Source organism: Streptomyces sp. NPDC050703 (assembly GCF_040654435.1).
Classification (GTDB): domain Bacteria; phylum Actinomycetota; class Actinomycetes; order Streptomycetales; family Streptomycetaceae; genus Streptomyces.
The window spans coordinates 161,711-217,348 of sequence record NZ_JBFAHX010000003.1; the positions used below are offsets into that span (position 1 = coordinate 161,711).

Genomic DNA, 55,638 nt, shown 5'->3' on the forward strand with positions numbered 1-55,638 from the left:
GAGGGCGCCCGCGACCTGGCCGAGGCCGAAGACCGTGATGAGCGTGATCAGCGTCGTACGGCGGGGGAGGCGGAGGGTCGCCACGGCGAGCAGGGGCGCGCCGATGACCATGCCGATGGCGAAGGCCGAGATGAGCAGCCCGGCGCGGGGTATGGAGACGCCCATGTCGTCGGCGATGGGCGGCAGGAGCCCGCTGAGCATGAACTCACTGGTGCCGAGCGCGAAGACGGCGAGACCGAGCATGTAGACGGCTACGGGCATACGGGTGCCGGCGGGGGCGCCCGGGGAAGGTGACGGCATGATCGAAGTCAACGTGCGGGGCCGCCGCGGCATTCCGGGCCCCGCGCCGGCGGGTCCGCCGCGGAGTCCCGGGCGAGGCGCTACCGGAGCCCGTACGCGAGGTTCGGCTCACGAGGAGGCAGCGGCGTGAAGCCGACGCGGGTCAGTACGGCCCGGGAGGGCAGGTTGCCGGGCTCCACCAGGGCGAGGAGCGACGTGACGTCGGGCCGGGCGAGCGCCCAGGCGGCCAGCGCCCGGAGGGCCGCCGTGGCGTGGCCGTGTCCCCGCGCGGCCTCCGCGAGGTCGTAGCCGACCTCCACGCGGCCCTCGTCGTCCGGCGGCCCGTGGAACCCCATGCCCCCAATGGCCACCTCGTCCGCGGTGCGGACGAGGGCGTAGACCCCGAACTCGGGGCGGTGCACCCCGGACACGTACGCCTTCACGACCGATCCGGCCGCGCCCCGCGTCCCCCCGAAGGGCCCGCCCTCGATCCATGTGAGCCCGCCGGTGCCGCCCTCGGCGAGGTCCGCGGCGGCGGCCGGGGTGAGCTCGCGCAGGGCCAGCGGGCCCGCGTCGAGGGAGGCCGCGTTGCGCCACTTCCACGCGGTCCGCCGGGCCCGTCCCGGCAGTTCGCCCCGCCCGGTGGCCCAGAGCAGGACCTGCCAGGGACTCGCCCCCGAGGCGACGGGCGACACCTCCGGGAAGAGGTGGGCGAGGACGGCCTCGGTGAGCGCGGCGGGCGGCTCCGCGTCGGCGCCGAGCGCCGACGCGATGTCGTACGTGTGGAGCAGGAGCTCGGCGGCCCCCATGGCGGCGAACCCGGCCGCGTCCGCGCTGCCGCACGGGTAGGGGTGGTAGGCGCGGACCCCGCGGGGCGTCGTGCGGACCACCGACGCCAGGATGCCCCCGGCCGACTCGATCACCCGGATCGCGTCCTCGGGCCCCGAGCCCTCGTCGAGGGCGGCCTCGAAGGGCACCCAGCCACCGGCCGCCCGGCCGGTCAGCTGCCCCGCGTACGCGACGAGGCAGCCCGCGACGTGCTCCGCCGTGCGCAGGCAGCTCCAGCCGAGGCCGGCCGCCGGCACACCCCAGTCCCGGTCCGCCACCGCACGCAGCACTCGCGCCGCGTGCGCCACGGCCTCGTCGACCCGTCCCCCGCCCATGAGAAGCATGCGCGCAGCGTACGGGAGGCCACGGCGGCGGGCCCGGCATTTACGGGGCGAGCAGCGCCAGCTCGGTGGAGAGGTTCTCGCGCGCCGGAGCCTCCCAGCGGGCTGCCCCGTGCTCCGTCCTGAACAGGCGTGGCAGTGCGAGGAGTTGGTGCAGGACGGCCGCCCGTCCCGCGCGGAACGCCTCGTCGGGCACGAAGGCGTACTCCTCGCGCACGGCGGCGGCGTAGGCGGCGTACGCCGCGGGCTCCGAGGCGAGGACCGCGAGGTCGGCGTCGCAGAGGACCTCGCCGTTGTGGTCGCCTTCGGCCGGGTCGTGGCCGGCGGTGAGGCGGACGAGCCGGGCCACCTCGGCGATCTTGGCCGGTGCGAGGCCCGTCTCGGGGAGCGCGCGCTCGGCCAGGCGGGCGGAGCGCTCCTCGTTCGTCGAGCGGTCGGGCCGGTAGACCGCGTCGTGGAACCAGGCGGCGAGGCGGACGAGGTCGGCGTCGTCGGCGTGGTCGTCCAGTACGTCGATGTGGTCGAGGACCGCCGTCAGGTGGGCGGTGGTGTGGTACCGCCGCTGCGGTTCCGCCCAGCGCTCGATGAGGTTGTCGGCGATCCGGTACGGGTCGTAGACGCACGCGTCGGTGTCCCGTGCGCGCAGCAGCGTCGTGAGCCAGCGGGCCCGGAGGTCGGTGTCGCCGTGGTCGGCCGTGGGTGCCATGCGTCGACCATAACCAGCCGCGCGTCCGCGGCGTCCGCGCCGTTGCCAGGAGCCGCCGCGGGGGGTTGGCTCGGTCCATGACGACCACGACACCCGACGAGACCTATGAGCCCGAGCGCGCGGGACGGTTGCTCACCGCCGAACGCGACGCCCTGATACCGCTGTTGAGGGACGCGCCCGACGACGCGTACGCGATCCGCACCTGCTGTCCCGGCTGGACCGTGCGGCATGTGGTCGCGCACTGCGGGTCCGCGCTGATGCGGGTGGTGGAGGGCCGCTTCGAGGAGGGCGTGTTCTCCGCCGAGAGCAATGAGCGGGACATCGCCGAGCGTGCCGACTGGACGAACGCCCGCGTCGTGGACGAGCTGGAGCGCGGCCTCACCGAGGCGGGGCCCGTGCTCGCCGCGGCCAAGGGCACGCTCGACGGCGTCGCGCTCGGCGAGTGGGTGCACGCGGGCGACGTGCGGGAGGCATGGGGGAAGCCGGGCGCGTACGCGGGTGCGACGCTCGCGGACGCGCTGCCGCTGCTCGCGCAGTTCAGCAAGGGGGCGTTCGCCAGGGCGACGCCGGGCCTCGCGGTCCACGCCGACATCGACGGCCGCGACGAGCCGCTGGCCCTCGGCACCACGGACGGCCGGCGGCCCCCGGCCCGCTACATCGGGGACGCGCCGACCCTGATCCGCCTCTGCGCGGGCCGCCCCCTCACGGGCACGCGCTACGAACTCGCCGGGGCGGGCGAGAGCGAGCTGGTCCTCTTCGGCTGAGGCCCGCCGGCCGGGGGCCCTCAGTGCCCGTGGCCGCCGCTCCCCTCCGTGTCCTCCCCGGCGTGCTCCTCCGCGGCCCCGCCGCCCCCGTGGCCGCCCGCGCGCACCGTGAACGCCGCCGTGCGGACCTCGCCCTCGTGCTTGAAGTCCAGGAACAGGCGGTACGTGCCCGCGCTCGGTGCCGTCGTCGTGAAGGAGACGCCGGGTCCCGGCTTCGTCGTGCCGTCGCCGGGCTCGCCGTTCGGGTGGACGTGGAGGTAGGCGAGGTCGCCCGAGCGCAGGGCGACCAGGTGGCCGTAGGCGCCGAGGTAGGGCTGGAGGTCGGTCACCGGCCTGCCGTTCTTCGCCACGCTCAGGGTGAGGTCGCGGGCCTCGCCGGGCTTCAGGGAGCCCTTCAGCGTGACGTCGTAGCCGTCCACGGTGGTCGTGGCGCTCCGGGCCGGGAGTTCCCTCGGGGCGGACTTCCCCGCCACCGCCAGGTCGGCGCCGAGGGTCAGGGCCTCCTTCTCGCCGCGGGGGCGGAAGTCGGCGAAGACGCGGTGGCCGCCCGCCTCGGGGAGCCTGACCCGGGTCGACCAGGTGCCGTCCGCCGCGCGCCGCGGGTGCAGGTGGCGGTAGGTGGTCAGGTCGCGTGAGGCGACGATGAGGTGCAGCTCCTTGGTGTGCTCCTTCTTGTACGCGGTGACGTTTCGCCCGGTCGCGTCGTCGACGACGGCGAAGCGGAGTTCTTCCTGCCGGTCCGCCCGGACGCGGGTGGTCCTCAGGTCGAGGGTGTAGCCGCCCTCGGAGATCCGCAGGCCGCCGGGGTCGCTGTCGGCCCCCTCGCCGTGCCCGGCGGCGTCCTTCCTGGCGGTCTCCCCGTGGTCCCCGTGCGGGGCGGCGGCCGGCTTCTCGTCCGTGACGGGGTCGATGGCCCTGCCCACTCCGTACGCCGCGCCGAACGTCGCGGCGACGGCGGTGGCGAAGGCGGTGATCTTCAGTCCGGTGTTCATGACGGCTCCCTGGCGTTCGTCGGCGGCGCTCCCGCTCGGTCCACGGTCACGACCATACCCCCAGGGGGTACCAAGTCAACCCCGGACCGCCCTTGCGCAAGGTACCCCCCCTGGGTATAACGTGGATCTCGTAAGGGGTACCCGGCCCGGGTATCCGGAACGAGCCGCGAAGCCTCATGAGGAGCCAGCGACATGTCCACCACCACCCCCGGCCACACCGAGGCGGCAGAGGTAGAACTCGCCATCGGTGGCATGACCTGCGCCTCCTGCGCCGCGCGGATCGAGAAGAAGCTCAACCGCATGGACGGCGTCGAGGCGACGGTCAACTACGCCACCGAGAAGGCCAGGGTCAGCTACCGCGGCGCCGACGTCTCCGTGGGCGATCTCATCGCCACCGTCGAGGCCACCGGGTACACGGCCGAGGAACCCGCGCCCGTGCGGGACGTACGCGGCGAAGCCGCGGGACCCGGCGACGGCGGGGCCGGGCCGCGCGGCGGCGACGACCTGCGGACGCTGCGCGAGCGCCTCGTCACCGCCGTGGTGCTCGCCGTGCCCGTCATCGCCCTGGCGATGGTCCCGGCGTGGCAGTTCGAGTACTGGCAGTGGCTCTCCCTGACGCTGGCCGCGCCCGTGGTGACGTACGCCGCCTGGCCCTTCCACAAGGCGGCCTTCACCAACGCACGGCACGGCGCCGCCACCATGGACACGCTGATCTCGGTCGGCACGTCGGCGGCGTTCCTCTGGTCGCTGTGGGCGCTGTTCTTCGGCACCGCGGGCACGCCGGGCATGACGCACCCCTTCGAGCTGACCATCGCGCGCACCGACGGCGCGGGGAACATCTACCTGGAGGCCGCCGCCGGCGTCACCGCCTTCCTCCTCGCCGGGCGCTACTTCGAGGCCCGCTCCAAGCGCAAGGCGGGCGCCGCCCTCAAGGCGCTGCTCGAACTCGGCGCCAAGGACGTCACCGTGCTGCGCGCCGGCGGGCGCGAGGAGACCGTGCCGGTGGGCGAGCTCAAGACCGGCGACCGCTTCCTGGTCCGGCCCGGCGAGAAGATCGCCACCGACGGGCGGGTCGTCGAGGGCACGTCGGCCGTCGACGCCTCCATGCTGACCGGCGAGTCCGTGCCCGTCGAGGCCGGCGCGGGCGACGCGGTCACCGGGGCCACGCTCAACGCGGGCGGACGCCTCGTCGTCGAGGCCACCCGCGTCGGGGCCGACACCCAGCTCGCCCGCATGGCGCGGCTCGTGGAGGACGCGCAGAACGGCAAGGCCGCCGCCCAGCGCCTCGCCGACCGGATCTCCGCGGTGTTCGTGCCGGTCGTCATCGGCCTCGCGCTCGCCACCCTCGGCTTCTGGCTCGGCAACGGCGCCGGGCTCACCGCCGCCTTCACCGCGGCCGTGGCCGTGCTGATCATCGCCTGCCCGTGCGCCCTGGGCCTCGCCACCCCGACCGCCCTCATGGTCGGCACCGGGCGCGGCGCCCAGCTCGGCATCCTGATCAAGGGCCCGGAGGTCCTTGAGTCCACCCGCAAGGTGGACACCATCGTCCTGGACAAGACCGGCACCGTCACCACCGGCACGATGACCCTGCTCGCCACGCACACCGCCCCCGGCACCACCGCCGCCGAGGCGCTGCGGCTCGCGGGCGCGCTCGAACACTCCTCGGAGCACCCCGTGGCGCGCGCCGTCGCCGCCGGTGCCGTGGCCGAGGCGGGCCCGCTGCCGGTCCCCGAGGACTTCGCGAACGTCGCCGGGCTCGGGGTGCAGGGCGTCGTGGAGGGCCACGCGGTCCTCGTCGGCCGCGAGCGGCTGCTCGGCGAGTGGGAGATCCACCTGCCGGACGAGCTGAAGCGGGCCAAGGACGCCGCCGAGGAAGCCGGGCGCACGGCCGTCGCGGTCGCCTGGGACGGCGAGGCGCGGGCGGTCCTTGAGGTCGCCGACGCGGTGAAGGACACCAGCGCCGAGGCGATCCGGCGGCTCCGCGCCCTCGGCCTGACCCCGATCCTCCTCACCGGCGACAACAAGGCCGTCGCGGCGTCGGTGGCCGCCGAGGTCGGCATCGCCCCCGAGGACGTGATCGCCGAGGTCATGCCGGAGGAGAAGGTCGACGTGGTCAAGCGGCTCCAGGCCGAGGGCCGCAGCGTGGCCATGGTCGGCGACGGGGTGAACGACGCCGCGGCCCTCGCCCAGGCCGATCTGGGCCTGGCCATGGGCACGGGGACGGACGCCGCCATCGAGGCGGGCGACCTGACCCTCGTACGCGGGGACCTGCGGGCGGCGGCGGACGCGATACGGCTCTCGCGCCGCACCCTCGGCACGATCAGGACGAACCTGTTCTGGGCCTTCGCCTACAACGTCGGCGCGCTGCCGCTCGCCGCGTCCGGCCTGCTCAACCCGATGATCGCCGGAGCGGCCATGGCCTTCTCCTCGGTCTTCGTGGTCGGCAACAGCCTGCGGCTGAGGGGCTTCGAGCCGCTCGCCTGAACCGCCGCGGCGGCCGAGCGGAACACCCCGGTTGCGAGGGAGTCACCTCGCGCCGGGGTGTTCTGCGCGTAGGCTGTCAATTGGACTAGACCTGTGGGACGAATCGCGGGTGGAACGCGAACGATCGTGATGAGAGGGAAGAGACACCTATGAGCGAGCGTGCAGTACTGGAGGTGATCGCCCTCGACGCCGAGGACGCCGCCGCCGCGCGGGACGGAGGCGCGGACCGCCTGGAGCTGGTGACCGACATGGCCGCGGACGGCCTCACCCCCTCGCGGGAGACCTTCGCCGCGATCCGCGCCCGGGTCGACATCTCGCTGCGCGTCATGCTGCGCCTGGCCGACGGGTTCGCCGCCGGAGACGCCGGAGACATCGACGAGCTGGTCCGCAGGGCCGGTGAGCTGCGCCGCGAGGGTGCCGACGAGTTCGTGCTCGGCTTCCTCGACGAGGCGGGCGCCGCCGACCTCACGGCCGTGGAGCCGCTGGTGGACGCCCTCGACGGCTGCCGCTGGACCTTCCACCGGGCCATCGACCGCGCCGCCGACCGCGACGCGCTCCGCAAGCAGCTCGCGGACCTGCCGGGGCTCGACGCGTACCTCACCGCGGGGTCCCCGGGCGGCGTCGACGACGGCCTCCCCACGCTGCTCGCCGAGGCGGCCCGCCGCGGCGAGCCCGGCTACGAACCGCGGCTCATGGTCGGCGGCGGACTCCGCCTCGACCACCTGCCCGCCCTGAAGGCGGCCGGGGTGGACGCCTTCCACATCGGCGGCGCGGCCAGGCCCGCCGGGTGGGGGGCGCCGGTGTCCGCGTCGGCCGTGGCGGACTGGCGGGCCGCGGTGGACGCGTAGGGCCCCGGCGGGGCGCCCTCCCGGCCCGGCGGGGTACAACTGGGGCCACAGGGAGGGAATCTGATGACGACCGCACCGTCCGAACGCACTCTGCCCGCCGCCGCGGCCCTGCTCACCGGGACCGTCGCGCTCTACATGGCGCTCGTCGCCTTCGGGAACATCACCGACTTCGGGACCAACCAGCAGTTCGTACGCCACGTCCTGGCGATGGACACCACCTTCAAGGACGACGACCTGATGTGGCGCGCGGTGACGTCCACCGGGCTCCAGGACGCGGCGTACGTCGCGATCATCGTCTGGGAGACCGTCGCCGCGCTGGTGCTCCTCGCCGCGACGGTCCTGTGGGCCGGGGCCCTGCGCCGCCGCTCCGGCTACCCGCGCGCCCGGCGCCTCGGCACGCTCGGCCTGCTCATGGTGCTGCTGCTGTTCGGCGCCGGGTTCATCGGCGTCGGCGGCGAGTGGTTCGCCATGTGGCAGTCGGAGGACTGGAACGGCCTGGACGCCGCGACCCGCGTCGTGACCCTGGCCGGCCTTGTGCTCCTCGTGACGCACCTGCCGTCCGCCGCGGGCCCGGCGGACGGCGGCAAGCGGCAGGGCCTATGAGAGCTGCGCCGGCAGGTCCGCCGCGTGCACGACCGTCAGCCCCGACACCGCGCGCGTGAGCGCCACGTACAGCCGGCGCAGGCCCGTCCGCCCGTCGGGCTCGCCGCCGACCACGGCGGCGGGCTCGTCGAGCACCACGTAGTCGTACTCCAGGCCCTTGGCGAGGGAGGCGGGCACCAGGGTGAGGCGGGTGTCCGGCGTCGTCTCCTCGCCGGGGGACAGCGGCGTGACCCCCGCGGCCTTCAGCGCCTCCGCCAGCGCGGGCACCCGGGAGTCCGCCGCGATCAGGCCCACCGAGCCCTCGTGCCGCAGCGCCTCCTCGCACGCGGCGACGCAGGCCGCGTCCAGGGCCCCGGCGTCATCGGCACGCCGCACCACCAGCGAACCCGGCGACTCGCGCACCGAGTCGACCGCGGCGAGGCCGGGCGCGATGTCGGGCAGCAGCCGCGAGGCGTACGCGATGACCTCGCGCGGCACGCGGAAACCGGCCGTCAGCTCCTCCACCACCGCGTCGCCCTTGCCCAGGTGGCGCAGCGCCTCCGCCCAGCTCCGCGTCGCCCACGGGGTCGTGCCCTGCGCGAGGTCGCCCAGGACGGTCATCGATCCGGTCGTGCAGCGCCGGCCCACCGCGCGGTACTGCATGGGGGAGAGGTCCTGCGCCTCGTCGAGCACCACGTGGCCCAGGGAGTGCGTGCGCGACACGAGGTCGGCGGCCTCGTCGACGAGGACCGCGTCCGCCGCCGACCACTTGACCGACTTCACGCTCCTCGCGGGCCTGGCCCACAGGATCGTCCGCTGCTCCTCCTCGGTCAGCACACCCTCGGCGTGCGCGGCGAGGAACTCCGCGTCGGACAGCAGCCGCAGGACCAGCTTCGCCGGGTCGACCTGCGGCCAGAGGGCCTTGACGGCGGCCTTCACCGCCGCGTTGCGCGCCACGGCGTCCTGTACGCGGTCGTCGGGGGCCTCGCCCGACTGCTCCATGCGGACCAGGACGGCGTGGGCGATGCGCTGCGGCAGGGCGTCGCGCGCGGCCCCGTAACGGATGTCGCGCGCCAGCAGCTCCCGGACGATCTCCTCCAGTTCGTACGCCGGTACGCGCCAGCGGCGCGACCCGCGGACCACGACGACCGGCTCGGTGGGGAGGGTGACGTGCGAGCGCAGGGCCTTGCGGAGCACCTCGGCCATGCGGGCGTCGCCCTTGACGAGGGCCGCCGCCGGGTCGTCCGCGCCCCGCACCTCCACGTGCGCCACGAGGCCGTCGACGGTGGCCTGCCCGACCTCCAGCTCGCCGAGGGCGGGCAGCACCTGCTCGATGTAGTGCAGGAAGGAGGCGTTGGGCCCGATGACCAGCGTCCCGGTCCTCGCCAGCCGCTCGCGGTGGGCGTAGAGCAGGTAGGCGACGCGGTGCAGGCCCACGGCGGTCTTGCCGGTCCCCGGCCCGCCCTGCACGCACACGCTCCCGTCGAGACCGCTCCGTACGATCCCGTCCTGCTCGGGCTGGATCGTCGCGACGATGTCCCGCATGGGGCCGACGCGGGGCCGCTCGATCTCGCGCTGGAGCAGCGCGCTGGCCCGCTCGGCCTCGTCGGCGTCGCTGAGGTGCTCGTCCTCGTACGCGGTGAGGTCGCCGCCCGTGTAGCCGAAGCGGCGGCGCAGCGCGATGTCCATCGGGTCCTTCTTGGAGGCCCGGTAGAACGGCTGGGAGACCGGCGCGCGCCAGTCGATGACCATCGGGTCGCCGTCGGCGTCGTGCACGTGCCGCCGGCCGATGTAGAACCGCTCGCCCTCGGCGCCCTCGGCCTGTTCGGCGCCGGGGGCGTGCAGGTAGTCGAGGCGGCCGAAGAACAGGGGGGTGTGGGCGAGGTCGGCGAGCGACTTGATGCGGTCGTCGATCTGTCTTTCGAGGACCGCGGCGTTCACCCAGTTCGCGGTGACGTCGCGGATGTCGAGGGCCTCGGCGTCCGCGCGCATGGCACGCAGGGCGGAACGGGACGCGTCGAGGTGACCCCGCTCGCGGGCGAGGGGGTCGGTCTGGTCGTGCGCGTGCACGGGGTGCCTCCGGCGGTTCGTGCGGTGTCGTGGCGCGGGCCGCTGCTGCTGCCGCCGCGGTCCGTCGGCTCTGGCTCTTGCTGCCGCCCGGTTTCCGTCCGGGCGGCGGCGCTCCGTGCGGGAGGCCGGGGAAGGGGGCATCTTAGGCGCGGGGCGCGGGACGGTGCCAACGGTTTTCCGGGCGCACCGCCGGCCGGGGCGGTGACGCGGGCTCTCAGCCGCCGGTCCTCAGTCGTCGGCCAGTTCCGCCACGCCCGTGACGCGGTGCAGGGGGTACGTGCGGACCTCGTCCGCCGTGTGGTCGTAGGCCGTGACGAAGCCGCCCTCCACGCGGACCGGGGCGATGACCCGCTGGCTCGCGGTGCCCTCGGCGTTGACGTAGCCGATCCACACGGCCTCGCCCGTCAGGACCGCCGCCTGCATCGTCGCCAGCGTCTCGGCCGCCGTCGTGCGCGGCAGCTCGCCCTCGGCCGCGGGCGCCGCCTTCCGGGGGGCCGTCGACGCCAGGTCGCCCGCGCGGATCGCCCGCACCGCCGCGCCGAGCAGCGTGGCGTCGGGCACCGGAGGCCCCTCGGGGACCGGCTCGGGGGCCGAGCGGGGCGGGGTGCGGTGCGCGTGGGCCCGGGTGACAAGGACGTCGCCCTCCGGGGACTCGGCGGCGGGCGCGAAGCCCATGCCGCGCAGCCCTTCGAGCAGCGTCCCCGGATCGGCCTGCGCGGCGAGCACGGTGGGCGCGAGGCGGCGCATCCGCAGGCCCTGGGAGCGCTTGTCGGCCAGGATCTCGTCGAGCAGCGCCTCGTCGTCGCAGCGCACGTAGGCCGACGCGGCGCCGATACGGAGGTGCCCGTGCCTGCGCGCCACGTCGTCGATCAGATACGCCAGCGGCTGCGGGACCGGCGTGCGGGAGTGGGCGGCGAGGAAGGCGTGCAGATCGGAGGCCGACTGCCCGGCGTCGAGCGCCCGCCGCACGGAACCGGGCGTGAACCGGTAGACGGTCGCGCCGCCCTTCGACTCCACGTCGGCGATCACGGACAACGCCTCGGCGAGCGGCCGCTCCAGCGGCCCCGGCGCCACGGCGGTGAGGTCCGCCTGGAGCAGCACGTGGCCGAGGGGCTCGGGAAGCAGCGGCGCGAGCAGCCCGGCGGCGAGCGCGGCCTGCTCGCCGGGGCCGGCCGCACCGGCGTCACCCACGGCATTCGGCCCCCCGGCAGCGCCACCCGCACCAGTCGCACCACCGTCCCCGGCGCCCTGGTGGGCGGCGCCGCCGAGCAGCGCCCGCCCGTGCGTGGCGAGCGCCCCCCGCCCGGTGATCCCCAGCAGCTCCGCCTCGTTCAGCGTCCAGCGGGCGATGCGCGAGCGGAGGTCCTCGGGCTCCGCGGTGTCGGCGGGGCGGCGGGAGGCCGTCGGGCGTTCCCAGCGCAGGCGGGCCAGGAGGGTGTCGGGGTCGGGCGCCGCGCCCTCGGGGAGCGTGGCGAGCAGGGCGAGCACCCGCCGGCGCACCTCGGGGGCCACCGAGCGGTCCAGGTGCGGGCCGAGCGCGGAGAGCGTGCGGTCCTTGCCGTCGCGCCCGCCGATGAGCCCCGCGGTGCGGGTCGCCGCGAGCCAGGCGGTGACCAGGGCGGCCCACCGCTCGGCCGGGGGGAGCTCCTGCCACTCGTCGTACGCGGGAGTCGCCGCGTACCGCTCGTCCGCCTCGCCGTCGGAGGCCAGGAGCCCCGCCGCGTAGGCCAGTTCGACCCAGAACGCGGCCAGCGGCTCCGGCAGGTCGAGGGCGACGGCCGTCCGCTTGAGGTCGCGCACGCTGAGCCCGCCCGCGCGCAGCACCGCGGGGCCGCCCTCGTCCCAGTCCTTCAGCAGCTCCTCGACGGTGGCGAGCGCCGTGTACGCCTGGCCGGCCGCCGTCGCGTCCACAACCTGTGGACGGTGTTCGCGCGCGACCCCCACCGCGGGCGGCTCGGGCACGAGGACGCGGTGCGCGCGCCCCGCCCGCAGGTGCAGCGCGGCCTCGCGGGGCAGGACGACCGTGCCGGGCGCGGTCGGGAGCAGCAGCCCCCGGTCGATGAGCCAGCGCAGATGCCGGGCCGGATCGGCGGTGACCTGCCCGTACGGCGGGCCCCAGACCAGCCGCGACAGCACCTCCACGGACTCGGCGGGCGCCTCGTCGAGGAGGGCCGACATGCGCTCCCGGTCGCTGAAGAGGGCGGTCAGCGAGCGCACGGCGGAGACCGGGTCGTGCGTCGTGGGCAGCCCGGCGGCCGTGACGATCTCCTGGACACGGGTCGGCGACATGCCCGCCGTGGCCTCGGCGACGGTGGGCCCGAGCCCGGTCGGCGAGGGGTGCTGCGGGGCCGGCGCGAGCAGTTCGCGGGCGGTGCGCACCAGGCGCAGCCGCTCGTCGGTCCCCCAGACGAGGGCCTGCTCGTGGAGGGTGGCGAGGGCGCGCCGGAAGGCCGGCTCGACGGCGGGGTCGCCGTCGTCCCCCGCGAGGAGCGCGAGCACCTGCCCGTACGTCGCGGGCTCCGGGGCCACGGCGAGCGCTTCCGCAACCTGCTGCGCGAAGCGGTCGAGCCGCTCAAGGGCGCGGACCACGGAGGCGCGCGTCCCGGCCCGGGTGGCGAGCTGGGTGAGGTCGGTGGGGACGGGGTTGAGCAGGTCGGGACGGGCGTGCAGCAGCGCGGCAAGCTCGTCGTCGCCGCGCGAGCGGAGCGCTTCGGCGAGGGAACGGGGCGTTTCCGCGGCGCGCGGCGGTGCGGTCGCACTCGCGCCGGCACTGTCCGTGGGCTGCGGCTCGTCGATGCTCATCCGGCTCACGTTAGCGCTTCCACCCCCCGCGGACCCCGCCCCGACCGGTCCGGCCCCGGCGACGGCCCCCTCGCCGGGGCCGATGCGGCACACTGGATGTTTGGCCTCATGAAAGGGCGCTCGCGTGAACGGACCCCTCATCGTCCAGTCGGACAAGACCCTCTTGCTGGAAGTGGACCACGAGCAGGCCGAGGCGTGCCGCCGGGCGATCGCGCCGTTCGCCGAACTGGAGCGCGCCCCCGAGCACATCCACACGTACCGGGTGACCCCGCTCGGCCTGTGGAACGCGCGGGCCGCCGGGCACGACGCCGAGCAGGTCGTCGACGCCCTCGTGGAGTTCTCCCGCTACCCCGTGCCGCACGCGCTGCTCGTCGACGTGGCCGAGACCATGGCGCGGTACGGGCGGCTCACCCTCTCCAAGCACCCCGTCCACGGCCTCGTGCTCACCACGACCGACCGCCCGGTGCTCGAAGAGATCCTGCGGTCCAAGAAGGTCCAGCCGCTCGTCGGCGCCCGGCTCGACCCGGACACGGTCGCCGTGCACCCCTCCGAGCGCGGCCAGATCAAGCAGACGCTGCTGAAGCTGGGCTGGCCCGCCGAAGACCTGGCCGGGTACGTCGACGGCGAGGCGCACAAGATCGACCTGGACGAGGCGGGCTGGTCCCTGCGGCCCTACCAGCAGCAGGCCGTCGAAGGGTTCTGGCACGGCGGCAGCGGCGTCGTCGTGCTGCCCTGCGGGGCGGGGAAGACGCTGGTCGGCGCCGGGGCCATGGCGCAGGCCAAGGCGACCACCCTCATCCTCGTCACCAACACCGTCTCCGCCCGCCAGTGGAAGCACGAACTGGTGAAGCGGACCTCCCTGACCGAGGACGAGATCGGGGAGTACAGCGGGACGCGGAAGGAGATCCGGCCCGTCACCATCGCCACGTACCAGGTGCTCACGACGAAGCGGAAGGGCATCTATCCGCATCTGGAGCTCTTCGACTCCAGGGACTGGGGCCTCGTCATCTACGACGAGGTGCACCTGCTGCCCGCGCCGGTCTTCAAGTTCACCGCCGACCTCCAGGCGCGGCGCCGCCTCGGCCTGACCGCGACCCTCGTGCGCGAGGACGGGCGCGAGTCGGACGTCTTCTCGCTGATCGGGCCCAAGCGGTTCGACGCCCCGTGGAAGGAGATCGAGGCGCAGGGCTACATCGCGCCCGCCGACTGCGTGGAGGTGCGGGTCAACCTCACCGACGGCGAGCGGCTCGCGTACGCCACCGCGGAGGCGGAGGAGAAGTACCGCTTCTGCGCCACCACCGCCACCAAGCGGAAGGTGACGGAGGCGCTGGTCAAGAGGCACGCCGGTGAGCAGACCCTCGTCATCGGGCAGTACATCGACCAGCTCGACGAGCTGGGCGAGCACCTGGGCGCGCCCGTCATCAAGGGGGAGACGACGAACGCGCAGCGCGAGAAGCTCTTCGACGCCTTCCGGCAGGGCGAGATCTCCGTCCTCGTCGTGTCCAAGGTCGCCAACTTCTCCATCGACCTGCCGGAAGCCACCGTCGCCATCCAGGTGTCGGGCACGTTCGGGTCGCGGCAGGAGGAGGCGCAGCGGCTCGGGCGCGTCCTGCGGCCCAAGGCCGACGGGCACGAGGCCCGCTTCTACTCCGTCGTGGCGCGCGACACCATCGACCAGGACTTCGCCGCGCACCGCCAGCGGTTCCTCGCCGAACAGGGGTACGCCTACCGGATCGTCGACGCGGACGAACTGCTCGCCGGCGGCTGACGGCCGCCCGCCCCACGCGGTACGCCGCCGGTGCGCGGCGGCGGCACCGCCTCGCCGCCCGCCCCCGAGCGGGCGCCGGACCGGCCCAGGTACGGCAGCAGGCCGAGGGCGAGCAGCGCGTACGGAGACGCGAGCGGCTGCTGCCACCAGGGCAGCCGCAGGTCGAGATCGCCCTGGTGCGGCAGCAGCCAGAAGGTGCGCGCCGTGAACAGCGCGGCCACCGCCGCCGCCAGGCGCACCCGGCCGTCGGCGGCGAGCAGCGCGAGCAGCGGCACGCACCACACCCAGTGGTGGGACCAGCTGATGGGGGAGACGAGCAGGGCGGTGAGCGCCGCCGCGAGCAGCCCGTGGGCCTCCCGGCGGGCGCGCCGCGCCGCCCACAGCCCGGCCGCGCCCGCCAGGGCCGCCGCACCGGCCCACGCGAGCCCCGGCCCGGGCGAGTGCAGGGCCCGGGCGACGAGCCCCTGGAGCGACTGGTTGTCGACGATCCAGGCCCTGCCGACGCGCCCGGTCTCGTACAGCCGCCGCGTGAAGAACTCGACGCTGGCGGACGGCAGGACGAGCGCGCCGAGCAGCACGGTCCCCGCGAAGGCGCCGGCCGCGGTCCCCGCTTCCCGGGTGCGGCCCCGCAGCAGCAGATGCACGACGAGGACCGCGGGGGTCAGCTTGATCCCGGCGGCGACCCCGAGCCCGAAGCCCTTGCCGAGGGCGCCCGGCGGCCGGGTGAGGTCCCACAGGACCAGGCAGGCGAGGGCGAGGTTGATCTGGCCGAACAGCACCGTCTGGAAGACGGGTTCGAGCCAGAGTGCGAGCGCGGTCGCGGCACAGACGAGGGGCGCGCGGGCCGGAAGGCGCGCGAGGCGGCAGGAGAGGTGTACGAGGAGTGCGAGCAGGGCCACGTTCCCGGCGAGGAAGCAGACCTTCAGGGCGGCCGTCGGGAGCCACGTGGTCGGCACGAAGAGGATCGCGGCGAACGGCGGGTAGGTCGCGGGCAGTTCCCACTCGGTGACCGTGAACCCGTAGAGGTCGCCGCCGCCCGCGACGGCCGCGCCCTCCGCCCGGTAGACCAGGGTGTCGGCCATCGGCACGTGCTGGACGGCGCAGAGCGCGGCGAGGGCGCCGAGCGAGACGGCCAGCAGCGCGGCGGACGCGAGGGCCGCCGGGGGTGCCGTGAGTGAGCGGGCGATCACGTTCCGTGGTTCCACGGCGCGACCCTAGCCGATGGACCACTCGGGGCCGCGCCGTGCACCGGCGGCCCCGAAGGGCCCGGAATACCGGTACGGTCAATGCCGTGGGGATCGAGAGTGATCAGCTGGTCTACGACTACCTGAGCAGGGTCGGAGACCTGGCCCAGCAGCGGCAGTTGCCGTCCGGCGCGCGCATGCGCCTGGTCTCGGAGCTGCGGGACCAGATCGACCGCGGCCGCTCCAAGGCCGTGGTGGAGAGCCCCGCTGCCATCCGGCGCATCCTGGCCCGCCTAGGCACCCCGGAAGAGATCGTCGAGGCGGCGGGCGGCGCCACCGGCGGCGCGGCGGCACCGCCGGGCCCGGCGGCCGTCCCCACGCAGCGGACCGCCCGGCCGAGGCCCCGCAAGCGGGCGGAGCGGCCGGGGAAGGCGGAGCGGCCCCCGGAGCCCGCGGAGCCGCCGGGGGACACGGCGGGCCCGTACGCCGCACCGCCGCACCTCGCGGGCACCGACGAACTGGGGCCCAGCGGCTCCGAGCCCGACTGGTGGCGCCACGACGACAGCCCCTTCGGCGTCGCCGACAGCGTCCCCGGCTTCGTCGGCGGAGTGGAGGTCCCCGAGCTACTGAGACCCCCGCCCGCCGCGGACGACGCCCCCGGCGTGCCGCACCCGCGCCTCGCCAAGGCCCCCGGGGCCCCCGCGGAAGCGGCACTCGACGAAGAGGCCACCGAGGAGGCCGTGGAGGCGGGCGGGCGCCGGGGCCGGCGCCTCCGGCTGCGGCCCGCCGCCGGAGGGTTCAGCAACCCGCTGCTGGTCGCCGCCGCCGTCCTGCTCGTCGTGGGCGCCGTCATCGGCAACTGGCTGGCCCTGGGCGTCGGCTGGCTCATCGCCTACGCCTCCCGCAGGCTGTCCCGCGCCGAGGTGAAGGCGGCGGTCATCGGCATCCCGGTGCTCGCGGTGACCGCCGGGCTCACCTGGCTGTGGGGGCGGAGCGAGCGCGGCTGGGGCGGTCGGATCCGGGACGGCCACATGAGCGACGCCGTGGCCGAGACCTGGCCGTGGGTGGTGCGCGGCGCGGCCATCGCCTCGGCGCTGTTCCTGCTGTGGCGCTCCCAGCGCCGCCGCCCCTGACGCGGGACGCCCCCCGGGTACGTACGGGCGCCCCCTGGGCCACCGCGCGGACACCCGCCCTCGGCAGAATGGGGGCATGACTTCTCGCGCACTGACCGTCGGCTTCGACCTCGACATGACCCTGATCGACTCCCGCCCCGGCATCAAGGCCGCCTTCCTGGCGCTCTCCGCCGAGACCGGCACGTACGTCGACGCCGATCTGGCCGTCACCCGGCTCGGCCCGCCGCTGGAGCAGGAGCTGCGGCACTGGTTCCCCGAGGAGAGGATCGCGGAGACGGCCGACCGCTACCGTGAGATGTACCCCACCTACGCCATCGCGCCGACGCTCGCGATGCCCGGCGCCCGCGAGGCCGTGGCCGCGGTCAGGGCCGCCGGCGGACGCGCGATCGTCGTGACCGCCAAGCACGAGCCGAACGCCAAGCTCCACCTGGCGCACCTGGGCATCGAGGCCGACGCGGTCATCGGCTCGCTCTGGGCGGAGGCGAAGGCCGTGGCGCTGCGCGAGCACGACGCGGCGGTGTACGTCGGCGACCACACCGGCGACGTACGCGGCGCGCGTACGGCGGGCGCGCTCTCCGTGGCGGTGACGACCGGGCCGTGCGACGCAGCGGAACTGCGCGGGGCGGGCGCCGACGTGGTCCTCGCCGACCTGACGGAGTTCCCGGCGTGGTTCGAGGGCCACACCGCGGGCACCGCCGCTAGCTAGCCGCGGACCGCGCCTGGCGTCGCTGCACGGCGATGCCGCGCAGCACGCCGGCCGCCGCCACGAGGAAGCCGACCCCCATCAGCATGCAGACCGCGTAAGCGAGCGGCGGAAAGGGGTCGGTGCCCAGGAAGAGCGGGGCCACGGTGACCAGAGTGGCCACCGCGCCGACGAAAAAGATGACTGCTCCGGTCCGGACCATTCCATCGCCCGGTCCGGCGGAATTCGCTTGGGTTTTGTCACGCACCCCACCAGGGTAGTTCCCAGCGCGAAGGAAGAATCCGGGGACGTCTTGTCACCGGCCCCCGGACCAATAGTCTTGGGTTCGGCGGGTCGAGCGACCCGCTGTAGTGCTATCCAGAGCCGTTTTCGCCCGGCCGCTTCCGGCTGGGCGGACCGGCATAGACGAAGTACGACGAGTACGAGGACGAGGACTTCACGTGCCTACCGGCAAGGTCAAGTGGTTCAACAGCGAGAAGGGCTTCGGCTTTCTCTCCCGCGACGACGGCGGCGACGTCTTCGTGCACTCCTCCGTACTGCCCGCCGGCGTCGACACACTCAAGCCGGGACAGCGCGTGGAGTTCGGAGTCGTCGCCGGTCAGCGCGGCGACCAGGCCCTGTCCGTGGCGATTCTCGACCCGACGCCCTCGGTGGCGGCGGCGCAGCGCCGCAAGCCCGACGAACTGGCGTCGATCGTCCAGGACCTGACGACGCTCCTGGAGAACATCACGCCGATGCTGGAGAAGGGCCGCTACCCCGACAAGGCGTCGGGCGCGAAGATCGCGGGCCTGCTGCGGGCGGTGGCGGACCAGCTGGACGTGTGAGGCGTCGGGTCGGACGGGCCGCGGGGTGCGACGCGCGGCCCGTCCGGCGTTCGCGGAGCCGTTATGGCGACCGGGGCGGAGCCCCCGGAGGGGCGCTCACGGGAACGCCAGCGCCCCCGGCCGCAGGGCAGGAACAAGCCCCTCCGCGGCGGCCCGCGTGAGGAGCCCGCGCACCGCCGCGTAGCCGTCCTCGCCGAGGTCGGCGGTGAACTCGTTCACGTAGAGCCCGATGTGCTGGTCGGCGACGGCCGGGTCCATCTCCTGCGCGTGCTCCATCACGTACGGACGCGAGACCTCGGGATCGTCCCAGGCCATGCGGACCGAGGTGCGCGCCGCTTCGGCGAGGGAGCGGAGCACGTCCGGGCCGAGCGAGCGCCTGGCGATGATCGCGCCCAGCGGGATCGGCAGGCCCGTCGTGGCCTCCCAGTGCTCGCCCATGTCGGCGAGGCGGTGCAGGCCGTAGTTCTGGTACGTGAAGCGCGCCTCGTGGATGACGAGGCCCGCGTCGACCTCGCCGTCGCGCACCGCGGGCATGATCTCGTCGAACGGCATGACCACGATCTCGCCGACGCCGCCGGACAGCGTGTCCGCCGCCCAGAGCCGGAACAGCAGGTACGCCGTCGACTTCTCGCTCGGCACCGCGACGGTCTTCCCCGCCAGGTCGACACCGGCCCCGCGCGTGAGCACCAGGGGCCCGCACCCGCGGCCGAGCGCGCCGCCGCAGGGCAGCAGCGCGTACTCGTCGAGTACGTAGGGCAGGACCGCGTAGCTGACCTTGAGGACGTCCAGCTCCGAGGAGCCGGGAGAGGCCGCGCCGCGCTCGGCGACGCCGTTGGTGATGTCGATGTCCGCGAACGTCACGTCGAGCGCGGGCGCGCCCGGCACCCGGCCGTGCGCCCAGGCGTCGAAGACGAACGTGTCGTTCGGGCAGGGCGAGTACGCGATCCGCAGCGGGTCAGTCACGGCGTCGTCCGCGGGGGTCATGGCTGTCATGCGTGTTCCAACTCTCCAGTACCGGCGTGAACTTCCCGAACGCCCCGCCGAGCGCGGCGAGGGCCTCACCGATCCGCCAGGCGGCGCGGTCGCGCGGGCCCACCGGGTTGGAGACCGCGCGCACCTCGGCCACCGGCACGCCGTGCAGCGCGGCGGCCTCGGCGACGCCGAACCCCTCCATCGCCTCCGCCAGGGCGTCCGGGTGGCGCAGCCGCAGCTCGGCGGCGCGCTCGGCGGAGCCGGTGACCGTGGAGACGGTGAGGACGGTGCCGGCCGCGGCACCGCAGGCGTCCGCGAGCCCCCGTACGAGGGAGGGCGGCGGACGGTGGGTGACGGTGCCGAAACCCAGCTCGGTGACGGGCGCGAAGCCCTCGGGGGTCTCGGCGCCCAGATCGGCGACCGTGACCGCGTCCGCGACGACGAGGGAGCCGACGGGCGCGTCCGGCGGGAAACCGCCGCCGATGCCCGCGGAGACGACGAGGCCGTAGGGCCGCCCGGCGGCCTCCGCGCGGGCGAGCGCGGTCGCCGTGCCCGCGGCGGCGGCACCGGGGCCCACCCCGACGGCGACGACGTCGACGCGGGCGCCCGCGGGCAGGGCGGCGGCCACCGCGTCCCGTTCGACGGGGACGGCGGTGGCGACCAGGACACGCCCAGCGGCCCCGGGAGAGGCGCCGTGGGGGGTCAGGAGTCCTTCTTGAACTCGAACGACCACAGGCCCGTGGCCTTCTGCGTGCCGCCCTCGCCGCCTTCGAGGATGCCGACGGTGGACTTCTTGCCGCCGCCGCCGTACTGCTGGTTGAAGAAGACGTTGCCCGGGATGACCACGTAGGTCTTCTTGCTGGCCTCGGTCAGCGGACGGCCGTTCATCAGCAGCGTCCAGCCCTTCTCGGCGACCTCGGGGTCGACGCCGAAGCGGACCTTCTCGTCGGGGTCGACCTTGATGGACTTCACGTCCTTGTCCTGGAGGCAGGACTTGAGCTGCGACTGCTTGAGCTCCTTGCCGTCGTTGTAGCAGGAGGCTTCCGAGTTCACCGAGTCGCCGCCGACCGTCACGGTGGCGAGCGGCGTCGGCTTGTCACAGGCCGAGAGCACGAGGAGTCCGGCGGAGACGGCGCCAAGGGCGGCCACGGTGCGGCGGCGGCGCGCCGCGCTGTTCACATTCGCGGCTCCGCCGCGGAGCAGGGAGGTCATGGGCGAAGGCTATCGGGCGCGTCGTGGGGTCCCACTACGCGGGGGTCACGGGCGTGCCGCGCCACGGCTCAGGCCAGGACGCGCCGCGGCCCGCCCCGCCTGGCCGCCGCCAGCAGGCCCCGTACGGTCGAGAGCCAGCCGGCCGCGACGATCGCCGCGGCCACCGACAGGCCGAGCGGGCCGATCAGCGGCAGCGCGATGCCGATGCCGCCGCCGATCACCCAGGCGACCTGGAGCAGCGTCTCGGAGCGGGCGAAGGCCGAGGTGCGGACCAGTTCGGGGACGTCGCGCTGGAGCAGCGCGTCGAGGGACAGCTTCGACAGGGCCTGCGCGAAGCCCGCGCACGCGCCGAGACAGGCGACGGCCACCGCGCCGAAGAACACCGCCGACGTGATCGCCACGCCGAGCACCACCGCCACGACGGTCACGATGATGATCTCGGGGGCCCGCGCCTTCAGCCAGGCGCCGACCGCCGTGCCGAGCGCGTTGCCCGCGCCCGCCGCCACGCCGACCATCCCGAGCGAGACGGCCGCGCTCTGCCCGGCGAGCGGATGCTGCCGCAGCAGGAACGCCAGGAAGAAGATGAGGAACCCCGAGAGGCACCGCAGCGCCGCGTTGGCGGCCAGGGCGTGGGTGACGGCGGGGCCGACCGTACGGAGCCCGAGGCGCCGCTTGCGGCCGGTGTCGGCGGCGGCCTCGGCGCGGGCATGCAGATGGAGGTGCTCCTCGTCGGCGGCGAGCAGCGCCTTGCTCTCGCCCTTGGCCGAGTCGACCTTGCGGGGCAGCGAGAACGAGAGCAGCATCCCCGACACGAAGAGCACGAAGGCGCCGTACAGCGGCCAGCGGGGCCCGAGCGTGTGGAGCCCCGCCCCGACCGGGGCCGCCACCGCGGTGGCCAGGAGGCCCCCGAGGGTCACCCGGGAGTTCGCCTTCACCAGGGAGAAGCGGGGTGGCAGCAGCCGGGGGACCACGGCGCTTCTCACCACGCCGTACGCCTTCGACGCCACGAGGACGCCGAGCGCGGCCGGGTACAGCTCGACGCTGCCCGTGGCGACGGCACCCGAGAGGACGAGTGCGAGGAGCGCGCGGGCCAGCATGGAACCGGCCATCGCGGCGCGGCGGCCGTGCGGGAGCCGGTCGAGGAGCGGGCCGATGACGGGGGCGAGCAGGGTGAAGGGCGCCATGGTGATGGCGAGGTAGAGCGCGACACGGCCGCGGGCCTCGTCCGTCGGCACGGAGAAGAAGACGGTCGAGGCGAGCGCGACGGTGATCATGACGTCGCCCGCGCCGTTCACCGCGTGCAGTTCGATCAGCTTGCCGAGTCCGGACTCGCCCGCCCCGTGGGCGTGCGTGGCCTTGCGGATGCCGCGCGCGGTACCGGTGAACGGCAGGTGCAGGGCCCGGACCAGCGCACGCGCCGTCCGCCTCGCCGGTCCGGGCGAGACGACAGCTACGGATGTCGACCTGGTGGGGGCCACCTCGTCATAGTGCCCCCTCAAGGGGTCCACTAGTACGGACAACGGCTGTGAGCCGCGGCGGGTCCGCGCGCCCGGCCCTTCGGAGGCCCGGCCGCGGAGGCGTTCCGACCCCGGTGCCGGGGCTTCCGGAGGGGTCTTCCGGGGAGCGGCTCGTGCTCGGTCGCGTACGTCGGTGTAGGCCCAGGGGCCAGGAGAAGGTAGCGTGCGTAACGCGCCTGCGGCGGTTGTTCTCGGCCGCGCGCCTCTCGGTCATCCCGCAGAATGGGTGACGTAGGTGCGCCCGGGGACGTCGGGCGCGGACGTCGACGCGGCCCGCCCCCGGTGCTCGAAAGCCCGGAGGTGCCCTTGCCGCTCCGTCCGTACCCCCGCACAAGGGTGGCGCACTCGTGAGACGGCGTAGGAGAGAAGCGATACCTGTGAGCGCAGCGACAACGCGAAGCCGTACCCCGCGCACCCCGCGTACCCCCGACCGCCTCTGCGCCGAAGCGGTCGGCCTGGCGCGCGCGGCGGCCGAGGAGGCCGCCGCACCCGGTGTGGTCGGTGAGCATGTCGAGGTCGTCGTCGAGGGCGACCGCGTCGTCACGCACCTCTTCGAGTGCAAGGAGTTCGGCTACCGGGGCTGGCGCTGGGCCGTGACGGTGGCCCGCGCGTCGCGGGCCAAGGTCGTCACGCTCGACGAGACGGTGCTGCTGCCGGGGCCCGACGCGCTCCTGGCCCCCGAGTGGGTGCCGTGGAGCGAGCGGCTGCGCCCCGGGGACATGGGGCCGGGCGATCTGCTGCCGACGGACGCCGAGGACCTCCGCCTGGAGCCCGGCTTCACCGGTGAGGAGGAGCCGCCGCCGAACTCGATCGTGTCGGGCGAGATGGCGGAGCTGGTCGAGGCGGAGGACGCCGAGATCACCGCGGGTTCGCCCGCGGAGCAGCCGTTGGCGCCCGCGCGCGGCTCCATCGCCGCCGTCGCCGACGAGCTGGGCATGCGCAGGGCGCGGGTCCTCTCGCGGTACGGGCTGCACGTCGCCGCCGACCGCTGGGAAGAGGGGTACGGCGCGAAGACCGCGATGGCGCAGGCCGCGCCGGCGGCGTGTGTGAGCTGCGGGTTCCTGGTGGCGATCGGCGGCTCGCTCGGACAGGCGTTCGGTATCTGTGCCAATGAGTTCGGCCCCGCCGACGGGCACGTGGTCTCCCTGTCGTACGGCTGCGGAGGGCACTCCGAGGCCGCCGTCATGCCGAAGCCGCCGCGGCCGGCGCCGCCGGTCCTCGACGAGACGCGGCTCGACGAGATGCCGCTGCGGCCCGCGGCGGACTCCGGCTCGGTCCCCGTGGGCGCGGACGGGTCCGGGGAGGACCTCGGCCACAGCTGAGGGCCCCGGGGCCTTGAGCGGTCCCCGGGTGGCCCGGGGCTTCGGGGGCGAGGTGCCGCCGCTGCGCGGCGTGTCCTGGCTCGGGCCCCCGGCTCGTCCCGCGGCCTCGGCCGGGGCCGCGGGTCTTGCCTCGGCGGTGCCTGTACCTGGCCTGCGGCCTTGACCGTCCCGTGCCGCCGCTGCGCGGCGTTGCGTGCCTCGGGCGTGCCTGAACCGGGCCTGCGGCCTTGACCGTCCCGTGCCGCCGCTGCGCGGCGTTGCGTGCCTCGGGCGTGCCTGTACCTGGCCTGCGGCCTCGGCCGTGCCGTGCCGCCGCTTCGCGGCGTTTTCCCCACCCGCCCGCCCTTTCCACCGGGCTGGGGTCTCCTGGGGGCCCTGGCGCCGAGCAACGGGCGGGTGGGTGGGAAACACGCCGCGAAGCGGCGAAAGGCCCTGACCGACACGCCCCGCACGGGCAAGCGCCCCCGCCGGGACCCGCCACCGCCCCCGCACGGGCAAGCCCCCCGCCGGGACCCGCCACCGCCCGCGCACGGGCAAGCCCCCCGCCGGGACCCGGCCCGCCCCGCACGGGCAAGCGCCCCCGCCGGGACCCGCCACCGCCCCCGCACGGGCAAGCCCCCCGCCGGGACCCGGCCCGCCCCGCACGGGCAAGCACCCCCGGCGGGACCGGGCCCGCCCCGCACGGGCAAGCGCCCCCGGCGGGACCGGCCACCGCCCCGCACGGTCAAGCGCCCCCGGCGAGAACCGGTACCGTTCGCCCGCAGAAGGGCAAGCCCCCCGAGGCAGGCCCCCAGGCCGCACCCGCGAAGGAAGAGGGACGAACCGTGAGCAAGAACGTGTGGCCGGCGGCCGAGGGAACGGACCCCTTCGGCACCGCCCGCCTCCGCCGCGGAGTCCTGGACGCCTGGGCCGCCGCCCCCGCCCGCTTCCGCGAGGACGCCAACGCCGAGGAGGACCTCGCCCTCGGCGGCTACCGCGACCGCCTCGTCGTCGAGCTGGCCCAGAACGCCGCCGACGCCGCGGCCCGCGCGGGCGTCCCCGGACGGCTCTCCCTGACGCTCCGTGACGGAGTCCTCGCCGCGGCCAACAGCGGCGCCCCGCTGGACGCCGCCGGCGTCGAGTCCCTCTCCACCCTCCGCGCGTCCGCCAAGCGGGAGGAGGAGAGCGAGGCGCGGCGGCAGAGCACCGTGGGCCGCTTCGGCGTGGGCTTCGCCGCCGTGCTCGCCGTCAGCGACGAGCCCGCCGTCGTCGGGCGGACCGGCGGCGTCCGCTGGTCCCTCACCGAGGCGCGGACGCTGGCCGCGGAGACCGCCCGCTTCAGCCCGGGACTCGGCGACGAGATCCGCCGCAGGGACGGCCACGTACCGCTGCTGCGGCTGCCGATGGCCGCCGAGGGCGCCGCGCCCGAGGGGTACGACACCGTCGTCATCCTGCCGCTGCGCGACGCCGCCGCGGAGGACCTCGTGGCCCGGCTGCTCGACGGCGTCGACGACGCCCTGCTGCTCGCCCTGCCGGGCCTGGACGAGGTCCGCGTGGAGACCTCGGACGGCACGGTGCGCACCCTGCGCCGCCGCACCGAGGCCCCGTACACCGTCGTCGAGGACAGCCGCGAGGGCACGACCCGCTGGCGCACCGTCAGCCGGCAGGGGCCCCTGGACGGCGCCCTCCTGAAGGACCGTCCGGTGGAGGAGCGGCTGCGCCCGCACTGGTCCGTCACCTGGGCGGTCCCCACCGACGCCGACGGCGCCCCCGAGCGCCCCCGCTCCACGCCGGTCGTGCACGCCCCGACGCCGAGCGACGAGCCGCTGGGCGTACCGGCCCTGCTCATCGCCTCGTTCCCGCTGGACACCGCCCGGCGCCACGCCGCCCCCGGCCCCCTCACCGACTTCCTCGTGCAGCGCGCGGCGGACGCGTACGCGGAGCTGCTCGCCGACTGGCGGCCCGTGGGCGAGGGCGTCATCTCCCTGGTGCCGGGGCCGCTCGGCAGGAGCGAGCTGGACGGCGCGCTGCGCCAGGGCATCCTGGAGCGGCTGCCGCGTACCGCCTTCCTGCCGCCCGCCCTGCCCCGCGGTGACGACGACGAGCTGCCCGAGGCCCTGCGCCCGCGTGACGCGGAGGTCGTGGAGGGCGCGGGCGCCGACACCGTACGCGTACTCGCCGAGGTGCTGCCCAGCCTGCTGCCCGCAGGGCTGGAGCGCCGGGCCGAGCTGCGCACCCTCGGGGTCGCCAGGGTCCCGCTGACCGAGGCGGTCGACCGCCTCGCCGGTCTTGAGCGGGAGCCCGGCTGGTGGCGGCGGCTGTACGATACCCTGGCCGGTGTCGACCCGGAGCGCCTCTCGGGCCTGCCCGTGCCGCTGGCCGACAACCGGACGACGATCGGCCCCCGGCAGGTCCTGCTGCCCACCCCCGGCGATGAGCGCGACCAGGCGCCGCTGGCCAGGCTCGGCCTGAAGGTCGCGCACCCGGACGCCGTCCACCCGCTCCTGGAGAAGCTGGGCGCCCTGCCCGCCACGCCCCGCGCGGTCCTGACGACCCCGCAGGTGCGCGCGGCGGTGGCCGCCTCCCTCGACGACGACACGTGGGACGAGGAGGCCCTGGACGCGGAGGAGCTGGCGGAGGTCGTGCTCACCCTGGTGCGGGACGCGCACCTCGCGCCGGGCGACGAGCCGTGGCTCGCCGCCCTCGCCCTGCCCGACGAGGACGGCGAACTCGCCCCCGCGGGTGAACTCGTCCTGCCCGGCAGCGCCTTCGCGCAGGTCATGCGCGAGGACGAACTCGGCCTCGTGGACGCGGAGACCGCCGAGCGCTGGGGTGAGCAGCCGCTGACCGGCTGCGGGGTGCTCGCCACGTTCGCGCTGGTGCGGGCCGGCGACGTCGTCCTCGACCCGGACGAACTCGAACCCCGCGACAGCGACTTCCCCGAGCCCGACGACGCCGGACTCCTCGACGCCGTCGACGTGTGGTGCGAGGACGTGCTCGACCGGCTCCCCGACACGCCCGTACCGCCCGTCGCCACCGAGATCGTCGCCGTACGCGACCTCGACCTCGTCGACGACGACCGCTGGCCGCAGGCCCTCGCGATGCTCTCGCAGCCGCCGCTGCGGGACGCCCTGACGCAGCCGCTGCGGGTGCTGCTGCCGGACGGGACGACGGAGACCGTCCGCTCGTACACGGCCTGGTGGCTGCGCGGGCATCCCGTCCTCGACGGCCGCAGGCCCGCGGGACTGCGCGCGGAGGGCGGTGATCCGCTCCTCGCGGGCCTGTACGACGCGGCGGACGCCACCGGCTTCGGCGACGAGCAGGTGCTGCGGGCGCTCGGCGTCCGTACGTCCGTGGCCGCCCTCCTGGACGAGCCGGGCGGCGCCGCCGAACTCCTCGACCGGCTCGCGGACCCCGACCGCCCCGTCACCGCCGGTCAGCTGCACGCCCTGTACGGGGCCCTGGCGGACCTGGACCCCGAGCAGGTGACGCTCCCCGACGAGCTGCGCGCGGTGGTGGACGGCGAGGTCGTGGTGGTCGACGCGGCGGACGCGGTGGTCGCCGACGCCCCCGACCTGCTGCCGCTCGCCGCCGGCGTACCGCTGCTGCCCGTGACGCCCCGCAGGGCCGCGGACCTCGCGGAGCTGTTCCAGGTGCGCCGCCTGAGCGAGACGGCGGCCGTGGAGCCCGTGGGCGAGGGCACCGAGCACGAGGTGCCCGCGCCGGTACGGACCCTGCTGGGCCCCGCGACCCCGAAGACGTACACCGAGTACGAGGAGCTGACCGCGGGCGGCGTCGACCTCGACTGGCGCCGCACCCCCGACGGCACCGTCCACGCGGCCACCCTGGAGGGCGTCGCCGCGGGGCTCGCCTGGGCCGCGGGCCAGTGGCCGCGCCGCTTCGAGGTGGCGGCGCTGCTCGAAGATCCCTCGCGGACGGCGGAGTTGGCACGGGACCGCTGGTTCGACTGACGCGGGGGCGCTTCCGACGGGTTCCGCCCCCCGTCCACCGGGGCGGAACTTCGGCCTCCACAAGCCGGGCACATTTTCTTAACTCTTCATACAACCACTGACGCGCATCGCGAGTCTGATCTTGCGAGTCAACAGACTCCTAGATCACCGGGCTCCCGCGTGAAGGCGTCACGCACCGCGGGGAGCCCCTTCTCCACCTGGGGAAACACATGCGTATTCGTGCCACCGTGGCCGCACTGTCCGGCACCCTGGCCCTTTCCGCACTCGCCGTCCCGGCCGCGCAGGCGGCCGACGGTCCGAACCTGACGCAGCGCGAGACCGCCATCGCCAAGGCGGCGGCCGACGAATCCGAAGGCGACACGAAGATCACGAAGGTCGTCGTCAACAAGGGCAAGGACATCGTCGTCGGCACCACCAACAAGGTGAAGTTCGACATCGCCATCACCGCGACCGACGCGGAGGGCATCTACCAGGGCGACGCCTTCCTCTGGCACGGCAGCGACATCGACAACGACATCGACGGCCTCCTCTTCTCGGAGGACCCCGACGAGACGTGCACGACCGTGAACACGACCACCGCCACCTGCACGGTCTCCGTCGTCGTCGACCCGAAGCTCGACCTCTACGACAACGTCCTGGCCGGCAAGTGGAAGGTCGCGGTCTCCGCGATCGGCAACGACGGCGACTACTACCAGGAGGACAACTTCTCCTCCAACGCCCGCATCCAGCGCTACGCCCGCCTCACCACCAACGCCTCCCCCGAGCCCATCAAGAAGGGCAAGACCCTCACCGTGTCCGGCGCGCTGACCCGCGCCAACTGGTACACCTCGAAGTACGCGGGCTACACCCAGCAGGACGTGAAGCTCCAGTACAAGAAGAAGGGTGCCAGCAGCTACACCACCCTGAAGACCGTGAAGTCCGACTCCAAGGGCAACCTGAAGACCACGGTGAAGGCGTCCGCCGACGGCTACTTCCGCTACGTCTTCGCGGGCACCTCCACCACCCCGTCCGTGACGTCGAAGAGCGACTTCGTCGACGTCCAGTAGCAGCCCCGCGGGACCGGCTACGCCGGCACGCGGCGGTCCACCCAGCGGTAGATGACCTCGACGGCCAGTGAGGCCACCGCCGCGATCGCGACCGCCGCCCACGGCATCACCGTGCCCACCAGCTTCAGCTGGAAGAACTCCTGGAGCCAGGGCACGGTCAGCACGAGCAGGAAGCCGAGACCCATCGCGCCGATCAGGCCGAGCCGCCACCACGTGTAGGGGCGGGCGATGATCGCGAGCACCCACATGGCGATCAGGAACAGCGCCAGGGTGGCCGCGCTGGTCTCGGCTTCCCGCGCGCCCGCGCCCTCGTAGTGGTGCATGGCGAGCAGGTACGTCACGAAGGTGGCGATGCCCGCGATGACGCCGCCCGGGATCGCGTACCGCATGACCCTGCGCACGAAGTGCGGCTTCGCCCGCTCCTTGTTCGGGGCGAGGGCGAGGAAGAAGGCCGGGACGCCGATCGTGAGGGTCGACAGGAGCGTCAGGTGGCGGGGCAGGAAGATGTACTCCACCTGCGCGCAGACCACGAGCAGCGCGATGATCACCGAGTAGACGGTCTTGACCAGGAACAGCGTGGCGACGCGCGTGATGTTGCCGATGACGCGGCGACCCTCGGCGACGACGGAGGGCAGTGTCGCGAAGCTGTTGTTCAGGAGCACGATCTGGGCGACCGCCCGCGTGGCCTCCGAGCCCGAGCCCATCGAGACGCCGATGTCGGCGTCCTTCAGGGCGAGGACGTCGTTGACGCCGTCGCCCGTCATCGCGACGGTGTGGCCGCGCGACTGGAGGGCGCCCACCATGTCGCGCTTCTGCTGCGGGGTGACGCGGCCGAAGACGGCGTGGCCGTCCAGGGCCTCCGCCATGTCGTCGCGCTCGGCGGGCAGCTTGCGGGCGTCCACGGTGTTCTCGGCGCCCGGCAGCCCGAGCTTGGCGGCGACCGCGCCCACCGAGACGGCGTTGTCGCCGGAGATGACCTTGGCGCGGACGTCCTGCTCCTCGAAGTAGCGCAGGGTGTCGGCGGCGTCCGGGCGCAGCCGCTGCTCCAGGACGACGAGCGCGGTGGCGTGCGCCCCCGCGGCGACGTCGGAGTCGTCGAGGCCACCGGAGGCGCGGGCGAGGAGCAGCACGCGCAGGCCCTGCTCGTTGAGCTCCTCGACCTCGGTGAGGACGGGGTCGTCCTCGGGCAGCAGGACGTCGGGCGCGCCGAGGAGCCAGACGGAGGTGGAGCCGTCGCCCTCGCTGAACGCGGCGCCGCTGTACTTGCGGGCGGAGGAGAACGGCATGGACTGCGTGCAGCGCCAGTCCGCGCGTGCCGCGTAGGCGTCGAGGATGGCCTGGAGCGAGGCGTTCGGCCGGGGGTCGGACTCGCCGAGCGCGCCGAGGACCTCCCGTATGTGGTTCTCGTCGGCGTCGTTCAGCGGGCGCAGCTCGGTGACGTCCATGCCGCCCTCGGTGAGGGTGCCGGTCTTGTCCAGGCAGACGGTGTCGACGCGGGCCAGGCCCTCGATCGCCGGGAGCTCCTGGACGAGGCACTGCTTCCTGCCGAGCCGGATGACGCCGATCGCGAAGGCCACGGAGGTCAGCAGGACCAGGCCCTCGGGGATCATCGGGACGATGCCGCCGACGGTGTAGGCGACGGACTCGCTGAAGTCGTCGTTCTTGACGACGAGCTGGGAGATGACGAGGCCGATGGAGGTCGGCACCATCAGCCACGTCACGTACTTGAGGATCGTGGAGATGCCGGAGCGCAGCTCGGAGTGGACGAGGGTGAAGCGGGACGCCTCCTCGGCGAGCTGTGCCGCGTACGCCTCGCGGCCGACCTTGGTGGCGGTGAAGGCGCCGCCGCCCGCGACGACGAACGAACCGGACATCATCTTGTCGCCCGGCTTCTTGACGACCGGGTCGGCCTCGCCGGTCAGGAGTGATTCGTCGACCTCCAGGCTGTCGGCCTCGACGGTCTCGCCGTCGACCATGATCTTGTCGCCGGGGCCCAGCTCCACCAGGTCGCCGAGGACGATCTCGGAGGTGGAGACCTCCGTCGCCCGGCCGTCGCGCCGCACGGTCGGCTTGGCCTCGCCGAGGACCGCGAGACTGTCCAGGGTCTTCTTGGCGCGCCACTCCTGGATGATGCCGATGGCGGTGTTGGCGACGATCACGAAGCCGAAGAGGCTGTCCTGGATGGGCGCCACGAAGAGCATGATCACCCAGAGCACACCGATGATCGCGTTGAAGCGGGTGAAGACGTTGGCCCGGATGATCTCGCCGAGGGAGCGGGAGCTGCGTACCGGTACGTCGTTGACCTCGCCGCGCTCGACCCGTTCGGCGACCTCGGCGGCGGTCAGGCCGGTGGCCCGGCTCACCGGGGGAGGCACCGGGTGGACGGGGTCGAGCTCGGCGCCCGCGTCGATATGCGTCATGCCTTCGACGGTAAGTGCCGCCGTGGGCGTTCACCCCCCGAGTGCCGGAAAGATCCGACCACGGTAGGACCCGCGCGGCCCTCTCCCGTCCCCCGTGGTCGTACGGACTACCGGGGCCGGGCGGTCTTCGCCCGCTTGATCGCGGCGTCGCGTCCGCGGACGTACCAGATGCCGATGAGGCCGAGGCCGCCGCCGGCCAGGCAGGTCCACACCCACCAGGTGGCGTCGCGGTCGTCGAACCAGCCGTAGAAGGGGAGCTGCGCCAGGAAGAGGACGAACCAGAGGATCGTGCCGCCCGTGATGGTGGCGACCACGGGGCCCTCAAGGGGCTCCGGCGCCTCGTGCTTAGGGGTCCACTTCGCCATGCGTACACCTTACGAGGCGGGGCCCCAGCCCCGTACACCCGTTGCCACGCAAGGGTCTACGCGCGGAGATAGCGATTTCGGCTTCATGTATTCATACTGAAACGGCTCATTAATGGCCGATTGCTTTCGTACGAATGTACTGAAGGTTCGAGTTCCTTCAAGCTCGGCACACCCTTCTTCACTTCATCACAGGTCATGAGGTTCCCCATGTCTTCCTCGGCCAGCGCCCCGGTCGATGCCCGCAAAGAGCCGCCGAAAGCCCCGCACAACGGCCTCGACGCCTTCTTCAAGATCTCGGAGCGCGGCTCGACCCTGGCCAGGGAAGTTCGCGGCGGCTTCGCCACCTTCTTCGCGATGGCCTACATCGTCGTGCTGAACCCGATCATCCTGGGCGGCGCCAAGGACATGTACGGGCACCAGCTGGACAACAAGCAGCTGGTCACCGCGACCGTCCTCACCGCCGCCTTCACCACCCTGCTCATGGGTGTCATCGGCAACGTCCCCATCGCGCTCGCCGCGGGCCTCGGCGTCAACACCGTCGTCGCCCTGCAGCTCGCCCCGCGCATGTCCTGGCCCGACGCCATGGGCATGGTCGTCCTCGCCGGCTTCGTCGTGATGCTGCTCGTCGCGACCGGCCTGCGGGAGCGCGTGATGAGCGCCGTACCGCTCGGCCTGCGCAAGGGCATCGCGATCGGCATCGGCCTCTTCATCATGATGATCGGCCTCGTCGACTCCGGCTTCGTCTCGCGCATGCCGGACGCCGCGCAGACCACGGTCCCGCTCCAGCTCGGCGGCGACGGCCACCTCAACGGCTGGCCCGTCCTGGTCTTCGTGCTCGGCGTGCTGCTCACCCTCGCGCTGCTCGTGCGCAAGGTGCCGGGCGCGATCCTCCTCAGCATCGTCGTCATGACGGTCGTCGCGATGGTCATCCACTCGGTCGCCGGGCTGAAGCCCGAGGTGTGGGGCCTGACCAGCCCGGAGTGGCCCGGCAACCCCGTCTCGACGCCCGACTTCGGGCTCGTCGGCCAGATCAGCCTCTTCGGCGGCTTCGAGAAGGTCGGCGTCCTGACCGGCGTCCTCTTCGTCTTCACCGTGCTGCTCTCGTGCTTCTTCGACGCCATGGGCACGATCATGGGCATCGGCGACGAGGCCAAGCTGACCGACGCCAACGGCAACATGCCCGGCATCAACAAGGTGCTCTTCGTCGACGGCATCGCCGTCGCCGCGGGCGGCGCCTCCTCGGCCTCCGCCACCACCTGCTTCGTGGAGTCCACGGCGGGCGTCGGCGAGGGCGCGCGCACGGGCTTCGCGAACGTCGTCACCGGCGGGCTCTTCGCCGTGGCGCTCTTCCTCACCCCGCTCGCCACGATGGTCCCGTCCCAGGCGGCCACGCCCGCGCTGCTCGCGGTCGGCTTCCTGATCCTGTCCGGGTCCATCCGGGAGATCGACTGGGCGGACTACACGATCGCCGTCCCCGCGTTCGTGACGATGCTGATGATGCCGTTCACGTACTCCATCACCAACGGCATCGGCATGGGCTTCATCACCTTCACCGTGCTGCGGCTCGCGGCCGGACGCGCACGCGAGGTGCCGGTGGCGATGTACGCGGTGTCGGCGGTCTTCGCCTTCTACTACCTGATGCCGGCGCTGAACCTGACCTAGTCGCCCGCACGCCCGCCCCCGGGTGTCAGACGGCCCCGTAGAACCTCTCGGTCTCCTCGACGGACGTCGCGAAGCGTTCGTCGAAGTCGTCCCGAATGAGCGTCCGGACCACATAGTCCTGGACGCTCATTCCGCGTTTCGCCGCGTGTTCGCGGAGCCGGTCGTGCAGATCGCTGTCCATGCGCACGCTGAGCACCGTGGATGCCATGCAGGACAGCGTTCACGGCGGCCGGCGTGTTCTGCGTCACTTTTAGCGTCCACCTCACTCGTTCGGGTGAAGGAGCGGTTTCGTGTGCTCCTCACTGGGAACCGAGTGGTACTTAGCTTGGGTAATGAGTTACGCTAACAAACATGCCGGACCTAACCCATGGTGACGACGCCGCCGCCGTGAACGCCCTGCGCTCCGCCGTGATGCGCCTGTCCCGTCGACTCAAGCACCAGCGCGTCGACGAGTCGCTGAGCCCCACCGAGATGTCGGTGCTCGGCACCCTCGCCCGCTGCGGCAGTGCCACCCCGGGCGAGCTCGCCCGCAAGGAGCACGTACAGCCGCCGTCGATGACCCGCATCGTGGCGCTGCTCGAAGCCAAGGGCCTGGTCCGTCTCGAACCGCACCCCGAGGACCGCCGCCAGAAGGTGGTCACCCAGACGGAGACCGCCGAGGCCATGCTCGAAGAGAGCCGCCGCAAGCGCAACGCCTGGCTGGCGGCCCTCACCGAGCACCTGGACGAGGACGAGTGGGCGCGCCTGCGTGCCGCCGCCCCCGTCCTGGAGAAGCTCGCGCACCTGTGAGCCACCGCCCGTGAACCACCGGCCCGCCCGGTGAGCCGCCGGTCCACCGGGCCCGCGAGGACCCGGTGCGCCGCAGACCGCGCGGCACCGTCGTACGCCAAGGAGGCGAACCCACTTTGAGTACGGGATCCGGAGCAGACTCCGCCCCCGCACCGACCACCCTCGACAAGACCGTCCGCCCCGCCAAGTCGTCGATGTTCAGCTCGCTGAAGATCCGCAACTACCGGCTCTTCGCCACCGGCGCCGTCGTGTCCAACACCGGCACCTGGATGGCCCGCATCACCCAGGACTGGCTGGTCCTGAGCCTCACCGGATCGTCCGCGGCCGTCGGCATCACCACGGCCATGCAGTTCCTGCCGATGCTGCTCTTCGGCCTGTACGGCGGTGTGATCGCCGACCGCTTCGCCAAGCGGAGCCTGCTCTTCTGCACCCAGGGCGCCATGAGCATCAGCGGGCTCTTCCTCGCCGCGCTCACGCTCACGGGCCACGTCCAGGTCTGGCACGTCTACCTCGCGGCCTTCTTCACCGGCCTCGTCACCGTCGTCGACAACCCGACGCGGCAGTCCTTCGTGTCCGAGATGGTGGGTCCCGACCAGGTCCGCAACGCCGTCTCGCTGAACTCGGCGAACTTCCAGTCGGCGCGGCTCATCGGCCCCGCCGTGGCGAGCGCCCTGACCGCCGCCGTCGGCCCCGGCTGGGCCTTCCTCGCCAACGGCCTCTCCTTCCTCGCCCCGCTCACCGGTCTGCTCCTCATGCGCACCGCCGAACTGCACCCCACCCCGCGCGCGCCGCGCGGCAAGGGACAGCTGCGGGAGGGCCTGAACTACGTCTCCAAGCACCCCGAGCTGATCTGGCCGATCGTCCTCGTCGGCTTCATCGGCACCTTCGGCTTCAACTTCCCGATCTGGCTGAGCGCCTTCGCGGACGACATCTTCCACGGCGGCGTGGGGATGTACGGCATCTTCAACACCCTGATGGCCATCGGCTCCCTCGCCGGCGCGCTGCTCGCGGCCCGGCGCGGCACCTCGCGCCTCCGCCTGCTCGCCGGGGCGGCCATCGCCTTCGGCGTGCTGCAGATCGTGGCCGCGTTCGCGCCCGAGCTGTGGATGTTCGTGGCGCTGATCGTCCCGATCGGCATCCTGGGCCTGACGGTGAACGTCACCGCCAACTCCTCGGTCCAGATGGCCACCGACCCCGAGATGCGGGGCCGCGTGATGTCGCTGTTCATGATGGTCTTCACCGGCGGCACACCGCTCGGCGGCCCGCTCTTCGGCTGGCTCGCCGACGCCTACGGCGTCCGGATCAGCATGGCCGCCGGCGGCCTGGTCTGCGCGCTCGCCGCGGCCGGCGTGGGCCTGATGCTGGCGCGCGCCGCCAACCTGCGCCTCAAGGTGGACCTGCGCCGCGGCCGGCAGCACGTGCAGTTCGTTCCGCGGGAGCGGGAGCTGGCCGCCGCGGCGTGAGAGCCCGGGGTGCCCCGGTCAGACCCGCATCTCCAGGATCTGGCCGGGCCAGCTGCCGTCGGGTCCTGTGAAGGACTCGGTGGCGGTGAAGCCGTTGCTCTCGTAGTACGCGACGAGCTTGCGGTGGCCGCCCGCGTAGCAGTCGACCCGGAGCAGCGGCATCCCCTGCCGCCGGGTCTCGTCGGCGGTGTGCGCGAGCAGGGCGCGGCCCACGCCGCGGCCCGCGAACCGGTGGTCGGCGACGAGCAGGTGGACGTAGCGCTCGGGCTCGCCGGCCTCGGGGATGTTCGCTCCCGGCCCGTCGGTGAGCGTGACCGTGCCCGCCACCACGCCGCCGATCTCCGCGACCCAGGGTTCGCCCGAGGTCAGGTACCGCTCGACGAGCGCCACGGCCTTCGGGTTCTCCGACCAGGGCTTCGTGCCCCACTGCCCCGTACGACCCCGCGCGACGAGCCACTCCACGGCCCGGTCGAAGAGGCCGAGAACGGCGGGGGCGTCGTCGGCGGTGCCGGGCCTGATCCTCAGCGGTTCGGTGCCCGTGCCGTGCGCGGCCGGAGATCTCGGCTCGCTCCCGGCCGGGGGTCTCGTGTCGTTCATGGACGGCGGTCTCGTGTCGTTCATGGACGGAGGTTAGGCGGCGCGCGCGGCAGGGGGCCAGGGAGAATTTCCCGCATGAGACTCTTCGTCGCGGTCGTTCCGCCGGAAGCCGTGGCCGCCGAACTGGCCTCCGCGGTCGCCTCGCTGCGTGAGCTGCCGGGCTCCGGGGAACTGCGGTGGACGGCCCGCGAGAGCTGGCACTTCACGCTGGCGTTCCTGGGGGAGGTGGACGGGGCGGCCGTCCCCGGCCTCACCGCCCGCCTCGAACGTGCCGCGCACCGCACGCCGCCCTTCTCCCTGGCCCTGCGCGGCGGCGGTCACTTCGGCGACCGTGCGCTGTGGGCGGGCGCGGCAGGAGGCGTCCCCGAGCTGCGGCTCCTCGCCCGCCGCACGGAGGCCGCGGCGCGCAGGGCGGGCCTGGCGGTGGAGGAGCACCGGGCCTACCGCCCGCACCTGACGCTGGCGCGCGGCCGGGGCGGGACGGGGCTCGGCCCGTACGCCGACGCGCTCGACGGCTTCCGGGGCGCCCCCTGGACCGTACGGGAGCTGACGCTGGTCCGCAGCGAGCTGCCGAGGAGTGGGGTGCCGGGGGAGCGGCCCCGGTACGAGGCCCTGGGGCGTTGGCCGCTCGGGGGCGGGACCGCCTCGCGGGGAGGCGGCTCCCGGGAGCCGGGCGCGGCCGGATAACCTCGACGGTGTGGACCCCAAGACCAGGAACCGGATCATGGCCGGTGTGCTCGTGCTGATGTTCGTCGTGGTGGCGGTGGCGGCCGCGGCGGGCGGCTGACGCCGAGCGACGCCCGCACCGCGGCTGACGCCACGCGACGCCCATACCTCGGCTGACGCACCTCGTCGGCGGTCCGGGACTACCAGGCGAAGGACTCCGGCGAGGGCCCCGGCCCCGGGAAGATCTCGTCCAGCGCGTCGAGCAGCTCCCGCGGCAGTTCCAGCTCGACGGCGCGCAGCGCGGAGGCGAGCTGGTCGGTGGTGCGCGGGCCGACGATCGGTCCGGTGACGCCGGGCCGCGTGAGCAGCCAGGCGAGCGCGACCTCGCCCGGTTCGAGGCCGTGCTTGTCGAGCAGGTCCTCGTACGCCTGGACCTGCGCGCGGACCTCCGGCCTGGCCAGCTCGGCCGCGGCACGGCCGCCGGTGCGCCGGGTGCCCTCGGTGCTCTCCTTCTTCAGGACGCCGCCGAGCAGGCCGCCGTGCAGCGGTGACCAGGGGATGACGCCGAGCCCGTACTCCCGCGACGCCGGGATGACCTCCTCCTCGGCCCTGCGCGCGGCGAGGTTGTACAGGCACTGCTCGCTGACCAGGCCGAGACTGCCGCGCCGGGCGGCGGTCTCGTTGGCCTGGGCGATCTTGTAGCCGGGGAAGTTGCTCGACCCCGCGTAGAGGATCTTGCCCTGCTGGACGAGTACGTCGACGGCCTGCCAGATCTCCTCGAACGGGGTGTTCCGGTCGATGTGGTGGAACTGGTAGATGTCGATGTAGTCCGTCTGGAGGCGGCGCAGGCTCGCCTCGACGGCGCGGCGGATGTTCAGCGCGGAGAGCCGGTCGTGGTTGGGCCAGACCTCTTCGCCCTGGGGGCCCATGGGCCCGTACACCTTGGTGGCCAGCACGACCTTGTCGCGCCGCTCGCCGCCCTGCGTGAACCAGGTCCCGATGATCTCCTCGGTGCGGCCCTTGCCGGCGCCCTGCCCGTAGGTGTTGGCGGTGTCGAAGTAGTTGACGCCCGCGTCGAGCGCGGCGTCCATGAGTGAGTGGCTGTCGGGTTCGTTGGTGAACGGCCCGAAGTTCATGGTCCCGAGCGTGAGCCGGCTGACCCTGAGCCCCGTGCGTCCCAGCTGCGTATACCTCATGGGGCCCCAGCCAACGCCTTGGAGCGGGCTCCAGGCAAGGGGGCCACGTGTCAGCCGCGGGGGAAGGTGTCGGTCTTGAGGACGAGGTCGATGGCGGTACCGGTCATGTCGACGTCTTCACCGAAGTCGGTCCTCGACTCGGTGCGGTACACGCCTTCCTTGGGATCGGTGAAGACGAGGCAGCGGCCTTGGTACGGATCGACGACGAGGTATACGGGAACACCGGCCTCCGCATACGCGGCCTTCTTCGGCCCGTAGTCGTTCAGGCCGGTCCCCCGTGAGATGACCTCGGCGACGAACTCGACGTCCTCGTGGCGCCAGCGACCTTCTTCGTTCGGCTTGGCTCCGTCACGAAGTTTCGCCATGTCCGGACAGAAGCCGTTCTGGTGGCCGGGGAAATCGATACGCACGTCCGTCATCGCGTGCACATCCCGGCTGTACCTGTCATCCAGCGCATACAGGACCCGCCGAATAATCTGCCAGTGCACATTCCGCTGCGGCACCATAACGACGGCTCCCTCGACGACCTCTGCCTTGACTCCCTCGGGGACCATCCGCTCGATCAGCTCGAACCAGTCGTCCAAGCTCCACTCGGCGTCGTCGTCGGCCATTTCGATCCTGTCGGTCATCACATCTACGACGGTCATCGTGGCGCTCCTCCCCGGCCCACCCCGGTCGAGTGCGGCCGCGCGGTACAACGATACGCACGGCGACGACGTCACGGCCCGCCCAGCCACCCCGCCGCGTCGAGGCGGAACGCGTCCGGCGGTACGACCGTGCGGAGGGTCGCCTCCAGGTCCCGGAGGCGGTCCGTGCCCGCGGATGCCGCCCACTCCGCCCGCAGTTCGTCGAAGACCGCCGCCGAGCGGCGCAGCGCGTCGGTGCCGTGCGGGGTCAGGCGGATCAGCTTGCGGCGGGCGTCCGCCGGGTCGTCGGTGCGGTGGGCGTAGCCGAGGGCGATGAGGCGGTCGACGGTCTTGCCCGCCGCCTGCTTGCTGACGCCGAGACGCCTGCCGATCTCGCTGGCCGTGGCGCCCCGGACCCCGATGGCCTGCATCGCGAAGCCGTGCGCGGGGCGGACGTCGGGGTGCCCCTGCCGGGCGAGTTCCGCGTGCAGGCGGTCGATCAGCGTGCGGAACCCCGCGAAGAGGAGCAGGGGCAGCTCGTATCCGGGCGCGTCCGCCGCCGGCGCGTCCGTCACCGCCTCGGGAGCCATCCCCTTGCCCGAATCGTCAACCTGGTTTACCTTTTCCGTACCGTCAACCATGTTGTCGATCGTAGGGGGTCACCACCGCATGTTCACCACCCACATCGTCGAGACCGCACCCACTGAGTCCCGTCCCGCCATGGAGCGGGTGACCAAGGCCTTCGGCCAGCTCCCGGACGCCGTCGCCCGCCTCGCTGAGTCGCCCGAACTGCTCAACGGCTTCCTGGACATGAGCGCCGCCTTCGAGCGCACCACGCTGGAGCCGGTGGCCCGCGAGACGGTCATCATGACCGTGGCCGTACGCAACGACTGCCACGTCTGCGTGGCCCTGCACACGGGGAAGCTGCGCAAGCTGGGCGCGGACGGCGCGGTCGTCGCCGCCCTGCGCGAGCAGCGCCCCGTACCCGACGAGCGCCTCGAAGCGGTACGGGTCTTCACGCTGGCCGTTCTCGCGACGGCGGGCGGTGTCGACGACGACGGCGTCAAGGCGTTCCTCGCCCACGGCTACACCGAGCGGAACGCGCTCGAAGTCGTCCTCGGCATCGGCACGTACACGATGTCCACCCTCGCGAACCGGCTCACACGCGCGGCGTGACGGCGTTACGGGGTGGTGGCGTGCGTCAGGAACTCCGTCCAGGCGGACGGGGCGACGCGGAGGGCGGGGCCTTCGGGGTTCTTGGAGTCGCGGATGTGGATGGTGGCGGGGGTGTGCGCCACCTCGACGCACTCGCCGCCCTGATCACCGCTGTGGCTGGACTTCGTCCAGGGCAGCGCTACCTCGACGCATTCGCCTTCACCGCTGCTGTAACTGCTCCTGCGCCAGAGGTAGTTTGCACTCATAGGTCCCGCGCCCCCTTCTCGATCAGCGTCGCCGACTCCTCGGGCGTCAGCGCCTGTGCGCGCAGAATGCCATATTTCCCGAACAGGTTGCTCAGTGCCGGCTGTTCGGTGACGAAGTAGCCCCCGCTCGGCGCTTCGACGTAGGCGAGCTGACGGCGCATGTCTGTGTCCAGCAGGATCATTGGGCCGGTGAGCCCTGCGTGCACATGGCGGCCATGTGGCATGACCTGAAGTTCGACATGCCGAAGCCGACCGAGTTCGAGAAGGTGGCGTAGCTGTTCCTTCAGGACCGGGGGTCCGCCGAGGGGGCGGGTCAGCAGGCTCTGCTCCAGCACGTAACTGATGCTCGGCGGAGGTTTGCGGTGAAACATCTCCCCTCGCTCCAGCCTGGCCGCGACTCGCGCCTCCACCTCGTCGTCATCCAGTGAGGGGTAGCAGTTGCTGTTGTAGACCGCGCGTGCGTACGCCGCAGTCTGAAGTGACCCAGGAATTACCAGCGTTTGATAGGCGTGGATACCGACCGCTTTCCGTTCCTCGGCCAGGTAATCCTCCGTCCACGCCGGAAGCACCCGGTGGCCGAACTCCTTCTCCGCGAGCAGCACCAGTGCACCCTGTGCACCAAGGAACTGATCCGCCAGCTCGGCCAACCTGCCCCGGGGCGCCCGCTCGCCCCGTTCCACCATCGCCATCTGCGACTTGGAGTACTGGACATGCGTGCCCAGCGCCTCCTGTGTGATCCCGGCCCGCTCGCGGTAGAACCGCAACAGCGCGCCGAACGTCTCCGAGCCCCGCTCACCCTGGTGCACAACGACCTCCCCAAGTGCACAGCCCCGCACCGCTCCCGCGAGACGCTGGTCACAGTATGTGACCGTCCGTAAGCATGTGGCGCATGAACTGGGAAACCTCACCGCTCAGGGTGCACGACTGGATCCCGGCGTCGGGGCACGCGCTGCGCCACGCCGGGATCCACTTCGACGCCGTACGCGTCGACGGCCCGCCCGGCGAGCGGATCATGTACGACCTGACGCAGCTCACGGAGTTCCACGTGGGGCCCGTCATCCGCGAAGCGACCGGCGCGCGCTACTTCTACTTCCTGCTCCCGCCGGGAACCGCGAAGTCGTACGGCTGGCCGGCCGGAGCGCGCCCCCTGGGGCGGTCCTCGGCGGGTTTCGCCTACGTCGGCGTACCCGCGCTCGACGGCTGGACCTGGCCGCTGGACTGGAGGTCGCTGCCGACGGCGGAAGCCCCTTTCGTCGAGGGGCAGTTGCTTCACGACGTGACGAGACGCGTGGCACGGTGATCCAGCCCGCCGAGCCCCCAACCCTGCGCCAGCGCCCGGGCGAAGGCGTCCGCCAGCTTGTGTTCGCCGCTCGCGTTCGGGTGCGTGCCGTCGTACGTGTCGGTGTGGATGTCGTACGACGGCGGGGGCGAGGCCAGGAGGAGCGGGGAGGCCGCCGTGTCCAGGTCCGCCACCGTCTTCGCGAGGAGTTCGTTGAAGCGGGCCACCTCCGCCGCGAAGGGCGCGTCCGACTCGGCGCGGATGTTGGGGATGACCGGGAGCAGGACCATGCGGATACGGGGGTTCGCCGTGCGCGCCCCCGCGACGAAGGCGCGGACGTTCGCCGCCGTCTGGTCGGCGTTCGTGTAGAAGCCCAGGTCGATCAGGCCGAGGGAGACGAGCAGGACGTCCGCCGGGTCGTCCGTGAGCGCGCCGGTGATCGCGGGCGCCATGTGCAGCCAGCCCTCGCCCCAGCCCGCAAGGTGGTTGCGGGGGAACGCGGGGTCGGGGTCGGCGTAGTCGAACGACACGGGCTCGCCCGCCGCCTTGTCGTACAGGGCGGTGCGCGGGCCGGCCACGGCGAAGCCGTCGTCGCCGAGGGCGGCGCGCAGGTGCCGCCACATCCGGTGGCGCCAGGTGTGTTCCCCGGCGCTTCCGATGGTCATCGAGTCGCCGACGAACATGAACCTGAGCATCCGCTCATTCTGGCGGATCGGGCGGGGCGTCTGCGATGTGGGGCTGAGCACGCACCGGCAGGGGCGCGGATGGCACGCTTGGGCCCATGCGTTCGCTCAGGGCTGTTCCGGTTCCGTCCGTCCTCGCCGTCGCCGCCGTGCTGTCCTTCGCCGTGGCGGCGCCCGCCGCGGCCGACGACGGGCACGACGGGTTCACCATGGAGGACCCGAGGATCGTCGAGTCCAGCGGCCTCGCCGCCTCCCGCGCCCACCCGGGCGTCTACTGGACGCACAACGACCAGGACAAGGGCGCCTACCTGTACGCCGTCGACGCGAAGACCGGGAAGACCGTCGCCACCGTCACCATGACCGGGGTGGGCAAGCCGCGCGACGTGGAGGCCATCTCTGTGGGCAGCGACGGCAACCTGTACGTCGGTGACATCGGCGACAACCTCGGCGGCACGTGGTCGAACGTGTGGATCTACCGGCTGCCCGAGCCGAAGGAGCTCAAGGACCAGACCGTCCGCGCCACGCAGTACGTCGTGAAGTACGCCGACGGGGCGCGGGACGCGGAGGCGCTGATGGTGCACCCGAAGACCGGGCGGATCTACATCGCGGACAAGAAGGAGGAGGGCGGCAGCCTCTATGAGGGGCCCGCCCGGATGTCCGCCTCCGGCACCAACGTCTTCAAGCGCGTCGCCGCCACCGACCTGTGGGTCACGGACGGCGCCTTCTCGCCCGACGGGAAGCAGCTCGCCCTGCGCGGCTACTTCGGCGGAGTCTCGTACACGTGGAAGGGGGCGGGGGAGAAGCCCGAGCGGGAGGGGCGGCTGAGCGTGCCGATCCAGCGGCAGGGCGAGTCCGTCACGTACACCCCGGACGGCACGACCCTGATGTACGGCACCGAGGGCGCGCGGAGCGCGGTCACGCCCGTGGAGGTGAAGGGGAAGGGCGGCGGCTCCGACTCCTCCGGCTCCGGCTCGGGTCCGGCATCGGGGGGCGACGGCGGCGGCGTGGACGGCGGCGTCAAGACCGGGGCCGTCGTCCTCGGGGCCGTGCTGCTCGCCTTCCTCGGTCTGAAGCGTCTCTCGCGGCGGGGCCCGGGCACGCGGGGCAAGTAGGGCCGAGAGGGGGCCGCCGGGGTCAGGCCCCGGCCTCCGCCTCGCGGCGGGCCACCAGTACGTCGAGGCCGTCGAGCAGCCGCTGGAGCCCGAACTCGAAGTGGTCGAAGTCCGAGCCGAAGGCGTCCTCGGAGAGGCCCGCGAGCGCCGGGTACCTGCCGCTCATCATGATCCGCTCCAGGGTCGGCTGCTGCGCCTCCCAGAACGCCTCGTCGCTCAGGCCGCTCTTCTTCACGGCCTCCACCTCGTGCACCTGGGTGCGGGCGACCCCGGTGACGTACCCCTCCACGGCGACGATGACGCCGATCAGCTCGGGGTCGGTCAGGCCCATCGGCGCGATGCGGGTGAGGGTCCTGTCCAGGCCGCCGACCGCGCCGGGGCCGAGCACCGGGCGGGCCTGGTTGACGTGGAGCAGCCAGGGGTGGCGGCGGTACAGGACCAGGGTCTCGCGGGCGTACGCCTCGACGGCCTCGCGCCAGCCGCCGGACCAGGGCTCCTCTTCCTCCGGCGGGGCGTACACGCGGTCCAGCATCAGGTCGAGCAGGTCGCCCTTGCCGGGGACGTAGCGGTACAGGGACATCGTGCCGGTGCCGAGTTCCGTGGAGAGGCGGCGCATGGAGACCGCCGCGAGCCCCTCGGCGTCGGCGAGGCGCACCGCCTCGGTGACGATCCGGTCCAGGGTCAGCGCCGGCTTCGGCCCGCGCGTGGGGCGTTCACCGTCGCCCCACAGCAGTTCGAGGCTCCGGGTGATGTCGCTGCCGGTGCGCTGGACGTCGCCGCCGCCTGTGCTCGTCATGGCCCTCACCTTAATCGCCGGTCGGACGGCCGGGTACGCCGTACCCAGAAGACTGGGTACGGTGTACCCGGACGTTTTGAGTACACCGTACTCTTTTTCGGGTACGGTGTACTCAGTGCGAGTCGGGACGAGCGAACCGGAGGGCGGGCGATGAACGGCGACGGCTACGCGGTACGGGCCGAAGGGCTGCGGAAGCGGTACGGCGACAAGGACGCGCTGGACGGCTTCGACCTGCGCGTCGAGCAGGGCACGGTGCACGGACTCCTCGGGCCCAACGGCGCGGGCAAGACCACCGCGGTGCGGATTCTCTCCACCCTCGTCCGGCTCGACGGCGGCCACGCCGAGGTGGCCGGCGCCGACGTGGTGCGCGAGCCCGCCCTCGTACGCGCCCGCATCGGACTGACCGGGCAGTACGCGGCGGTCGACGAGATCCTCACCGGCCGGCAGAACCTGGAGATGTTCGGGCGCCTCTTCCACCTGGGCGCCCGCGGGGCCGCGCTGCGCGCCCGGGAACTCCTCGAACAGTTCCACCTGGAGGACGCGGCGGAGAAGGGCGCGGGCCAGTACAGCGGCGGCATGCGGCGCCGCCTCGACCTGGCGGCCTCGATGATCCTCGCCCCCGGAGTGCTCTTCCTCGACGAGCCGACCACCGGCCTCGACCCCCGCAGCCGCCTGGAGGTCTGGGACACCGTGCGGGACCTGGTCGCCCGCGGCACGACCGTGCTGCTGACCACGCAGTACCTGGAGGAGGCCGACCGGCTCGCCTCCCGCGTCACCGTCATCGACCGGGGCCGGGCCATCGCCGACGACACCCCCGACGGGCTGAAGAACACCGTCGGCGGCAGCCACCTCGACGTCGTGGTGCGCGAACCGGCGGACCTGCCGGCGGCCGTCCGCGCCGTCCGCCGGGTCTGCGCGGGCGCACCGCTCGTCCTCGACGTGGAGCGCCGCGTGCAGGCCGCCGTCACCGACCGGGTCCGCGCCCTCACCGACGTGGCGCGCACCCTCCAGGACGAGGGGGTCGCCGTCGAGGACATCGGCCTGCGCAGGCCGAGCCTGGACGACGTCTTCCTGCGGCTGACCGGCCGGCCCCCGGAAGACGCCGGGGGCGCCGGAGCCACCACCGATCCCGGGAAGCCGGGAGAGCCGGGAAAGCCGGAGAAGAAGGAGGTCGCGGCATGAGCGCCGCACTCACCGCGGGGACGTCGCGGCGCCCGCACGGACGCCTCTTCTGGGCCCTCGCCGACAGCGGGAACATCACCCGCCGCTACCTCACCCACTTCCTGCGCCAGCCCGTCACCATCGCCTGGCAACTGGGCTTCCCGATCATCTCCGTACTCCTGTACGGGTTCGTCTTCGGCGAGGCGATGAAGGTGCCCGGGGGTGGCGACGACGGCGACTACAAGCAGTTCCTGATGCCCGGCATGTTCGTGATGACCATGGCCTTCGGCTTCATGAACACCGCCATGGCCGTGGTCACCGACGCCTCCAAGGGCGTCATCGACCGCTTCCGCTCCATGCCCATGGCCCCCTCGGCGGTGGCCTCGGGGCGCGGGCTCACCGACCTCGTCGTGGCCTGCGCGGAGCTGACCATCCTCGCGGCGACCGCGCTCGCCATCGGCTGGCGCTCCAGCGCCGGAATCGCCGACACCGCCCTCGCCTTCGCGCTGCTGCTGCTCCTGCGGTTCAGCCTGATCTGGGTGGGCGTCTACCTCGGCCTCGTCGTGCCGACGCCCGAGGCGGCCGGCGGGCTCTACGCGGTCGCCTTCCCGCTCACGATGATCTCCAGCGTCTTCGTGGCGCCGTCCCTGATGCCGGACTGGCTGGCCCCGGTCGCCGCCTGGAACCCGGTCTCGTCGACGGGCACGGCCGCGCGCGAACTCTTCGGCAACCCGGGGGCGGGCGGCAGCAGTTGGGTGGAGCAGCACGCCGTACTGATGGCGGTGGTGTGGCCGCTGGCGATCTCGCTGGTCTTCCTGCCGCTGGCGGTACGGAGGTTCAAGGCACTGAGCCGCTGAAACGCAGAGACCCCGCGCCCCATCAGGGGCGCGGGGAACTGAGCGACCAGCGTCAGAGCTTCTCGATCACGTAGTCGACGCACTTCGTGAGCGCCTCGACGTCCGCCGGGTCGACCGCCGGGTACATCGCGATGCGCAGCTGGTTGCGGCCCAGCTTGCGGTACGGCTCGGTGTCCACGATGCCGTTGGCGCGCAGCACCTTGGCGACCGCGGAGGCGTCGACCTCGTCCGCGAAGTCGATCGTGCCGACCACGTGCGAGCGCTTCGCCGGGTCGGTGACGAACGGCGTCGCGTACTTCGAGTCGTCCGCCCAGCCGTACAGCGCCCGCGCGGACGCCGCCGTGCGGCCGGTGGTGAACTCCAGGCCGCCCTGGGAGTTCATCCAGTCCAGCTGCTCGGCGAGCAGGAAGTACGTGGCGAGCGCCGGGGTGTTGTACGTCTGGTTCTTGCGGGAGTTGTCGATCGCCGTCGGCAGCGAGAAGAACTCCGGCACGTGCCGGCCCGAGGAGTGGATGCGCTCGGCCCGCTCGATCGCGGCCGGGGAGAAGACGGCGATCCACAGGCCGCCGTCGGACGCGAAGGACTTCTGCGGGGCGAAGTAGTAGACGTCGGTCTCGGTGATGTCGACCGGCAGGCCGCCCGCGGCGGACGTGGCGTCCACCAGGACGAGCGAACCGGCGTCGGCGCCCTCGACGCGCTTGACGGGGGCCGCGACACCGGTGGAGGTCTCGTTCTGCGTGAAGGCGTAGACGTCGACGCCCGCCTCCGCGCTCGGCTCGGGGTGCGTGCCCGGCTCACTGGAGATGACGCTCGGCTCGGCGAGCCACGGGGCGAGCTTGGCCGCCTTCGCGAACTTCGACGAGAACTCGCCGAAGCTCAGGTGCTGCGACTTGTTGTCGATCAGACCGTGCGTCGCCACGTCCCAGAACGCGGTGGAGCCGCCGTTGCCCATGACCACCTCGTACCCCTCGGGGAGGGAGAAGAGGTCCTTGACGCCCTCGACCACGCGGCCGACCAGGTTCTTGACCGGGGCCTGGCGGTGGGACGTACCGAGCAGGGAGGTTCCGGTCGCGGCGAGGGCGTCCAGCGCCTCGGTGCGCACCTTGGAGGGGCCCGAGCCGAAACGGCCGTCGGCGGGCTTCATGTCAGCGGGAATCTGGATCTCAGCCACGGGGTGAGCCTAGCGGCTCGGGGCGCGGGGTTCCTCTGGTGTCCGCCGGGTGAGACCCGTACCCCGAGCCGTGTGACCGCCTCGGGGCTCCGCCCCGGACCCCGCTCCTCAAAGGCTGTCTTCCAGGCGCACCGGCAGTTCGTAGAGGTCGTTCTGGGTCACCACCGGCTTGTTGCGGAGCTGTTCGGGCTCCACCGCCAGCGTCAGGCCGGGGAAGCGGGCGTACAGGGCCGGGAGGGCCACCCCGGCCTCCAGGCGCGAGAGGGCCGCTCCGGGGCAGACGTGCGGGCCGTGGCCGAAGGAGATGTGGCGGTTGGCGGAGGCGCGGGTGATGTCGAAGGAGGCCGCCGTCGGGCCGTGGGCCGCCTCGTCGCGGCCGATGGCGCCGTAGGAGACGATCAGCGCGTCCCCCTGGGGGATCACCTTGTCGCCGACGGGGACGTCCTCCGCGGCGAAGCGGATCAGGACGTGTGACGTCGGTGTGGAGTAGCGCAGGGTCTCCTCGACGACCGCGTCCCAGCCGGCCTTGCCCGCGCGCACCAGGGCGAGCTGCTCGGGGTGGGTGCTGAGGTTCACCACGGCGTTGACGATCAGGGAGATCGTCGTCTCGTGGCCCGCCGCGACCATCAGCTGGAGGGTGGAGAGGATCTCGGCGTCGGTGAGGTGGTCGCCGTCCTCCGAAGCCTGGATCAGCGCGCTCGTCAGGTCGTCGCCCGGCTGCTCGCGGCGGGCCGCGACGACCTTGCCCATCATCTCGGCGAGTTCGCCGAGCGTGGCCACGACCTCCTCCGGCGGCGTCTGGGTGGAGAAGAACTTGTCGAAGAGGACCTTCAGCCGCGGGTGGTCCGCCTCGTCGATGCCCATCAGGTCGCTGATCACGTACATGGGCAGCGGATAGGCGAACACCGCCTTCAGGTCGACCACACCGTCGGCGCCCGCGGCGGCCACCTGGTCCAGGAGGCCGTCCGTCAGCTCCGTGATCCGCTCGCGCATCCGCTCCACGCGGCGCGGCGTCAGCGCCTGCGCGACGAGCGAGCGCATCCTGCGGTGCTCCTCGCCGTCCACGGTCAGCATCGAGCGGCCCGGGTTGGCGAGGCCGATCAGCGGCCAGTCGGCGGGTATCTCGCCGCGCCGCCAGGCGCCCCAGACGTTGATGTCCTTCACCAGGCGCTTGTCGGTGAGGAGCCGGCGGGCCTCCGCGTGGTGCGTGACCGCCCACACCGGCACACCGCCGGGCAGCTCCGCCTCCGCGAGGGGGCCCGCGGCGAGCAGCCGGGCGCTCTCGCCGTCCAGGTCGGTGACGAACGGGTCCAGGGCGATGCGCGTCATCTGGGCTCTCCAAGGGCTGCGGTCGGAGTCGGGGTGAACGTCACCGGGAGATCGGTCAGGCCGCTCAGCCACGGCGAGGGGCGGCGGGTGAGCTGCGTGGCGGGCACGGCCAGGTCGAGGTCCGGCAGCCGGTCGATCAGCACCTCGATGCCGGTCCTGGCGATGACCTCGGCGACCTCCTGGGCCGGGAAGGGGCAGCGGTGCTCGCCGTGGCCGAAGGAGAAGTGGGCGCTGTTGCCGCCGGTCAGGACGGAGCCGTCGGTGCGCACCTGCGGGTCGGCGTTGGCGGCGGCGAGGCCGAGGAGCAGCAGGTCGCCGGCGTTGATGCGGCGCCCGCCGAGCCGGGTGTCGCGCGCGGCCCAGCGTCCCGCCACGTTCTGCGTCGGGGTGTCCTCCCACAGGACCTCGTTCATCGCCTCGGCGACGCTGTGCCGGCCGCCGAAGAGCGAGGCGGCGAAGCGGTCGTCGGTGAGCATCAGCCGCAGGGAGTTGCCGATCCAGTCCGCCGTGGGCTGGTGGCCCGCGGCCATCATCACCATCAGGTCTTCCGCGATCTCCGTGTCGTTGAACCCCGACGGGTCCGCCAGCATGGACGACGCGACGTCGGGGCCGGGCCGCGCGTGCTTGTCGGCGAGGAGCCGCGCCATCGACTCGCTCAGGTGCCGGGCGCCCGCGAGGGCCCCCTCGCGGCCGTTGATCATGTCGTTCAACGCGGTGACGAGGGCGGGGCCCTCCTCGTCGGGGAAGCCGTAGATCGTGGCGAGGACCCGGACCGGGAGCAGCATCGCGTACTCGGCGACGATGTCCGTCGAGCCCCGGCCGCAGAAGCCGTCGATCAGCTCGTCGGCGAACCTCTCGGCGTGCGACTTGAGTTCGAACGGGTCGACCGACTCCAGGGCGTGCGCGATCATCGCGGCGCGCTCGGTGTGCCGCTCGCCGACGGTGTAGAGGATCGACGGCTGCTTGTGGCCGATCATGGGGAGCAGAGGCCAGTCGGCGGGGATGTTCGGCCACTGGTTCCACAGCTCGGAGTCCCGGCTGTACAGGGCGGGGTCGGCGGTGACCTGGTGCAGTTCGCGGTAGCCGAGCACCAGCCAGGCGGGCACGTCGCCGTCGAGCAGGACGGGCGCCACCGGGCCGTGGTCGCGCCGCAGTTCCCGGTAGAGCCGGGCGGGCTCGGTGGTGAACCGCGGGCCCGACAGCGGTACGGGTCCGGGGGCGGCGCCGGTTACGGGGCAGGTCACTTGGCGGTCTCCTGGGCGGCGTACAGCGTCTTGAGGTGTTCCACGAGGGTGATCAGTACGTTCTTGCTGGACTCCCGGGAGCGCGCGTCGCAGTCGACGAGCGGCACCCCGGGGTCCAGGTCGAGCGCATCGCGCAGTTGCGCGAGGGTGTGCGTGGAGCCGCCGAAGTCGTTGCGGGCCACGATGAACGGCGTCCCGTGGTGCTCCAGGCGGTCGATCGCGTACCAGGAGTCCTCGACGCGGCGCGGGTCCACCAGGACCACGGCGCCGAGCGTCCCGGAGAACAGGCGGTCCCAGAGGAACCAGAAGCGCTCCTGGCCCGGGGCGCCGAAGAGGTAGAGGACGTTGTGTGCGTCGAGGGTGATGCGGCCGAAGTCGAAGGCGACCGTCGTGGACGTCTTGGCACGCAGCCCTTCCAGGCCGCCCGTCTCGTCGATGCCGCGCCCCGCCTGCGTCATCGTCTCCTCGGTGTTGAGGGGACGGATCTCGCTCACGGACCGGACCAGGGTCGTCTTGCCGACGCCGAAACCGCCCACCACGACGATCTTCAGACCGTTGTCGGCGGTCGCGGACAGCTCCGCGTCGCGTCGTTCGGTGGTTGCGTCAGAGATTGCGGAGTCCAACGAGCACCTGCTCCAGGATGTCGGGGTCGGGAAGGCTGTGACCGGCTGCCGCCCGCGGATGGCGGGCGCTGATCCGGCCCGCGTCGAGCAGGTCGGAGAGCAGGATGCGCGTGATGCTCACGGGGAGCCTCAGCTCGGCGGCGATCTCCACGACCGCCGTGGGCAGTTCGCACATCCGCAGGATGGCGGCGAGCTCGGACTGCATGCCGGGGGTGGGTCCCGACTCGGCGACGACGAGGGTCACCAGGTCGAAGGGGGCGTCGGGCGCCGACCGGCTGCGGCCCTGGGTGAGGGTGTACAGCCGGTCGGGGGAGTCGTCCCGGCCGGGGCGGCTCATGAGGCGGGCGTGGCGCGGGGGCCGTCGTCGGCGCGGGGCTCGGCGCGCAGGTGCTCGCCGAGCTGCTCGACCAGTTCGCTCATGGTGTGCCCGACGAGCCCGGCGTCGGCGTCCTCGGCGGCGATGACGGCGAGGTGCGCGCCCTCGCCGGCCTCGACGATGAAGAGGATGCCGCCGTAGAACTCCGTCATCGCCGACCGCACGCCGCCGCTGCCGTCCCCGAACTCGGCGGACGCGCCGTGCGAGAGGGACTGGATGCCCGCGGCGATCGCGGCGAGCTGGTCGGCCTGGTCGACGGAGAGTTCGGGGGTGCGGCACAGCTTCAGGCCGTCCCGGGAGAGGACGAGCGCGTGCCGGGCGCCGGGGGTGCGCTCCAGGAGACCTTCGAGGAGCCAGGTGAGCTTGGCGTCGGTGGTGGTTCCGGGGGTGGTGCCGGTGGTCATCGGGGGGTGTCGCCTTCCGGGTGCGGGGAGGGTGCGGGAGCGTCCGTGCCACTGGGCGATGGCGTGACGCGGACGGCCTGGCGGAAGCTGCTGAAGCGGGCCGCGGTGGTGGCGGCGTCGGCCGTGCGCGGGCGCGGGGTCTCACCGGTGTCGCTGTCCGCGCGGGCCCGCTCGGCGGCGGCGAGGGTACGGCCGCGGGGGCGCTTGGGCAGCGGTGCCTCGGCGGGGCGCCCGGCGGGCGGCGCTGCGGCGGACTCGTGGGCCGGCAGGGGCTCGCGGTCCACGGGGGTGAGGACGGCGGTGTCCTCGGAAGAGGGGGTGAGGGGGGCGGAGGGGGCGGAGGGGGCAGAAGTGTGCGGGGGGTTCGCGGGGCTTCCGGGGCTACTGGGTCTGTCGGGGCTGCTGTGGCTGCCGGGGTCGCCCGCCTGGGCCGGGGCGGCTTGAGCCGCCGGAAGCTCCGCTGCCGAGGGCGAGGCCGGGGCCGCCGCAGGGACCTGAACCGCCTCCGAGGGGCGCGTGAGCAGCTCCTGGGGTATCAGCAGGAGCACCCCCGTGCCGCCGCGGGCGGACGGCCGGAACGACACCGTCAGGCCGTGCTTGCGGGTCAGCCTGCCGACCACCGCGAGGCCGAGCCGCGTACCGGAGAGCCCGCTGAGGCCCTTCGCCTCGCCGGACACGGCCTGCTCGGCGCGGCGCTGCTGCACCGGGCCCATGACGAGGCCGCTGTCCTCGACGGAGATGATGACGCCGGCCGCGACCTCCTCGATGTAGACGTGCACCTCGGAGGTGGGCGGCGAGAAGTTGGCAGCGTTGTCGAGGATCTCGGCGAGGGCGTGCATGACGCCCTCGGCGGCATGGCCCGCGACGGCGACCTCGCTGGCGGAGTGGACGCGTACGCGCTGGTAGCCGCCGATGCGGCCCATCGCGCCCCGCAGGATCGACTCCATGACGATGGGGCGGGCCCAGCGGCGGCCCGAGCGGGCGCCGGTGAGGACGGCCACCGAGTCGGCGATGCGGCCCGCCTGCGCGGTCCTGTGGTCCAGGTGCAGCAGGTCGGTGAGGACGTCCTCGTCGGCGTGCCTGCCCTCCATCTCGCGGAGGTCGGCGAGCATGCCGGTGGCCAGCGCCTGCATGCGGCCCGCCGCGTTGGCGGAGGCGGCGAGGGCGGCGGCGCGCTCGGACTCGGCGGCACGGACGCGCAGGGTGAGCGCGGTGCGCTCCCGTACGTGCTCCGCGGTCAGCGCGGCGACCTCGCGGGCGTGGCGGTCGGTGAGACGCGTGCGCTCCTGGCCGGATTCCGCCGCGTGCCGGGCTTGTTCGTGGGCGAGGCGGCCCATCTCCTGATGGGCGGCGTCGAGCTGACGCCGCAGCAGGGAGGCGGTGCGCGCGCCGTGGAAGGCGGCGGCGACGGCGACGCTGAGGGCGAGCGCCGCGGCGCCGGCTCCCCAGGCGAGGGGTGCGCGTACGGAGGCGGGCGCCAGGACGACGGCGGTCGCGGTGAGTGCCGCGGTGACCAGGGCGCAGATCAGCAGGACGAGGGCGGACGGGCGCAAGGGGGCACTTGCCCGGGCTCCCGACTGCGCTGGACCAGGGGATGCCCCATTCGTCCCGGGGCGCGCTAGGGGGGTTGGCGCGGTCATCAATCGGGGTCCTCGATCGGAAGCGACACACTTTGCTTGAACGTGCTCGGGTATTTCTCAAGGTCGGCTCAAGTTCTGGCCACTATAGGAGAGTTGCCGACCGGGGTGGGAATGATCCCTTCCGGATCATGACATAACGACCGCGGCGGGGGGACTGCCAGGGGGTACCGCGGGGGCATCCTGGCCCTATGGGTGACCGGATGAGCGACCGGATGAGCGAGCACGCGAGCGACCGCGTGAAGGACCGCGTGAACGACCGCGCGAGCGACCGCGTGAGTACGCGCCGGAGCGGGCCGGGCGACGACCCCGAAGGGCTCGGCCGCGACCTGCGCGCGGCCGTACGCGGTGACGTGGACCTCTCCGTCACCGCGCGGGCGCTGCACACCATGGACGCCTCCAACTACCGCCGCGTACCGGCGGCCGTGGTGGCCCCGCGCGACGCCGACGACGTGGCGGCGGCGCTCGCGGTCTGCCGCGCGCGGCAGGTGCCGGTGGTGGCGCGCGGCGCGGGCACCTCGATCGCCGGGCAGGCGACCGGCACCGGCGTCGTCCTCGACTTCACCCGGTACCTGCGGCGGATCGTGGACCTCGACCCGGGGTCCCGAACGGCCGTGGTGCAGCCGGGAGTCGTCCTCGACGACCTGCGCGCCGCCGCCGCCCCGCACGGCCTCACCTTCGGCCCCGACCCCTCCACGCACAACCGCTGCACGCTCGGCGGCATGGTCGGCAACAACTCCTGCGGCTCCCATTCGGTGGCCTGGGGCACGACCGCCGACAACGTCCACGGGCTGACCGTCATCGACGGCAGGGGCGCCACCCACCGCCTCGGCCAGGGCTGGCAAGGAGCCCCTGAGGGCCTGCGGGCGCTCGTCGAGGACCACCTGAAGCTCCTGCGCACCGGCTACCCCGACCTGCCGCGCCGCATCTCCGGGTACGCGCTGGACGCCCTGCTCCCGGAGCGCGGCCCCGACCCGGCGCGCGCGTTCTGCGGCTCGGAGGGCACCCTCGGCATCCTCACCGAGGCGACCGTACGCCTCGTCGAGGCGCCCCGCGCCCGCGCCCTCGCCGTCCTCGGGTACGCCGACGAGAGCGCGGCGGCCGAGGCGGCGCCGGGGCTCCTGCCGTACGGGCCGCTGACCGTCGAGGGCATGGCGGCCGACCTCGTGCGCGGCACGGAAGGACTGCCGAGGGGCGGCGCCTGGCTGTTCGTGGAGACGGGCGGCGCGAGCCCGGCCGAGGCACGCGCGCGTGCGGGGGACCTCGTGCGGGCGGCCGACGCGCTGGACGCCGTGGTCGTCGACGACCCGGCGCGCCGGCGGGCCCTGTGGCGCGTGCGGGAGGACGCCAGCGGCACGGCCACGCGGATGCCGGACGGGGCCGGCGGATCGCCCGGGGGAGAGGCATGGCCCGGCTGGGAGGACTGCGCGGTGCCGCCCGCCCGGCTCGGCCCCTACCTGCGGGACTTCCGCGCGCTGCTCGCGGACCACGGTCTGCGCGGCACCCCGTACGGCCACTTCGGGGACGGCTGCATCCACGTACGCGTGGACTTCGACCTGATCAGCCGCGAGGGCGTGGCACGGTTCCGCCGCTTCTCCGAGGAGGTGGCGGACCTGGTCGTCGCGCACGGCGGCTCCCTCTCCGGCGAACACGGCGACGGGCAGGCCCGCGCGGAGCTGCTGCCGAAGATGTACGGGAGCGAACTCGTCGGCCTCTTCGAGCGCGTCAAGGACCTCTGGGACCCGGAGGGGCTGCTCAACCCCGGGATGCTGGTGCGGCCCTCGCCCCTCGACGCCGGCCTGCGGTTCGCGCCGCTGCCGCGCGAACCGGTCGACGTCGCCTTCGGCTACCCGCACGACGGGGGCGACTTCTCGGCGGCGGTCAGGCGGTGCGTGGGCGTCGCGAAGTGCCGTACGGCCGCCCCGGGCTCGCCCACGGACGTCATGTGCCCCTCCTTCCGGGTGACGGGCGAGGAGGAGCACTCGACGCGGGGCCGCGCCCGCCTGCTGCACGAGATGCTGGCGGGCGAGGTGGTGACGGACGGCTGGCGCTCGACGGAGGTCAGGGACGCCCTCGACCTCTGCCTGTCCTGCAAGGGCTGCCGCTCGGACTGCCCGGTGGGCGTCGACATGGCCACGTACAAGGCGGAGTTCCTGCACCACCACTACGAGGGGCGGCGCAGGCCCGCCGCCCACTACTCCATGGGGTGGCTGCCGCGCTGGCTGCGGGCCGTCGCGGTGACGCGCACCGCGCGGCCGGTCAACGCCCTCGCGCGGGTCCGTCCGCTGGCGGCGCTCGGCAAGCGGCTCGGCGGGATCGACGCGCGGCGGGCCGTGCCGGAGGTGGCTCCGCGCACGTTCCGGCAGTGGTGGCGCACGGCGCGGCGCGCGGGGACGGCCGCCGGTCCGCGCGCCGTGCTCTGGCCTGACACCTTCACCGACCACCTCTCGCCCGAGGTCGGCAAGGCCGCCGTCCGGGTCATGGAGGCCGCCGGGATCGCGGTCGAGCTGCCGCCGCCGGGGGTGTGCTGCGGGCTGACGTATGTGTCGACGGGACAGCTCGACCGGGCGCGCGCGGTGCTGCGGGGCACGCTGGAGGCGATGGCTCCGCTGGTGGACGCGGGGGTGCCGGTGGTGGTCCTCGAACCGAGCTGCGCGGCGGCGCTCAGGTCGGACCTGACCGAGCTGCTCGGCGACGACCCGCGCGCCCACCGCCTCGCCGCCGCCGTGCGCACCTTCGCCCAGGCCGTCGAGGAGCTGGCCCCCGCGTGGCAGCCGCCCCGTGCCGACCGCCCGGTGACCGGCCAGACGCACTGCCACCAGCACGCGGTCCTCGGCGACGCGGCGGAGCGGCGGCTGCGGGCGAAGGCGGGCCTGACGGGCGAACCGGTCGGCGGCTGCTGCGGGCTCGCGGGGAACTTCGGGTTCGAGCGCGGGCACTACGACGTCTCGGTGGCCTGCGCGGAGGAGCGCCTGCTGCCGGCGGTGCGGCGGGCGCCGGAGGACGCGGTGGTGCTCGCCGACGGGTACTCCTGCCGAACGCAGCTGCGGCAGCTCGCGGGGGTGCGCGCGCGGCACCTCGCGGAGGTGCTCGCGGACATGCTCGTGGACGGGCCAGGACCGGCGTGATCCCGCGTCATGCGCGTCACGCATAACCAGTGCCCGTCCGGCATTTCCCGCCCCGTCGCGCGCGGTCGTACCGTCGACGTGTGGACGTCTCGGACGGCTCGGACGGCTCGGACGCGGGTCGCGTACATGGGCGGCGAAATCGCTCCACCGTCCTGACGTGGTCCAATGGAATGGACGGTATGGTCCACGGTAATGGACTGGCGGGCACGGGCATCCGGGCCCGCCCGACACGCGGCAGGAAGGCTCAGCGGTGAACATCTCGCGCAGCGACCAGGCGGCACCGGCGGCGGCCCCCGTCGTGGCGCA

Annotated in this window: 52 protein-coding genes (2 of these 52 only partly in view); 22 read left to right on the forward strand and 30 right to left on the reverse strand. The window is 73.5% G+C overall.

Annotated elements, in window-relative coordinates; translation table 11 throughout:
* The 3 genes from AB0I16_RS03995 to AB0I16_RS04005 all read right to left on the reverse strand — a co-directional run.
* Window positions 1-261: the start of a Cmx/CmrA family chloramphenicol efflux MFS transporter gene (locus AB0I16_RS03995; RefSeq protein WP_363247876.1), read on the reverse strand. Its footprint begins 1,008 nt before the window's first position; the window shows 261 of its 1,269 coding nt (coding positions 1-261); its start codon is at window positions 259-261; the stop codon falls past the left edge of the window.
* Window positions 262-380: 119 nt separating this feature from the next.
* A complete protein-coding gene (locus AB0I16_RS04000; protein WP_363247732.1) occupies window positions 381-1,451 on the reverse strand; it encodes a GNAT family N-acetyltransferase in 1,071 nt (356 codons plus the stop codon).
* 40 nt (window positions 1,452-1,491) lie between these two features.
* A complete protein-coding gene (locus AB0I16_RS04005; protein WP_363247733.1) occupies window positions 1,492-2,154 on the reverse strand; it encodes a hypothetical protein in 663 nt (220 codons plus the stop codon).
* 77 nt (window positions 2,155-2,231) lie between these two features.
* On the opposite strand from AB0I16_RS04005, the gene AB0I16_RS04010 reads away from it, so the two are divergent.
* Window positions 2,232-2,918 (forward strand): maleylpyruvate isomerase family mycothiol-dependent enzyme, encoded by a 687-nt coding sequence (locus AB0I16_RS04010; protein ID WP_363247734.1) that lies wholly within the window; start codon window positions 2,232-2,234, stop codon window positions 2,916-2,918.
* A gap of 20 nt (window positions 2,919-2,938) precedes the next feature.
* Here AB0I16_RS04010 and AB0I16_RS04015 read toward each other — a convergent pair whose 3' ends face one another.
* Window positions 2,939-3,910, reverse strand: coding sequence for a hypothetical protein (locus tag AB0I16_RS04015; protein WP_363247735.1), 972 nt, complete (start codon window positions 3,908-3,910; stop codon window positions 2,939-2,941).
* 192 nt (window positions 3,911-4,102) lie between these two features.
* Between AB0I16_RS04015 and AB0I16_RS04020 the strand changes: the two genes are divergently transcribed.
* From AB0I16_RS04020 to AB0I16_RS04030, 3 genes are all read left to right on the forward strand, one after another.
* Complete coding sequence (locus AB0I16_RS04020) at window positions 4,103-6,394, forward strand: heavy metal translocating P-type ATPase (protein ID WP_363247736.1); 2,292 nt, start codon at window positions 4,103-4,105, stop codon at window positions 6,392-6,394.
* Window positions 6,395-6,543: 149 nt separating this feature from the next.
* Window positions 6,544-7,242 (forward strand): copper homeostasis protein CutC, encoded by a 699-nt coding sequence (locus AB0I16_RS04025; protein ID WP_363247737.1) that lies wholly within the window; start codon window positions 6,544-6,546, stop codon window positions 7,240-7,242.
* A gap of 63 nt (window positions 7,243-7,305) precedes the next feature.
* On the forward strand, window positions 7,306-7,845 hold the full coding sequence (locus tag AB0I16_RS04030; RefSeq protein WP_363247738.1) for a DUF2165 domain-containing protein: 540 nt from the start codon (window positions 7,306-7,308) through the stop codon (window positions 7,843-7,845).
* Here AB0I16_RS04030 and AB0I16_RS04035 read toward each other — a convergent pair.
* Complete coding sequence (locus tag AB0I16_RS04035) at window positions 7,840-9,894, reverse strand: AAA family ATPase (protein ID WP_363247739.1); 2,055 nt, start codon at window positions 9,892-9,894, stop codon at window positions 7,840-7,842. The genes AB0I16_RS04030 and AB0I16_RS04035 overlap by 6 nt on opposite strands.
* A 228-nt stretch (window positions 9,895-10,122) precedes the next feature.
* On the reverse strand, window positions 10,123-12,696 hold the full coding sequence (locus AB0I16_RS04040) for a helicase-associated domain-containing protein (protein WP_363247740.1): 2,574 nt from the start codon (window positions 12,694-12,696) through the stop codon (window positions 10,123-10,125).
* Between the two features lie 124 nt (window positions 12,697-12,820).
* Between AB0I16_RS04040 and AB0I16_RS04045 the strand changes: the two genes are divergently transcribed.
* Entirely contained in the window at window positions 12,821-14,464 is a 1,644-nt protein-coding gene (locus AB0I16_RS04045) for a DNA repair helicase XPB (RefSeq protein ID WP_363247741.1), read from the forward strand.
* Here AB0I16_RS04045 and AB0I16_RS04050 read toward each other — a convergent pair.
* Entirely contained in the window at window positions 14,422-15,603 is a 1,182-nt protein-coding gene (locus tag AB0I16_RS04050) for a glycosyltransferase 87 family protein (protein ID WP_363247877.1), read from the reverse strand. The two genes, AB0I16_RS04045 and AB0I16_RS04050, sit on opposite strands and share 43 nt — an antisense overlap.
* Window positions 15,604-15,755: 152 nt before the next feature.
* Between AB0I16_RS04050 and AB0I16_RS04055 the strand changes: the two genes are divergently transcribed.
* Both AB0I16_RS04055 and AB0I16_RS04060 read left to right on the forward strand, forming a co-directional pair.
* Window positions 15,756-16,781, forward strand: coding sequence for a hypothetical protein (locus AB0I16_RS04055; RefSeq protein WP_363247742.1), 1,026 nt, complete (start codon window positions 15,756-15,758; stop codon window positions 16,779-16,781).
* 76 nt (window positions 16,782-16,857) lie between these two features.
* The gene (locus tag AB0I16_RS04060) at window positions 16,858-17,487 is read left to right on the forward strand and encodes a haloacid dehalogenase-like hydrolase (protein WP_363247743.1); all 630 of its coding nucleotides are present in this window, start codon (window positions 16,858-16,860) and stop codon (window positions 17,485-17,487) included.
* Here the strand turns inward: AB0I16_RS04060 and AB0I16_RS04065 are convergent.
* Window positions 17,480-17,731 (reverse strand): hypothetical protein, encoded by a 252-nt coding sequence (locus AB0I16_RS04065; protein ID WP_076685559.1) that lies wholly within the window; start codon window positions 17,729-17,731, stop codon window positions 17,480-17,482. The two genes, AB0I16_RS04060 and AB0I16_RS04065, sit on opposite strands and share 8 nt — an antisense overlap.
* Before the next feature lie 193 nt (window positions 17,732-17,924).
* Between AB0I16_RS04065 and AB0I16_RS04070 the strand changes: the two genes are divergently transcribed.
* Window positions 17,925-18,308 (forward strand): cold-shock protein, encoded by a 384-nt coding sequence (locus tag AB0I16_RS04070; protein WP_076685560.1) that lies wholly within the window; start codon window positions 17,925-17,927, stop codon window positions 18,306-18,308.
* 96 nt (window positions 18,309-18,404) lie between these two features.
* Here AB0I16_RS04070 and AB0I16_RS04075 read toward each other — a convergent pair whose 3' ends face one another.
* The 4 genes from AB0I16_RS04075 to AB0I16_RS04090 form a co-directional block, all read right to left on the reverse strand.
* Window positions 18,405-19,301, reverse strand: a complete 897-nt coding sequence (locus AB0I16_RS04075) for a 1,4-dihydroxy-6-naphthoate synthase (RefSeq protein WP_363247744.1) — start codon at window positions 19,299-19,301, stop codon at window positions 18,405-18,407.
* On the reverse strand, window positions 19,264-19,986 hold the full coding sequence (locus AB0I16_RS04080) for a futalosine hydrolase (protein WP_363247878.1): 723 nt from the start codon (window positions 19,984-19,986) through the stop codon (window positions 19,264-19,266). The genes AB0I16_RS04075 and AB0I16_RS04080 overlap by 38 nt, the downstream gene beginning before the upstream one ends.
* A complete protein-coding gene (locus AB0I16_RS04085) occupies window positions 19,983-20,492 on the reverse strand; it encodes a DUF2771 domain-containing protein (protein ID WP_363247745.1) in 510 nt (169 codons plus the stop codon). Before AB0I16_RS04085 ends, AB0I16_RS04080 begins: the two co-directional genes overlap by 4 nt.
* Window positions 20,493-20,560: 68 nt before the next feature.
* The gene (locus AB0I16_RS04090) at window positions 20,561-21,901 is read right to left on the reverse strand and encodes an MFS transporter (RefSeq protein ID WP_363247879.1); all 1,341 of its coding nucleotides are present in this window, start codon (window positions 21,899-21,901) and stop codon (window positions 20,561-20,563) included.
* A gap of 485 nt (window positions 21,902-22,386) precedes the next feature.
* Here AB0I16_RS04090 and AB0I16_RS04095 point away from each other — a divergent pair, with 485 nt between their 5' ends.
* The 3 genes from AB0I16_RS04095 (at window position 22,387) to AB0I16_RS04105 (ending at window position 28,327) form a co-directional block, all read left to right on the forward strand.
* The gene (locus tag AB0I16_RS04095) at window positions 22,387-23,331 is read left to right on the forward strand and encodes a DUF3027 domain-containing protein (RefSeq protein ID WP_363247746.1); all 945 of its coding nucleotides are present in this window, start codon (window positions 22,387-22,389) and stop codon (window positions 23,329-23,331) included.
* Between the two features lie 824 nt (window positions 23,332-24,155).
* Window positions 24,156-27,281: a molecular chaperone Hsp90 gene (locus AB0I16_RS04100; RefSeq protein ID WP_363247747.1), complete on the forward strand. Its 3,126-nt coding sequence runs from the start codon at window positions 24,156-24,158 to the stop codon at window positions 27,279-27,281.
* Window positions 27,282-27,490: 209 nt separating this feature from the next.
* Window positions 27,491-28,327: a calcium-binding protein gene (locus AB0I16_RS04105; protein ID WP_363247748.1), complete on the forward strand. Its 837-nt coding sequence runs from the start codon at window positions 27,491-27,493 to the stop codon at window positions 28,325-28,327.
* Window positions 28,328-28,344: 17 nt separating this feature from the next.
* On the opposite strand, the gene AB0I16_RS04110 is transcribed toward AB0I16_RS04105, so the two are convergent.
* Window positions 28,345-30,747 (reverse strand): HAD-IC family P-type ATPase, encoded by a 2,403-nt coding sequence (locus AB0I16_RS04110; protein WP_363247749.1) that lies wholly within the window; start codon window positions 30,745-30,747, stop codon window positions 28,345-28,347.
* A gap of 107 nt (window positions 30,748-30,854) precedes the next feature.
* On the reverse strand, window positions 30,855-31,112 hold the full coding sequence (locus tag AB0I16_RS04115) for a DUF2530 domain-containing protein (RefSeq protein WP_363247750.1): 258 nt from the start codon (window positions 31,110-31,112) through the stop codon (window positions 30,855-30,857).
* Between the two features lie 207 nt (window positions 31,113-31,319).
* On the opposite strand from AB0I16_RS04115, the gene AB0I16_RS04120 reads away from it, so the two are divergent.
* On the forward strand, window positions 31,320-32,774 hold the full coding sequence (locus AB0I16_RS04120) for an NCS2 family permease (RefSeq protein WP_363247751.1): 1,455 nt from the start codon (window positions 31,320-31,322) through the stop codon (window positions 32,772-32,774).
* A 25-nt stretch (window positions 32,775-32,799) separates the two neighbouring features.
* Here AB0I16_RS04120 and AB0I16_RS04125 read toward each other — a convergent pair whose 3' ends face one another.
* Window positions 32,800-32,982 (reverse strand): toxin-antitoxin system HicB family antitoxin, encoded by a 183-nt coding sequence (locus AB0I16_RS04125; protein WP_363247753.1) that lies wholly within the window; start codon window positions 32,980-32,982, stop codon window positions 32,800-32,802.
* Window positions 32,983-33,125: 143 nt separating this feature from the next.
* On the opposite strand from AB0I16_RS04125, the gene AB0I16_RS04130 reads away from it, so the two are divergent.
* Window positions 33,126-33,563, forward strand: coding sequence for a MarR family transcriptional regulator (locus tag AB0I16_RS04130; RefSeq protein ID WP_363247754.1), 438 nt, complete (start codon window positions 33,126-33,128; stop codon window positions 33,561-33,563).
* 116 nt (window positions 33,564-33,679) lie between these two features.
* A complete protein-coding gene (locus tag AB0I16_RS04135) occupies window positions 33,680-35,026 on the forward strand; it encodes an MFS transporter (protein ID WP_363247755.1) in 1,347 nt (448 codons plus the stop codon).
* 18 nt (window positions 35,027-35,044) lie between these two features.
* On the opposite strand, the gene AB0I16_RS04140 is transcribed toward AB0I16_RS04135, so the two are convergent.
* Complete coding sequence (locus tag AB0I16_RS04140; protein WP_363247756.1) at window positions 35,045-35,647, reverse strand: GNAT family N-acetyltransferase; 603 nt, start codon at window positions 35,645-35,647, stop codon at window positions 35,045-35,047.
* A 51-nt stretch (window positions 35,648-35,698) separates the two neighbouring features.
* Between AB0I16_RS04140 and thpR the strand changes: the two genes are divergently transcribed.
* Entirely contained in the window at window positions 35,699-36,310 is a 612-nt protein-coding gene (thpR, locus tag AB0I16_RS04145; protein ID WP_363247757.1) for an RNA 2',3'-cyclic phosphodiesterase, read from the forward strand.
* A 179-nt stretch (window positions 36,311-36,489) separates the two neighbouring features.
* Here thpR and AB0I16_RS04150 read toward each other — a convergent pair whose 3' ends face one another.
* From AB0I16_RS04150 to AB0I16_RS04160, 3 genes are all read right to left on the reverse strand, one after another.
* Complete coding sequence (locus AB0I16_RS04150) at window positions 36,490-37,485, reverse strand: aldo/keto reductase (RefSeq protein ID WP_363247758.1); 996 nt, start codon at window positions 37,483-37,485, stop codon at window positions 36,490-36,492.
* A gap of 50 nt (window positions 37,486-37,535) precedes the next feature.
* Entirely contained in the window at window positions 37,536-38,132 is a 597-nt protein-coding gene (locus tag AB0I16_RS04155) for a Uma2 family endonuclease (RefSeq protein ID WP_363247759.1), read from the reverse strand.
* Window positions 38,133-38,203: 71 nt separating this feature from the next.
* Window positions 38,204-38,752, reverse strand: a complete 549-nt coding sequence (locus AB0I16_RS04160; protein WP_363247760.1) for a MarR family transcriptional regulator — start codon at window positions 38,750-38,752, stop codon at window positions 38,204-38,206.
* Window positions 38,753-38,780: 28 nt separating this feature from the next.
* Between AB0I16_RS04160 and AB0I16_RS04165 the strand changes: the two genes are divergently transcribed.
* A complete protein-coding gene (locus AB0I16_RS04165) occupies window positions 38,781-39,287 on the forward strand; it encodes a carboxymuconolactone decarboxylase family protein (protein WP_363247761.1) in 507 nt (168 codons plus the stop codon).
* Between the two features lie 5 nt (window positions 39,288-39,292).
* On the opposite strand, the gene AB0I16_RS04170 is transcribed toward AB0I16_RS04165, so the two are convergent.
* The gene (locus AB0I16_RS04170) at window positions 39,293-39,532 is read right to left on the reverse strand and encodes a DUF397 domain-containing protein (protein ID WP_363247763.1); all 240 of its coding nucleotides are present in this window, start codon (window positions 39,530-39,532) and stop codon (window positions 39,293-39,295) included.
* A complete protein-coding gene (locus AB0I16_RS04175; protein WP_363247764.1) occupies window positions 39,529-40,338 on the reverse strand; it encodes a helix-turn-helix transcriptional regulator in 810 nt (269 codons plus the stop codon). Before AB0I16_RS04175 ends, AB0I16_RS04170 begins: the two co-directional genes overlap by 4 nt.
* 83 nt (window positions 40,339-40,421) lie before the next feature.
* Between AB0I16_RS04175 and AB0I16_RS04180 the strand changes: the two genes are divergently transcribed.
* Window positions 40,422-40,832 carry a hypothetical protein gene (locus AB0I16_RS04180; protein WP_363247765.1) on the forward strand — a complete coding sequence of 137 codons (411 nt, stop codon included), beginning with the start codon at window positions 40,422-40,424 and terminating at the stop codon, window positions 40,830-40,832.
* Here AB0I16_RS04180 and AB0I16_RS04185 read toward each other — a convergent pair.
* The gene (locus AB0I16_RS04185; protein ID WP_363247766.1) at window positions 40,802-41,506 is read right to left on the reverse strand and encodes an SGNH/GDSL hydrolase family protein; all 705 of its coding nucleotides are present in this window, start codon (window positions 41,504-41,506) and stop codon (window positions 40,802-40,804) included. The two genes, AB0I16_RS04180 and AB0I16_RS04185, sit on opposite strands and share 31 nt — an antisense overlap.
* An 86-nt stretch (window positions 41,507-41,592) precedes the next feature.
* Here AB0I16_RS04185 and AB0I16_RS04190 point away from each other — a divergent pair, with 86 nt between their 5' ends.
* Entirely contained in the window at window positions 41,593-42,606 is a 1,014-nt protein-coding gene (locus AB0I16_RS04190) for a WD40 repeat domain-containing protein (RefSeq protein ID WP_363247767.1), read from the forward strand.
* 22 nt (window positions 42,607-42,628) lie between these two features.
* Here AB0I16_RS04190 and AB0I16_RS04195 read toward each other — a convergent pair whose 3' ends face one another.
* Window positions 42,629-43,402 carry a TetR/AcrR family transcriptional regulator gene (locus tag AB0I16_RS04195; RefSeq protein ID WP_363247768.1) on the reverse strand — a complete coding sequence of 258 codons (774 nt, stop codon included), beginning with the start codon at window positions 43,400-43,402 and terminating at the stop codon, window positions 42,629-42,631.
* Between the two features lie 150 nt (window positions 43,403-43,552).
* Here AB0I16_RS04195 and AB0I16_RS04200 point away from each other — a divergent pair, with 150 nt between their 5' ends.
* Together AB0I16_RS04200 and AB0I16_RS04205 are read left to right on the forward strand one after the other, a co-directional pair.
* Window positions 43,553-44,584 carry an ATP-binding cassette domain-containing protein gene (locus tag AB0I16_RS04200; protein ID WP_363247769.1) on the forward strand — a complete coding sequence of 344 codons (1,032 nt, stop codon included), beginning with the start codon at window positions 43,553-43,555 and terminating at the stop codon, window positions 44,582-44,584.
* Window positions 44,581-45,420 carry an ABC transporter permease gene (locus tag AB0I16_RS04205; RefSeq protein ID WP_363247770.1) on the forward strand — a complete coding sequence of 280 codons (840 nt, stop codon included), beginning with the start codon at window positions 44,581-44,583 and terminating at the stop codon, window positions 45,418-45,420. Before AB0I16_RS04200 ends, AB0I16_RS04205 begins: the two co-directional genes overlap by 4 nt.
* Window positions 45,421-45,472: 52 nt before the next feature.
* On the opposite strand, the gene serC is transcribed toward AB0I16_RS04205, so the two are convergent.
* The 7 genes from serC to AB0I16_RS04240 form a co-directional block, all read right to left on the reverse strand.
* The gene (gene serC, locus AB0I16_RS04210) at window positions 45,473-46,591 is read right to left on the reverse strand and encodes a phosphoserine transaminase (RefSeq protein ID WP_363247771.1); all 1,119 of its coding nucleotides are present in this window, start codon (window positions 46,589-46,591) and stop codon (window positions 45,473-45,475) included.
* A 108-nt stretch (window positions 46,592-46,699) separates the two neighbouring features.
* On the reverse strand, window positions 46,700-47,920 hold the full coding sequence (locus AB0I16_RS04215; protein ID WP_363247772.1) for a cytochrome P450: 1,221 nt from the start codon (window positions 47,918-47,920) through the stop codon (window positions 46,700-46,702).
* Window positions 47,917-49,164, reverse strand: a complete 1,248-nt coding sequence (locus tag AB0I16_RS04220; protein WP_363247773.1) for a cytochrome P450 — start codon at window positions 49,162-49,164, stop codon at window positions 47,917-47,919. Before AB0I16_RS04220 ends, AB0I16_RS04215 begins: the two co-directional genes overlap by 4 nt.
* Window positions 49,161-49,787, reverse strand: coding sequence for an ATP/GTP-binding protein (locus AB0I16_RS04225; RefSeq protein ID WP_363247774.1), 627 nt, complete (start codon window positions 49,785-49,787; stop codon window positions 49,161-49,163). The genes AB0I16_RS04220 and AB0I16_RS04225 overlap by 4 nt, the downstream gene beginning before the upstream one ends.
* Window positions 49,768-50,124 (reverse strand): DUF742 domain-containing protein, encoded by a 357-nt coding sequence (locus tag AB0I16_RS04230; RefSeq protein WP_062776426.1) that lies wholly within the window; start codon window positions 50,122-50,124, stop codon window positions 49,768-49,770. Before AB0I16_RS04230 ends, AB0I16_RS04225 begins: the two co-directional genes overlap by 20 nt.
* Complete coding sequence (locus AB0I16_RS04235; protein ID WP_363247775.1) at window positions 50,121-50,567, reverse strand: roadblock/LC7 domain-containing protein; 447 nt, start codon at window positions 50,565-50,567, stop codon at window positions 50,121-50,123. Before AB0I16_RS04235 ends, AB0I16_RS04230 begins: the two co-directional genes overlap by 4 nt.
* A complete protein-coding gene (locus tag AB0I16_RS04240; protein WP_363247776.1) occupies window positions 50,564-52,207 on the reverse strand; it encodes an ATP-binding protein in 1,644 nt (547 codons plus the stop codon). Before AB0I16_RS04240 ends, AB0I16_RS04235 begins: the two co-directional genes overlap by 4 nt.
* 386 nt (window positions 52,208-52,593) lie before the next feature.
* On the opposite strand from AB0I16_RS04240, the gene AB0I16_RS04245 reads away from it, so the two are divergent.
* Window positions 52,594-55,332, forward strand: a complete 2,739-nt coding sequence (locus AB0I16_RS04245) for an FAD-binding and (Fe-S)-binding domain-containing protein (protein ID WP_363247880.1) — start codon at window positions 52,594-52,596, stop codon at window positions 55,330-55,332.
* Between the two features lie 250 nt (window positions 55,333-55,582).
* Window positions 55,583-55,638, forward strand: the beginning of a protein-coding gene (locus tag AB0I16_RS04250) for an EamA family transporter (RefSeq protein WP_363247777.1). The gene runs 943 nt beyond the window's last position; the window shows 56 of its 999 coding nt (coding positions 1-56); it begins with the start codon at window positions 55,583-55,585; its stop codon lies off the right edge, out of view.

Coding starts and splice junctions, on each gene's coding strand:
- AB0I16_RS04125 (WP_363247753.1), bottom strand. CDS start 32,982: ATGGCATCCACGGTGCTCAGCGTGCGCATGGACAGCGATCTGCACGAC.
- AB0I16_RS04085 (WP_363247745.1), bottom strand. CDS start 20,492: ATGACCTCCCTGCTCCGCGGCGGAGCCGCGAATGTGAACAGCGCGGCG.
- AB0I16_RS04215 (WP_363247772.1), bottom strand. CDS start 47,920: ATGACGCGCATCGCCCTGGACCCGTTCGTCACCGACCTGGACGGCGAG.
- AB0I16_RS04005 (WP_363247733.1), bottom strand. CDS start 2,154: ATGGCACCCACGGCCGACCACGGCGACACCGACCTCCGGGCCCGCTGG.
- AB0I16_RS04020 (WP_363247736.1), top strand. CDS start 4,103: ATGTCCACCACCACCCCCGGCCACACCGAGGCGGCAGAGGTAGAACTC.
- AB0I16_RS04155 (WP_363247759.1), bottom strand. CDS start 38,132: ATGACCGTCGTAGATGTGATGACCGACAGGATCGAAATGGCCGACGAC.
- AB0I16_RS04150 (WP_363247758.1), bottom strand. CDS start 37,485: ATGAGGTATACGCAGCTGGGACGCACGGGGCTCAGGGTCAGCCGGCTC.
- AB0I16_RS04120 (WP_363247751.1), top strand. CDS start 31,320: ATGTCTTCCTCGGCCAGCGCCCCGGTCGATGCCCGCAAAGAGCCGCCG.
- AB0I16_RS04130 (WP_363247754.1), top strand. CDS start 33,126: ATGCCGGACCTAACCCATGGTGACGACGCCGCCGCCGTGAACGCCCTG.
- AB0I16_RS04230 (WP_062776426.1), bottom strand. CDS start 50,124: ATGAGCCGCCCCGGCCGGGACGACTCCCCCGACCGGCTGTACACCCTC.
- AB0I16_RS04000 (WP_363247732.1), bottom strand. CDS start 1,451: ATGCTTCTCATGGGCGGGGGACGGGTCGACGAGGCCGTGGCGCACGCG.
- AB0I16_RS04240 (WP_363247776.1), bottom strand. CDS start 52,207: ATGACCGCGCCAACCCCCCTAGCGCGCCCCGGGACGAATGGGGCATCC.
- AB0I16_RS04015 (WP_363247735.1), bottom strand. CDS start 3,910: ATGAACACCGGACTGAAGATCACCGCCTTCGCCACCGCCGTCGCCGCG.
- AB0I16_RS04190 (WP_363247767.1), top strand. CDS start 41,593: ATGCGTTCGCTCAGGGCTGTTCCGGTTCCGTCCGTCCTCGCCGTCGCC.
- AB0I16_RS04060 (WP_363247743.1), top strand. CDS start 16,858: ATGACTTCTCGCGCACTGACCGTCGGCTTCGACCTCGACATGACCCTG.
- AB0I16_RS04010 (WP_363247734.1), top strand. CDS start 2,232: ATGACGACCACGACACCCGACGAGACCTATGAGCCCGAGCGCGCGGGA.
- AB0I16_RS04110 (WP_363247749.1), bottom strand. CDS start 30,747: ATGACGCATATCGACGCGGGCGCCGAGCTCGACCCCGTCCACCCGGTG.
- AB0I16_RS04205 (WP_363247770.1), top strand. CDS start 44,581: ATGAGCGCCGCACTCACCGCGGGGACGTCGCGGCGCCCGCACGGACGC.
- AB0I16_RS04105 (WP_363247748.1), top strand. CDS start 27,491: ATGCGTATTCGTGCCACCGTGGCCGCACTGTCCGGCACCCTGGCCCTT.
- AB0I16_RS04030 (WP_363247738.1), top strand. CDS start 7,306: ATGACGACCGCACCGTCCGAACGCACTCTGCCCGCCGCCGCGGCCCTG.
- AB0I16_RS04115 (WP_363247750.1), bottom strand. CDS start 31,112: ATGGCGAAGTGGACCCCTAAGCACGAGGCGCCGGAGCCCCTTGAGGGC.
- AB0I16_RS04180 (WP_363247765.1), top strand. CDS start 40,422: ATGAACTGGGAAACCTCACCGCTCAGGGTGCACGACTGGATCCCGGCG.
- AB0I16_RS04160 (WP_363247760.1), bottom strand. CDS start 38,752: ATGGTTGACGGTACGGAAAAGGTAAACCAGGTTGACGATTCGGGCAAG.
- AB0I16_RS04245 (WP_363247880.1), top strand. CDS start 52,594: ATGGACGCCTCCAACTACCGCCGCGTACCGGCGGCCGTGGTGGCCCCG.
- AB0I16_RS04040 (WP_363247740.1), bottom strand. CDS start 12,696: ATGAGCATCGACGAGCCGCAGCCCACGGACAGTGCCGGCGCGAGTGCG.
- AB0I16_RS04195 (WP_363247768.1), bottom strand. CDS start 43,402: ATGACGAGCACAGGCGGCGGCGACGTCCAGCGCACCGGCAGCGACATC.
- AB0I16_RS04140 (WP_363247756.1), bottom strand. CDS start 35,647: ATGAACGACACGAGACCGCCGTCCATGAACGACACGAGACCCCCGGCC.
- AB0I16_RS04025 (WP_363247737.1), top strand. CDS start 6,544: ATGAGCGAGCGTGCAGTACTGGAGGTGATCGCCCTCGACGCCGAGGAC.
- AB0I16_RS04170 (WP_363247763.1), bottom strand. CDS start 39,532: ATGAGTGCAAACTACCTCTGGCGCAGGAGCAGTTACAGCAGCGGTGAA.
- AB0I16_RS04075 (WP_363247744.1), bottom strand. CDS start 19,301: ATGACAGCCATGACCCCCGCGGACGACGCCGTGACTGACCCGCTGCGG.
- thpR (WP_363247757.1), top strand. CDS start 35,699: ATGAGACTCTTCGTCGCGGTCGTTCCGCCGGAAGCCGTGGCCGCCGAA.
- AB0I16_RS04185 (WP_363247766.1), bottom strand. CDS start 41,506: ATGCTCAGGTTCATGTTCGTCGGCGACTCGATGACCATCGGAAGCGCC.
- AB0I16_RS04235 (WP_363247775.1), bottom strand. CDS start 50,567: ATGACCACCGGCACCACCCCCGGAACCACCACCGACGCCAAGCTCACC.
- AB0I16_RS04200 (WP_363247769.1), top strand. CDS start 43,553: ATGAACGGCGACGGCTACGCGGTACGGGCCGAAGGGCTGCGGAAGCGG.
- AB0I16_RS04165 (WP_363247761.1), top strand. CDS start 38,781: ATGTTCACCACCCACATCGTCGAGACCGCACCCACTGAGTCCCGTCCC.